The following is a 56,088-nucleotide window of genomic DNA, read 5'->3' as shown; positions in this document are numbered from 1 at the left end:
CAAAGCGCTCTGTCATCTGCGTTACCGCCTCGTCGTCACCGATGTCTCCGGCCAGCCAGCGCCGCGCGGCATCGCCAAAGATCGTTCGGCCGACGGCAAAGCCACGCACCAGCGGAAAGGCGGCGGCCACGTCGAAACTAGCGCGCAGCTCGGCCTCCGGCGCGTCCAGCCCCAGAACCACAATGCCCCGGGTGTGGGGGTCGTTCTCCTCAATGGCGGCAATGGCATTCTGCCAGCCCGCGGCGGTCTGCATCGGCTCCAGCTTCCACCAGTCGGGGTAGATGCCCGCAGCATAGAACTGGCGGATCAGCGTCGCCGTCGTGGTGTCATCGCAGGGGCCGACTTTCGAGGGGATGATTTCCAGCAGAAACTCCAGATCGTTGCGGCGGGCCGCTTCCCACAGCCGCCGCACTGTCTGTTCCTGCGCCGCCCGGGTCGCGGCATCGTCGTCCGGATGGCAGAAGCACAGCACCTTCACCACATCCTCGCGGGCCCAAGCCTCCAGCCCGCCGCAATCGGCGCCAAGCTCGGGTTCCAGCGTCAGAGGGCGCGAGCCCGGCCATTCACAGGGTCGCCCGATCCAGAGCCCGCTGCCAGAGGCAGCATGCAGCGCATCGCGCCCGATCCGGTTGTCGCAAAGGATGCCGTAGCCCTGCCGTCCGGCCTGCACCTGCCGCGCCGCGGTCAGGCACAGCTTCTTGAAGGCGCCACCTTTCGCAGGCGTGTAACCCGGCATCTCTTCCAGCTGCAGCCGGTGATCGAAGGCAAAGATCCGGTAGTCCGGCCAGTCCGGCAACCCGCGACGGGCACGGTTGGTGGACCAGTGGATCTGTTCCAGCGCCGCATCATTGCGCAGATCGGGGCGGATCACGCCGCGCGCAAGGAAGAACTCCAGTTCCTCAAGGCTGGGATAGGCCGGGGTACAGCCGTGGCGGCTGACCGCGAAGGCCCCGCAGGCATTGGCATATTCCAGGGCGCGCGGCCAGTCCTCGCCATCCAGCCAGCCCTTCATCAGACCGGAAAAGAACCCGTCCCCCGCACCAAGCACATTGAACACCTCGATCGGAAAGCCCGGGCCGGTCTGCCCGTCATCCAGCGCGTCCGGGATCGCACCATCGAACGCCACCGCCCCCTTTGCGCCGCGCTTGCAGACCAGCGTGGCCGCGGAAACCGCCCGCACCGCCCGCAGGGCCGCAATCGTATCGGTCGAGCCGCCGGCGATGTGGAATTCTTCCTCGGTGCCGACGATCAGATCGAAGAAATGCAGATGCGCCTGCAGCTTGGCCGTCACCGCCGCGCTTTCGACAAAGCGGCTTTCGCCGTCGCCATGGCCCGCCACGCCCCAGAGATTGGGGCGATAGTCGATGTCCAGCGCCGTCTTTGCCCCATGCGCCCGCGCCAGCCGCAGCGCCTTCAGCACCGCCGCCTCGGTCCGGGGGTGGGACAGATGGGTGCCGGTGGCCAGCACCGACCGGCTGTCAGCGATCAGCGCCTCGTCAACATCGTCTTCGCACAGGGCCATGTCCGCGCAATTCTCGCGGTAGAAGATCAGCGGGAACTGTTCCTGATCGCGGATGCCAAGGATCACCAGCGCGGTCAGCCGTGCCGGATCTGTGGTCACGCCGCGCACATCCACGCCTTCCCGGACCAGCTGTTCGCGGATGAAGCGGCCCATATGCTCATCCCCCACCCGGGTGATCAGCGCCGAACGCAGCCCCAGCCGCGCGGTGCCGCAGGCAATGTTGGTGGGGCTGCCGCCAATATACTTGCGGAACGAGCCCATGTCCTCCAGCCGGCCGCCCACCTGCGCGCCGTAAAGATCGACGCCCGCGCGGCCGATGGTGATAAGGTCCAGTCGTTTCATGGCGTCCTCACAACGTCACCGGGCGGCCGTCCGAGGCTGCCATGGCATGAATGATCCGTTCGATCTGCAGACCGGCGGCGAAATCCGGGCCAGTCACCGGCCCGCCCGCGATGGCGGCCAGCAGGTCACGTGCCTCAATCACCTTCTGCTCATTGAAGCCGAAGTTGTGCCCGGGCGCCGGGCAGAAGGCGGCGAAATCAGGCTGCTCCGGCCCGGTCAGATGGCGGGTGAACCCGGCCTCTCCGGCGCGGTGGACCCAAAGCTCGTTCATGTTCTCCTGATCGAAGACCAGCGTGCCAAGGGTGCCGTGCACCTCCCATTGCAGGCGGCATTTGCGGCCGCGGGCCACGCGCGAGGTGGCAAAAGACCCCTGCGCGCCGCTGGCAAAACGCAGGATCGCCAGCGCGCTGTCCTCATTTTCCACCGCGCGCGGCCCTTCGGGCGAGGGACGGGTGGCATGGGCAATGTCGGTGATCGCGGTGACTTCGGCCACCGGCCCCATCAGCGCGACCATCTGGCTGATCAGATGGCATCCAAGATCCCCCAGGGCGCCCAAACCGCCGCCCGCCAGCGTGTGCCGCCAGCTCCACGGCAGGTCCGGGTCGGCGGCGTAATCCTCGTCATAGACCCCGCGGAAGGCGCGGGGCGTGCCGATCTCTCCGGCCTGCACCATGCGCACCGCTGCCTGAAAGGCCGGGGAGCGCAGGTAGTTGTAGCCCAGCATCGTGGCCTGACCGGGACGGGCCGCGGCGGCATCCGCCATCGCCTGCGCGTCGGTCAGCGTCAGGGCCATCGGCTTTTCCAGCCAGACATGCTTGCCCGCGGCCAGCGCCGCCTCGGCCATTTCGCGATGGGTGCCATTCGGCGTGGTGATCGAGACGACATCCACCGCCGGATCATTCACCGCGGCGCGCCAGTCGCCGGTGGCGCGGGCAAAGCCGAACTGCTGCGCAAGGCCCTGCGCCTTGCTGTCCGGCAGGTCGCACAGAACCTCCAGCCGGGGATGCGCGCCACCGAAAGTGGCCGCCACGTTGCGCCAGGCCAGCGCATGGCATTTGCCCATAAAGCCGGTGCCGATCAGGGCGACGCCAAGCGGAGAGGAGGGAAGGATCTTCGTCATCGGATGAACCGCCTGAGTGGAGAGTTTGGCGTCGGGGCGAGTGTTGCCCCGACGCCGGGGCCCGGCCCAGAGGGGGGAGCGCCCCCGGGCCTTGGGATCAAAGTGCCGCGCGGATGAAGTCCATGCTGTCCTGGACTGCGGCCCGGCTGTCGGGCATGTCATGGACCGCAGGTGCAAAGGGTTCAAAACTGAAAGGACCATCGAAGCCCGCGGCCAGCAGCGTGCGGATCTGGGCGATGTTCTCCAGCCGGTCGGCGGCATCGACCAGCACGCGGTGCGGGTCCAGCATCGCGGCGACGGACACGTCAGGATCGGCCACGCCCGAGATATGGACAAGGCTGGTCCAGTCCGGAAAGAACGCGGCTTCCCCTGCCAGATGGTGGTGGAACGTGTCATGCACCAGCCGGTAGGTGTCTTCCCCGCCAGCCGCCTGAATGGCGCGGACCGCCTCGGCCTTGGTGCGCAGCGAAGACACCGGAAAGCCAAGGGGTTCCACCAGCCCGGTCAGGCCGCGGTCCCGCAGGATGGGTGTCATCGCCGCCAGCGCGGCCACCAGATCGTCGAAGGCGACCGGCGTGCCGTCGTTCAGCGGGCACATGACCAGCGCCTTGGCCCCACAGGCCGCGGCATAGTCGGCCATCGCCAATGCCCGGGCTGGCAGATCGCCCGACCAGACGTTGAAGGGATAAAGCGCGTTGATCGAGAGGATCGTCACCCCTGCCGCCGCCGCCGCATCCTTTACCGCCGAAGGGTCCCACGCCCCCACCACATCGGGCAGGTCGTTGCGGATTTCCACCTCGGTCGCGCCCAGTGCCCGCGCCATTGCGAAGAAATCGGTCAGTGACTGCTTCGGCGCGGTGATGTGGTTCATGGCAAAGCGCATCGGGGGACCTCAGGCGTAAAGGGCCGGACGGGCGGGATAGGTGATGGCCACGGCCTCGCCCTCGCGCTCCTGCGCGGCAACGCAGGCGTCCGAGGTCACGGCGGCCATGTAACCGTCCCAGGAGGTGGGACCGGTGGCCGTGCCCGCGGCGGCGGCCTTCAGGAAATCCTGCAGTTCCACGTCGTAGGAGGCGACAAAACGGTCCTTCCAGTCGGTCAGGATGTCGTTCTGCAGCTTGGCACCCAGACGCATCTGAATGGCCATCGGCTCGGGCAGGCGGGCAATGCCGTCCTCGCCCACAACCTCGCACTGGATGTCATAGCCGTAGTGGCAATTGACGAAGATTTCGGTGTCGATGACCACACCCTTGACCGTCTTCAGCGTGACGATCTGCGGATCGCGCAGCTTGGCATGGGTGCGCGCGCAGGCGCGGGGGAAGGTCACGCGGGCCTCGGTGTAGTCATCCTCCAGCAGCCAGCGGAACACGTCGATCTCGTGGATCAGCGTGTCATGGATGGCCATCGGGGTGGTATAGGCTTCGGGCACGGTGGGGTTGCGATGCGCAGCATGAACCATGATCGGCGCCCCGGTGTGCTTCTGCACCGCCTCTTTCAGCGCGACATAGCCCGCATCGTAGCGCCGCATGAAACCGACCTGCACCAGACGGCGGCCCGCGGCCACTTCGGCATCAACGATACGCTTGGCGCCTTCGGCCGTAGTGGCCAGCGGTTTTTCGCAGAAGCAGGGCTTTCCGGCGGCGATGGCGGCCAGAACATATTCCTCATGCGTGGCACCCCATGACGTGACGAGGACAGCATCCACCTCGGGGCTGGCGATCAGTTCCTGCCCGGTGGCATGGACGGTGGCCCCCGGCGCGATGTCGGCCCGCACCGCCTCGGCCGAGGCGCAGTTCACGTCGCTCAGCGCAACGATCCTGCCGCCGGCCAGCACCTGATTGATGCGCCGGGCATGATCGCGGCCGATGGCGCCGGTGCCGATAACTCCGATGTTGACGGTCATGGTGAGGGCCTCACTTCCAGAATTTGTCGATGTAGCGTTGCATTTCACGGCGCATGAACGTGCCGGAGGCATCGGCCTTGTCTTCCCAGGCAAAGACACAGGCGGTCATGATCCCGTCGAAGCCGATCTCATGCAGGGTGCCGAAGAAGTCGTCCCACGGCACCTCGCCCTGACCGATGTTCAGATGCTGGTGCACGCGGGCCTGTGTGCCCGGCGGGTTCAGGATGTAGCGCAGACCGGAACTGGCCTTGTGGTTGAAGGTGTCGCCCACATGGACATGGGCCAGCACATCCTTCGCCTCGCGCAGCATCGCTTTGGTGTCGTCACCGAAATAGAAGGTATGCGGCGCGCAATAGAGGAATTTCACCCGTTTCGAATTGACCGTGCGGATGATGTCCAACGCGGGCTGCAGCGTCTCGCACCAGTCTTCGGGGTGGGGTTCGATGTTCAGCTGAATGCCTTCGCGCTCCAGCACGGGGACAAGATCCTCCATGCTGCGCCACCAGGCATCCTCGCAGGCCTCGATCATGCTGCCGGTGTGGCAGCAATAGCAGGACCCCTTGTCCGGATGCGGGCCGCGGCCGAATTCGCTGTTCATCGTGTCGACGCCCAGTTCGACGGCGATTTCGATGGCGCGTTTCCAGTGCCTGACCGCGGCCTGCCGCTCGGTTTCGTAATTCGAGGCCCAGCGATACATCGGCAGCAGGCTGGCGATGCCCACATCCGCCGCCTTCAATGCGCGCTTGAAGGCGGCAAGGCGGTCCGGGAACACCCGGGGTGCCTTGAACCATTCCAGAAAATCACCGCGCGGCGACAGTTCGATCCAGTCAAAGCCCAGGTCCTTCACCTTGAAGGGCAGGTCTTCCAGACTGAGGTGACGGTGCATGAAAGGATCGAGCGCGATCTTCATGATATGCTCCGGATGTGGGGTATCGGGGAAGGAAGGCCCGGTCAGGCCTTCTTCACGCGCTTTTTCTGGCGGTAGACATCGGCCACCACGGCGGCCACGATGATCACGCCCTTGATCATTTCCTGATAATAGGCGTCCAGTCGCAGGAAGGTGAAACCGGAGATGATGACGCCGAAGATCACCATGCCGATGGCAGTGCCGATGATCGACCCCCGCCCGCCGGCAAGGGACACGCCCCCGATCACGGCCATGGCGATGGCGTCCAGTTCATAGGCCAGACCCATGCCCGCCTGCGCAGTCTGGCCCCGCGCCGCGACCACCATCCCGGCCAGCGCCGCCAGCATCGCCGCCACGACATAGACCTTCACCAGATGCCGTTCGACGTTGATGCCCGAGACGCGGGCCGCCTGCATATTGGCACCGATGGCATAGATGAACTTGCCGTAGCGGGTGTATTTCATCGCGATGTGGAAGATCGCCGCGACCAGAATGAAGATCACCACCGGCATCATGCCCGAGCCGATGAAGGCAAAATCCTCGGTCGGAAAGCTGACCGGCTGGCCCTTGGTATACCATTTCGCAAAACCGCGGACGGTGACCATGGTGCCCAGCGTGGCGATGAAGGGCGGGATCTTGGTGTAGGAGATCAGCAGCCCGTTGATCAGCCCGACCACGGCCCCGAAGGCCAGACCCAGAAGAATGGGCACGATGGCGGGCAGGTCGGTCAATGCCGGATAGACGGCCCGGGCATAGGTCGAAACCTGCGCGAAGGACATGGCGAACATCGCCACCGCCCCCACGACGGACCCCGACGACAGGTCGATCCCGCCCGATATGATGACCTGCGTCACCCCCACGGCGATGATCCCGATGACCGAGACCTGCAGGATCATGATGGACAGGCGCTGCCAGCTGAACAGAAAGCTTTGCCCCTGCGTGATCCAGCCCAGAACTTCGAACACGGCCGAGATGGCGACCAGAACCAGAAGGATGTTGACCTCGGCCGGAAGGCGACGTGCGGGGGTAGCGGATTTGACGGTTGCATTCATCTTTGATGTTCCCCTCGGCCGTCAGCGCGCGGCCAGTTCCATGATCTTGACCTGATCCGCCTCGTCGCGGGTCAGGAAGCCGGAGACATGCCCCTCGTGCATGACCATGATGCGGTCGCTCATCCCCAGAACCTCGGGCAGTTCGGACGAGATCATCAGGACGGCCACGCCTTCAGCGGCCAGATTGGTGATCAGCCGGTGGATTTCCGACTTCGCCCCCACGTCGATGCCGCGGGTGGGTTCATCCAGGATCAGGATGCGCGGCTTCGTCAGCAGCCAGCGCGCGATCAGCAGCTTCTGCTGGTTGCCGCCGGACAGGTTTTCCACCCGCTCCGCCAGATTCGGCGTCTTGACCCGCAGGCGGCCGGCCATCTCTTCGGCCAGTCCGGTCACCGCTTTCTGGTCCACGAAGCCGGCCTTGGCATAGGACCGGGTGATCAGCGCCATCTGGATATTCTCCAGACAATCGAGGATCAGGAAGCAGCCGGTTTCCTTGCGGTCTTCCGTCAGGAAGGCGATGCCCTGATCCATGGCCTGCGCCGGGGTCTGGATATCCACCGCCTTGCCATTGATGCGGATCGTGCCCGAAGCGGCCGGATGCACCCCGAACAGGGCCTCGGCCACATTGGACCGTTTGGAGCCGACCAGCCCCGCCAGCCCAAGGATCTCTCCGCGACGCAACTGAAAGCTGATGTCGTAGAACACGCCCGGCAACGTCAGCTTTTCCACCTCAAGGATCACCTCGCCGATGGGGCAATCGACCTTGGGGAACATGTCGGTGATCTCGCGGCCCACCATCATGCGGATGATGTCGTCGCGGGTCACATCGGCGGCATTGTGGGTGCCCACATATTTGCCGTCGCGGAAGACGGTGAATTCATCCGCGATCTCGAACAGCTCGTTCATTTTGTGGGTGATGTAGACGATGCCCACCCCCCGCGCCCGCAGATCGCGGATGATGGTGAACAGATGTTCGACTTCGCGTTCGGTAATGGCCGAAGTGGGTTCGTCCATGATCAGAACATCGGAATTGTGGCTGACGGCCTTGGCGATCTCGACCATCTGCTTTTGTGCCACGGTCAGTTCCGACACCAGGGTCACCGGGTTCAGCCGGATGTTCAGCCGGTCGAACAGTTCCTGCGTCTGGGCGGCCATCTTGCGGTGGTCGATCAGGCCGAAGGCATTCTTCGGCTCGCGCCGGATCCAGATGTTCTCGGCAATGGTCATCGAGTTCATCAGCGCCAGTTCCTGGTGGATCATCGAGATCCCCTGGTCCAGCGCATCCAGCGGCGATTTCAGGGTGACGGTCTCGCCCCGCAGCCGGATTTCACCCGCGTCGGGCTGATAGACCCCGGCGATGATCTTCATCAGCGTGGATTTTCCGGCGCCGTTCTCGCCCATCAGGGCATGAACCGTGCCGGGCCGTATCTTCAGCTGGACATTGTCCAGCGCGAGGACGCCGGGAAATTCCTTGCGGATGCCCGAGATGGCAAGGACGCCTTCGTCCTCGATCCGGGTCCTGACTTTTTCGACGGCGGCCGCCGTGGCCGGGCTGAGCATGCGCAATCCCCCTTTTGAAACTGGTCAAAGGCGGGACGAAGGGCGGCCGTGCCCCTCGTCCCGGTCACGGATCAGTTCTTGGCGGTGTAATCCGCCAGATTGGCCGGGGTGACGAGTTCGAAGGGAATGTAGACCTTCTTCTCGACCGTCTCGCCGCGGGCAAACTTCAGCGCGGCATCCACCGCACCCTGCCCCTGACCGGCGGCGTTCTGGAACACGGTCACGTCCAGATCGCCCGCGCCCATGGCGGCCAGCGCGTCCTGCGTGGCATCCACCCCGCCCACGATGACCGAGGCCATGTCCATCCCCGCGGCCTTCATCGCCTGAATGGCGCCGATGGCCATTTCGTCGTTGTTGGCGATGACGGCATCGAATTGCAGCCCGGCCGACAGCCAGTTGGTCATAAGGTCGGCGCCCTGGGTGCGCGACCAGTTGGCGGTCTGCTCTTCCACGATCTTCATGAAGCTGCATTCCGGCGTGGCAATCACATCGTGAATGTCCTGCGTCCGCATGCGGGCGGCCTGGTTCGACAATTCGCCCATCATTACCACGATATTCGCCTCGGTCTTGCCGGCTTCCTTCAGCAGGCGGCAAACCTCCTGCGTTTCAAGCGTGCCCGACTCCAGCTCGTTCGAGGCGACGAAGGCCTGCTTCTCGGGCAGGGTATCCACGTTCACCGGCTCGCGGTTGACATAGACCAGCGGAATGCCCGCGGCGGCGGCGGCTTCGGACATGGCCACGGTCGCATCGGTATCGACCGGATTCACGATGATCGCATCCACGCCCGAGGCAATGAAGTTCTGGATCTGGTTCAGCTGCTTGCCCACGTCGTTCTGGGCATCTTCGATCTGCAGCGTCACCCCGTCCTGTCCGGCGGCATAATCGGACATGCCGTTGCGCAGCACGGTCAGGAAGTTGTCGTCGAACAATGCCATCGACACACCGATGTTCTCGGCCGAGGCGGCCGTGCCCATCAGGCTGGCAATGACGCTGCTGGCGATCAGGAATTTCTTCATGTCTTTCCTCCTCTGTCGGCCCCGGCCTGCCATTTCATCGGGATGCACAAGGCCGTCCGCAGAAATGCTGCGGATGGGTCCTGTCCCTGCCGGTCTTGCAACGCGCGGATTTGCTCCTCAGCCCTCCGCCGTAGGGGCAAATTTCACGATCCACCGATTCCGGTCAACGGAGCCGTATCGTCACGGAGCATCATTCATGATAGAAAATCATCACAATAATGATGGTTTTCTATCATATGCTTTCGGGCGTCCAGAGATGGGGCACCACGAAGCGTTGGCCGGGATTTTCGGCCATACCTTCTTCGACCGTATGGATCACCGTGGTCATCAGCTCGGCACACAGGTCGCGCAGCGGGGTCTGAAAGATGCCGGTGATCCTGCGCCCCATCAGCGCCTGCCGCGATTCGGGGGTTACCTCGTGAACGATGCAGGCCAGAGGATCGGCCGACCGCGACGCCTCCAGCGCGGCGATCGCCCCCTCCATCCCGCCCCCGGCACAATAAACGCCCACCAGATCGGGGTGACGGTGCATGGCGATTTCCAGCGCATCCCGGGTCAGGGCGCGGGTCTCGTTGTTCACGATGGCGTCCAGCACCTCGAACTCGGGCGCCAGTTCACGGCAATAGGCGCGGAACCCGGCCTCACGCAAAGTGTGGCCGTGATAGCGGTGTCCGCCGATGAACACCGCCAGCTTGCCCGGCCTTCGCGCCGCCAGCGTCAGCAGCCAAGCAGCACTGCGGCCAACCTTCATGTTGTTCGTGCCGAAATAGCCTTCGCGCGTGCCGGGCGCAAAATCAGACAGAAGCGAAAACGTGGGAATCCCCCGTTCGCGCAGCCGGGCGACAGCGGTGGTGACATCGTGGTGATCCAGCCCGGTGGCCGCCACCGCCTGCACCTTGCCCGCCATTCGTTGCAAAATATCCGCCACCTCGGCCGGGTCAGAGCTTTGGGCGAAGCTGATCGTCACCCGGATGTTGCGATCCAGCACCCGGCCGGCCGCCTCGCGCATTTCCTGCGCGAAGGCCTGATAGAAGGCGTGCCGTTCCTTCTGCAGCACGACACCCAGATGATATTCGGGCAGGTTGGCCAGAATGCGCTGACGGATCGCATTCGCCGCATGATAGCCGATGCGCTCGGCCGCTTCGGACACTTTGCGCGCCGTCTCCTCTCGCACCGGAAGACGGCCGTTCAGCACCCGGTCGACGGTGGCCACGCTGACACCGGATGCGCGGGCCAGATCGTTGATGGTGGGGCGCTTCACGAAGCCTCCGGATGGTTCTTGATGGAATTACCATCATGAATGAAAGCCTATATCACAGAACACAAGCCGGCTTTTGCAGCGGACAGCCGGTCAGCCTTCGGCAGGCAAGGCGTTCTGGTCGATCAGATAGCGCTGCGACAGCGGCGTGGCCGCCGCACCCAAAGCACGGGCATCGGCACCCACGGTGCCTTCGCGGATCGCAGGCGGGTCGATCCCCGACAGATCCAGCCGGTGCAGCGCCGCAGCCGTGCGCGCGGTCAGTTCAGCCCGGATGGCAACAGGCATCCAGCCGTCGATCAGCACCGCTTCGATCTCGGTCAGGGCGGCCGCGGACAGCGTGGCCCAGGCCAGCCCTTCGGCCGCCGTCTCCAGCCAGCGGTCCAGCACCGGGCGGCTGACTTCCCATTGCGCATGCTGGGCCCAAAGATGATCGGACGGCTCTCCGGCAGCATCCATCGCGTCGGCCAGCACCGCCATCGAGGCAGCATCGAACAGCCGCGCCATGCCCCCCGCGGCACCGGGCACCGGCATGGGACCCACGCCCCCGGCATTGCCGCTGCGGCCGGTGAACAGCTGGCCGTTCAGGACCAGCCCGCCCCCGATGAAGGTGCCGCAGTAGAAATACAGGAAATCCTTCGGCCGCTCGCCCTTGCCGAAGACAAGCTCGGCCCCGCAGGCGGCGGTGGCATCGTTGCGGATGAAGACCGGCAGCCCGGTCAGCGCGGCCAGTTCCGCCTGCATGTCGCAGCTCCGCCAGGCATCCATTTCGCCCTGCGGCGCCCCAAGAGCCTGCACCCAGCTCCACAGCTGGAACGGCATGGCAACACCCAGCCCCCCGATTCGATGCCGCATCATGACGGGCAGGGTTGCCGTCAGTTCCGGCACCGCCTCCTGCGCGAAAGCCGTCACCACATCAGGCGTGGGATAACGGTAGACGCGGCGACGCATGCACAGGATGCGGCCCAGAAAGTCGATCAGCACCAGATCGGCCGACCGCCGCCCGATCTTCAGCCCGAAGAAAAAGGCCCCGTCCGCCGCCAGCGACATCGGGATGGACGGCTGGCCGATCCGCCCGCGCTGTGGCGTGCCGCGCGCCAGTAGCCCGTCCTTTTCCAGCGCGCGCATGATGACCGACACGGTCTGCGCCGAAAGCCCGGTCATGCGGGCAATGTCGGATTTTGCCAAAGCACCGTGCCGGCGCAACAGCGTCAGCACCAGACGTTCGTTCTGTGCCCGCATGCCGGACTGGTTGGTGCCGCGGAACTGCCCCGCCTCGGCAGCGGCGCGCTCCGGAAAGGGGCCGCTGTCCGCGTCATGGGTCATGGCCCTTCTCCGATCACGCCCTTCCTCAGGATGACGTTGGCGTATAGCGCACGTTCGCCGGTGGCAATGACCGCATGCGCCGCAGAGATGCGCGGATAGAGTTCTGCCCCCGCCAGCGGCTGCACCGCAAACCCCGGCTTCAGCGTGGCGCAGACCGCCTCGATCCGGTGGTGGATAGGTGCGCTTTGCATCGGATCGTTGTTCTGGCTGGCGCGGAAAATTGCCGCCGGGCTGTCGGTGTCCAGCGGAAGCACCTGCAGCACGGCCTGCAGCATCACCAGCAGGCTGTGACCGTCCGCGCGGATCAGCCGCCGCGCATGCGAAAGCGCGGGATAATTGCCGTCCACAAGGGCGATCTCGTCGCCATGTCCCATCGCCCGCAGGGTGGCCAGAAGCTCCGGCCCCAGAACAGGCGGTATCCCGATCAGCATTCCACACCTCCCCGGACCCGGCGCACCGGACCGCTCCTGTCTCAGGTTTCGGGCGAAGCCGGCGATCTGTCAATAATAAATCACTCTTATTTATTTATATTGACGCGCCATCGGGAATCGGCTTTTTTGACGTTATCGCAGCGGGAGGAACAGCTGCGCAGCGCGGCGGGATGTGCGCCGCACCAATGGGAGGATTGCCATGATGACCTCGATGAAGGCCCTTCTGGGCACGGCAACGCTTGCGCTGATGGCGACGGGCGCCGCGGCCGAGACCAGCGCCTGCCTGATCACCAAGACCGACACCAACCCCTTCTTCGTGAAAATGAAGGAAGGCGCCGAGGCCAAGGCGGCCGAACTGGGCGTGACCCTGAAATCCTATGCGGGCAAGGTCGACGGCGACCATGAAAGCCAGGTCGCCGCGATCGAGGCCTGCGTGGCCGATGGCGCCAAGGGCATCCTGCTGACCGCTTCGGACACCAAGGCCATCGTCGATTCGGTCAAGGCCGCCCGCGATGCCGGCGTTCTGGTCATCGCGCTGGACACGCCGCTGGACCCGATCGACGCCGCCGATGCCACCTTTGCCACCGACAACTTCAAGGCGGGGCTGCTGATCGGCGAATGGGCCAAGGCCACGATGGGTGATGCCGCAGCCAATGCCAAGATCGCGCTGCTGGACCTGTCCATCGCCCAGCCGTCGGTGGATGTGCTGCGCGACCAGGGCTTCCTGCAGGGCTTCGGCATCGACCTTGCCGATCCAAACAAATGGGGCGACGAATCCGATGCGCGGATCGTGGGCAACGAGGTGACCTCTGGCAACGAGGAGGGCGGCCTGAAAGCGATGGAAGCCCTGCTGGCCAAGGACCCCGATATCAATGTCGTCTACACGATCAACGAACCCTCGGCCGCGGGGGCCTATGAGGCGCTGAAAGCTGCGGGCAAGGAACAGGGCGTGCTGATCGTGTCCGTCGATGGCGGCTGCCCGGGCGTTCAGGACGTGAAGGCCGGTGTGATCGGCGCCACCTCGCAGCAATACCCGCTGCTGATGGCTTCGCTGGGGATCGAGGCGATTGCGAAATTCGCCGCCGACGGCACCAAGCCCGCGCCGACCGAAGGCAAGGATTTCTTCGACACCGGCGTCGCCCTGATCACCGACAAGCCCGCCGCGGGAATCGAATCCATCGACTCGGCCAAAGGGCTGGAGCTGTGCTGGGGCTGATGCCCGCCATCCGATGAACCCAGAAGGGGCGGCCCGCGCCGCCCTTTCGCACAACCGGCCCCCAGCTCCGGGGGCAGCGGAGGGAACGCATGTCAACTGACGCGAAATCCGTCTCGGGCGCGTATGAGGCCGGCCTTCAGGGCGCCTCGGAAAAAGTGGCCGAATTCACCGAAGAGACCAGTGCGCTGAAAAAGTTGCAGCACTGGCTGCACCAGACGCCGTCGGCCGTGCCGATGATCGTCCTGCTGGTGGCCATCGTGATCTTCGGCTTTGCAGCCGACAACTTCTTCAAGGCAGGCACCCTGTCCACCATCCTGCAGCAGATTGCCATCGTGGGCATTCTGGGCTGCGCGCAGTCGCTGGTGGTGCTGACCGCCGGGATCGACCTGTCGGTCGGCGCGATTGCGGTCTTCTCTTCGGTGCTGATGGGACAGATCACCTTCCGCTACGGTGTTCCGGCCGAGCTTTCCATCGTCATCGGCCTGCTTCTCGGCACGGCCATGGGGGCGGTGAACGGCTTTCTCGTCGCGCGGATGAAATTGCCGCCCTTTATCGTGACACTGGGCACCTGGCAGATCCTGCTGGCCTCGAATTTCATCTATTCCGCGAATGAGACGATCCGGTCTTCGGACATCGCGGAAAAGGCCCCCGCGCTGCAGCTCTGGGGTGCGTCAATCCAGCCGGGCGGAGTGAAGATCCTTTATGCGGTCTTCCTGATGATCGTGCTGGTGGCCGTGATGGCCTGGATCCTGCGTCACACCGCTTGGGGCCGCCATGTCTATGCCACGGGCGACGATCCGGTCGCGGCAGAGCTGGCGGGCGTTCCAACGAAAAAGGTTCTGGTGCAGGTCTATGCGCTGGCCGGGCTGTTCTGCGCCATTGCGGGCTGGGTGATGATCGGCCGCTTCGGCTCAGTCTCGCCCACCGCATCCACCGGGCAGCTGGGCAATATCCAGTCCATCACCGCGGTGGTGATCGGGGGCATCTCGCTCTTCGGCGGACGGGGCAGCATCGTCGGCATGTTCTTCGGCGCGCTGATCGTCGGCACTTTCGAAATGGGCCTGCGCCTTGTCGGCACCGACCCGCAATGGACCTTCTTCCTCATCGGCGCGCTGATCATCTTCGCCGTCGCCGTGGATCAATGGATCAGAAAGGTATCTGGCTGATGGAACCGATCCTGAAAGGCACCGGCCTTGTCAAACGCTATGGCAAGGTGACCGCCATCGACCATTCGGACTTCGACCTTTATCCGGGCGAAATCCTGGCCGTCATCGGCGACAACGGCGCGGGCAAATCCACCCTGATCAAGGCCATGTCCGGCGCCGTGACCCCGGATGAGGGCGAGATCACGCTGGAGGGCAGGCCCATCCGCTTCTCCTCGCCCATCGACGCCCGCGCCGCGGGGATCGAGACGGTGTATCAGACACTGGCCATGTCGCCCGCCCTGTCCATCGCGGACAACATGTTCATGGGTCGGGAACTGCGAAAGCCCGGCGTCATGGGGTCGCTGTTCCGGCAGCTGGACCGCCCGCGGATGGAGAAATTCGCCCGCGACAAGCTGAACGAACTGGGGCTGATGACGATCCAGAACATCAACCAGGCGGTGGAGACCCTGTCGGGCGGCCAGCGTCAGGGGGTGGCGGTGGCGCGGGCGGCGGCCTTCGGGTCCAAGGTCGTGATCCTGGACGAACCGACGGCCGCGCTTGGGGTCAAGGAATCCCGCCGCGTGCTGGACCTGATCCGCGATGTCCGGTCACGGGGGATTCCGATCATCCTGATCAGCCACAACATGCCCCATGTGTTCGAGGTGGCCGACCGCATCCACATCCACCGTCTGGGCCGCCGGCTGTGCGTGATCCGCCCGCAGGATTACACCATGTCCGATGCGGTGGCCTTCATGACCGGGGCCAAACTGCCCGAAGGGGTGACCGAGGCCGCCTGACACGCAAGCCATTCCCTGCCGTCACTGGCTGGGAATGGCCAGCACCCCAAGTGCCGGACGGGCGAGCAATCCGGAAATCGGGTCAGACGGCATCCGGCTGCTGTTCCGGCGCGGCAAGGGCAAAGGCCGGGATTTCCAGACAGGCGCGGTGGATGCGGCCAAGGGTGGGCCAGCGCTCCTCCTCCAGTCCGAAGCGCCGGTTGTTCAGCATCTGCGCGAAGAGGCAGATGTCGGCCAGCCCCGGCGTCTCGCCATGGCAGAAGGTGCCGGTTCGGGAGGATCCGGCCAGCATCTTCTCCAACGGATCCAGCGTGGCGCAGGTCCAGTGCCGGAACCATTCGGCCTGCACCGCCTCATCCGCGGCGAATCTGTCATTCAGATAGGTCAGCACCCGCAGATTGTTCAGCGGATGCACCTCGCAGGCGATCATCGCAGCCAGTCCCCGCACCCGCGCACGGCCGGGCAGATCCGCAGGCAGCAGCGGCGGATCGGGAAACCTTTCCTCCAGATATTCGATGATCGGCACCGATTGCGTCAGGATCAGCCCGTCCATCTCCAGCGCGGGCACCACGCCCTGCGGGTTCACCGACAGATAGCTGTCGGACAGATGTTCCCGGCGGCGCAGGTTCCACGCCACATAGCTGTAGTCCAATCCCTTCATCCGCAGCGCCACCCGCACCCGCACCGAAGTGGAGGAGCGGAAATAGCTGTGCAGGCGGATTGCCGTCATGCGCGCGGGCCGATCAGCGTGGTGATCGGCGCCAGCCCGTCGATTTCGACGGTGCATTTGTCACCTTCCTCCAGCGGCCCGACACCTGCCGGGGTGCCGGTGAAGATCAGATCGCCCGGCAGGATGGTGACCGAGGCGGACAGCGCGGCGATGATCTCGGCCACATTCCAGATCATCGTGTCCAGCGTGGCATCCTGCCGGGTCTCTCCGTTGACGTTCAGGCGCACGCGGGTGGCGCCGGGCAGCGCCTGCCCCGGCCGCGGGCTGATCGTGCCCACCACCGCCGAACGGTCGAAGGCCTTGCTCCAGTCCCAGGGGCGGCCACGGTCGCGCAGGGCGAATTGCAGATCGCGCCGGGTCAGGTCATTGCCCGTCGCATAGCCGAAGACATGATCCAGCGCATTGGCCACGGCGATATCGGCACCCGCCTTGCCGATGGCGATGACCAGTTCAGCCTCGTGGTGAAAGTTTTCGGTCAGCGGCGGATAGGCCACCGTCTCGCCATCCTGCACCAGCGCATCAATCGGTTTGGTGAAAAAGAACGGCGGCTCCCGCTCCGGCTGGAACCCCATCTCCCGGATGTGGTCGGCATAGTTGCGGCCCACACAGAAGATGCGGCGCAGGGCAAAGCGGCGGCTGTCTCCGGCGACGGGCAGGCTTTGCACGGGCAGCGGCGGGAAGACATATTCCATGGGTATTCCTTTCTGGCGGTCAGCAGACAATGATTTCCATTGCGCCGATCCCGCTGATTGCGGCGCGCATCACATCGCCCGGGCGCACCGGGCCCACGCCTTCCGGCGTGCCGGTGAACAGCAGGTCGCCCGGCATCAGCGTGTAGAAGGACGAGGCGCGTTCGATCAGCGCGGCCACATCGCGCAGCAGGTCGGCCGTGCGCGCCTTCTGGCGCAGCTCGCCATTGACCCGCAGCTCCATCTCCAGCGTGGACGGATCGGGGATTTCGTCGGCCGTGACCATGCATGGCCCCAGCACCGAATAACCATCGCAGGATTTGCGCATGCTGCGCTCTTCGGTGCCGCGGACGGTCATGTCGAGGCCGATGCAATAGCCCGCCACATGGTCCAGCGCCGCCGCGCGGGACACCCGGTCAGCGCGGCGGCCGATCACGGCGACCAGCTCGATCTCATGATCGTTGCGCGCCTCGGGAAAGCGCAGGGTCACCGGCTCCGACGCCCCGGCCAAAGAGCTGTTGGCCTTCAGGAACAGCCCGGCCTTGTCGATGGGCAGAATGTTCGTGCCGTGGTGAATCCCCTGATCGGCCAAAGCCTCGTCATGGTGCAGCCGGTAATTCACCGGCGCGGCTATGATCTTGCCGGGAGAGGCAACGGGCGGCAGCAGGCGCCGCCCGGCCAAGGGCAGGGCCGGGGCCGCATCGGCCAGCGCCTCGATTCGCGGGCGCAGGTCCGGCAAAGCGGCGATCAGCGGGTCATGGTCCGGCAGCGGATAGCGCCATGCGGGCAATGCCTCCAGCACGGCGCTGACATCATGCAGCACGTCCCCGCGCACCACGCCCAGACGATTGTCGTCGAACCGGCACAGCCGCATCAGTGCCCCCTTCCGATGCGGGCGGGTGCGGGCAGGATCGTGCCTTCGCACCGGCCAAAGCCGATCCGCTGGCCGTCCGCCTCACCCCAGCCGGTCAGGGTCACGCTGTCGCCATCCTCCAGAAACATCCGGGTGCCGCCTTGTTCCAGCGTCACCGGATCGCGGCCGCCCCATGTCTGCTCCATCAGGCAGCCGAAATTTGGCCGCTCCGGCCCCGAGATCGTGCCCGATCCCAACAGGTCCCCGGTCTGCATCCGGCAACCGCAGAGCGCATGATGCGCCAGAAGCTGCGGCGCGGAATAGGACAGGTGGCGGGTATTGGTCTGCACGATGCGGCTGGCCTGCGCCGCGCCCGCGGGGGTCAGATGCGCCTCCAGCGTGAGGTCGAAGAAATAATCCGCCTCTTCGTGCAGATAGGGCAGCAGTGGATTATCCCGCTCCGGCGCCGGGCGGCGGAACGGCTCCAGCGCGGCGCGGGTCACCACCCAGGGGCTGATCGAGGTGGCAAAGGCCTTGGACTGGAACGGCCCAAGCGGCTGACCCTCCCACCTTTGGATGTCGCGGGCGGACCAGTCGTTCAGCAGGACAAAGCCGAACAGATGCTCCCATGCCTCGGCCACGGTCAGGGTCTGGCCCAGTTCGGTGGGCAGGGCCACAAGGGCGCCGAACTCTACCTCGATGTCCAGCCGCTGCGACGGGCCCAGAACCGGCCCGGCAGCAGGATCGGGCGCCGTCTGCCCCAGCGGCCGCCGTACCGGCGTGCCAGAGACGACGACGGTCGAGGCGCGGCCGTTGTAGGCAATCGGCATATGCGGCCAGTTCGGCGTCAGCCCCGCGCCCGGGCCGCGCAGAATGGTGCCCGAGTTCAAGGCATGCTGCCGCCCGGCAAAGAAATCGGTGTAGCCCGCCACACGGATCGGCAGATGCATCGTGACGGCCGACAGCGGATGCAGCACCTGCGCGCAAAGCGCGGGCTGGTTGCGCAGATCCCCAGCACCGTCCAGCGCCAGCAGCGTCGTCAGCCGATTGCGCACCCCTTCCCACACCTGCGGACCGGCCGCCATGAAACGGTTCAGCGCGGACTCATCGAAACCGCAGCCCTGCCCCGGGATCAGCCCGGCCGCGCCCAGCGCGGCAAGGTCCAGCACGCAATCGCCGATGGCCACGCCGCAGCGGGCCGCGGTGCCGGGGGTCGAGAAGACGCCGTAGGGCAGGTTTGCCAGCGGAAAATCGCAGCCGGGGCGGTCTGCCCCGGTGACCCATGATCGGTTCATGCCAGCCCTCCCAAGCCGTTCGTTTTGCCGCAGACCCGGCCACAGCCCCCGGTGCCATCCGGGTGCCCGGGCATAACTGCATTCACATTTTCACAGAATTCGCCAGAATCAAGCAGAAACTTGTTGACCGATCACAGAATCGTATACACTTTTGATCCACACCGACCAAAAGGAAGAAAGGCGCCGCAGACAGGGGAGTGTCTTGCCGCGTCAGGCAAACGGGCCGGTGCCGGGAGGAGAAAACAATGACCTACACTGTCAGGGGGATGCCCGTCTGGCTGGCTGCGGGCTTGACCGCGCTTGCCCCCCACACCATGGCGCAGGATCTGGGTGAACCCGTGCCGCCGCTGCAGATCGCCTATTACGCCGCCGACATGGGGCCGATGTATGAACAATCGGCCCGCGTCCTGTCCGAGGAATGGGCCAAGCTGGGGCTGGAATTCCAGATGCAGCCGGTCCAGTTCAGCACCTTCATCTCGAACATCATGGTCGGCGGCGGGCTGGAAGACATGGCCGTCTTCACCGTGGGGGCCGACCCGGACCGGGTGGACCCGACCTATTGGCTGCATGATCTGGGCGCCTGCGGGGCGCGGCGGAACGGCGCCAAATGGTGCGACGAGGCCTATACCAAGATGGTGCAGGACCAGCGCGGGCTGATCGACCAGGGCGAGCGGGTGCAGGCCGTGAAGGCCGCGCAGCAGTATTTCTATGACGTCATGCCGTGGTGGCCCGCAACGAACACCGTCTACGGCATGGTCTGGAACAGCGACAAATGGGAGAATGTGACCTCTCCCGCCCCGGTCGCCGCGCATGAAGGGCTGGTGGACCCGTGGCTTTCGGCCCGGCCGCTGACCGATGACCGCTGGTTCGACTGGGCGCATTATGAGGATGTGACCACCTACAACCCGATGGCCGAAGAAGGCGCCGTGGGCTGGCTGCGCTTCGTCTATGACACCTTTGCCAAGAACAATTCGGCGGGCGAGACGGTGCCCTGGGCCGCCAGCGCATGGGAATTCACCGATCCGACCACGGTGAAGATCACCCTGCGCGAAGGCATGACCTTCCATGACGGAGAGCCGGTCACCGCCGATGATGCCGTCTTCACCCTGAACAAGGTGGTGGAGCTCCAGCCGCCCGCCATGTCGTCGCGCATCGCCAATCTGGCCGGGGCGGAAAAGATCGACGATCTGACCTTCAACGTGAAGCTGAAGGCACCGGATGCCTCGTTCGTGACCACGGTGCTGCCCTATGCCTTCATCCTGCCCGAACATATCTGGGCGGATTACACCGGCGATTTCGTCGCCCGCGATGTGGTGGCGGATGGCGTGGTCATCGGCTCCGGCCCGTTCAAGTTCAAGACCTGGCGCGTGAACGAAGTGCATGAGCTGGAAACCCACACCGCCCATTTCAACGCGCCCGCCTATGACGGGGTGCGGCGGTTGGCTCTGGGTCAGGCGGATGCGATCCGCTCGGCCATGCTGGATGGCAAGGGCGACATTGCGACGATGGTTCTGCCCGTCGCCGCAATGAGCGATCTGGCCGACCAGAACGAGCATCTGGATTTCCTGGAAATCCCCTCGCACGGGTCGATGCTGATCTGGCTGAACAACCAGAAGGAACCCTTCACCGATCCCGCTTTCCGCAAGGCGCTGCGGATGGCCACCGCCAAGGAACGTGCCGCGGTCGAAGGCTGGCTGGGCTTTGCCGTGCCCGCGGGTGAAGGCCCGGTGCCGAAGCAGCTGGCGCTGTGGTACAATACCGACCTGCCCGAGATCGGCTTCGACGTCGAGGCTGCCCGTGCCGCGCTGGAAGCGGCAGGCTATGGCTGGGATGCGCAGGGCCGCCTGCATTATCCGAAGAAGTAACCGCCGCCCGGCCGGTCCCGTTCTCCGGGGCCGGCCGCCTTTCCGCCGCCTGCATCCGCAGCCAGCCGGGGTTTCCCATGCGCGCCTATATCCTTCGCCGTCTGGCACAAAGCGTGCTGGTGGTCTGGGCCGTCACGACCATCATGTTCTTCATGTTCCGCGTCATGCCCGCGGACCCGACCGCGGTGCTGGTCGAACGCGGCCTGACCGAGGAGGCGCGGCAGGCGCTTCTGGAAGAATGGGGCCTGACCGGCACGCTCTGGGACCAGTATGTCGCCTATCTGGCCAATCTTCTCAGCGGGGATTTCGGCTCGTCCTTCCTCTACCGCAAGCCGGTGTGGGAGGTGCTGACGCCCTTGATCGTCAACACCCTGTGGATCGCCGTTCCGGGCCTTCTTCTGGGTGCGGCGCTTGGGGCAGCCATCGGCACCGCCGTCGGCTGGGCCAAACGCGGCGGCAAGCTGGAGCGTTCGGGCATCTTCATGGCCACCGTCATCCGCGGCGTGCCAAACTTCGTCATCGGCATCGCGCTTCTGACGGTGTTTTCCAGCACTTTGGGCTGGTTTCCCGGCTTCGGCATGGGCGACCCGGGCGAGACGACGGGCTTTGCCCGCTATATGACGCTGGATTTTCTGCACCATCTGACGCTGCCGCTGATCGCCGTCATCATCTACTTCCTGCCCGAGAACCTGCTCCTGATGCGCTCCGGCGTGGTCGAGAACCGGACCGAGGATTACATCGAACTGGTCCGGGCCAAGGGCGTACCGCAGCGACGGGTGGCCTGGCATGCGGCGCGCAATTCCATGCTGCCGCTGATCACATGGCTGTTTCCCGCACTGGCGGAAACCATCGCCGGGATCGTCGTCATCGAAATCGTCTTCAGCTGGCCCGGCGTCGGGCGCGAACTGGTGCTGGCCGTCACCCGGCAGGATTACCCGCTGGCGCAGGCCGCCTTCTTCCTTCTGGCCGTGATGATCGTGCTGGCCAATCTGGCGGCCGACCTCGTCTACGGCAAACTCGATCCGCGGGTGGTCTATAAATGAGCGGCGTGAACCCTTCCGACACCGGCCTGATCCGGGGCCGCAGCGCATGGTCTGCCGCAGGCGAGTCGCTGCGGCTCCTGATGCGCGACAGCTTTGCTGTGGCGGGCCTCACCGTGCTGGTCCTGTTCGTTCTTATGGCAATCTTCGCGCCGATGCTGGCCCCGCATGACCCGTTCAAGGCCATGATGACCGAGACCGGGCGGCTGGCCCGGCTGCGCCCGCCTTCCGCCGAACATCTGCTGGGCACCACCGCCTTTGGCAATGATGTGCTGAGCCAGTTCCTGCATGGCTTTCGCGTCGCCCTTCTGGTGGGGCTGGTGGCGGCGGTGGCCGTGGGCTTCATCTCCACCGTCTTCGGGGTGATCTCGGGCTATTTCGGCGGGCTGGTGGATGACACGCTGATGCGGATCACCGACATCGCGCTGTCGATCCCGACGCTGCCCTTTTCCATTGTCGCGGTGGCACTCTTGGGCCCCAGTATCGAGAATATCATTCTGGTGATCACCGTTCTTTTCTGGCGGAACGGCGCGCGGATCATCCGCTCGGCGGTGTTGACGGAGCGTGAGCGGATTTATGTCAAATGGGCGCGCGCGGCGGGGGCCTCGCATCTGCACATCATCCTGCGCCACATCCTGCCCAATATCCTGCGGGTGGTGTTCCTCTGGGTCACCATGTCCGTGGCCTTTGCCATCCTGACCGAGGCGAGCCTGTCCTTTCTTGGTCTGGGCGACCCCACGGTCATCAGCTGGGGCCAGATGCTGAACACCGCCTTCACCAGCGGCAATCTGCGCACCGCGTGGTGGTGGGTGGTGCCGCCTTCGCTGGCGCTGGTGATGCTGGTCTCGGCGCTTTACCTCATCGGCCGGGCCTATGAGGAACAGACCAATCCGCGACTGAGGGGGCGCTGATGGCCACCATGACCCGCACCGGGGACGAGCTTTCGGCGCTGAACCGCCGCCTTGCCGCCAAACCCGCGGCGCATCTGAAGGTGGAGGGACTGTCCATCGGCTATTCCACCCTGCGCGGCCGGTTCCGCGCGGTCGAGGATGTGGCCTTCGAGGTGCCCGCCGGCACAAATCTGGGACTGGTGGGCGAAAGCGGCTGCGGCAAAAGCACGGTGGTCAAGGCGCTGATGGGCCTGCAACCCGCCAGTGCCCACGTCACCGGCACTGCACTTCTGGACGGGCAGAATGTGCTGGGGCTGGACGACCACGGTTTGCGAGATGTGCGCTGGAACCGGATCGCGCTGATCACCCAAAGTGCGATGAACGCGCTGGACCCGGTCTATTGCATCGGCGACCAGATCACCGAGGCGATCCGCGCGCATGAACCGGTGTCGCGCGCCACCGCATGGGCGCGGGCGGAAGAGATGTTCGCGCTGGTGGGCCTGCCAACGGCGCGGCTGCGCGAGTTTCCGCACCAGTTCTCCGGCGGGATGCGGCAACGCGCGGTGATTGCCATGGCTCTGGCACTGAACGCCGGGCTTTTGCTGGCGGATGAACCGACCACCGCGCTGGACCCGATCATGCAATCGCAGATCATGGCCCGCATCCGCGGCATCCATGCCCATATGCGACGCAGCATGATCCTTGTGACCCATGACATCGCCGTGGTGGCCGAAACCTGCGAAAACACCGTGGTGATGTATGCGGGCAAGGTCGCGGAAAGCGGTCCGACCACTGCCGTGCTGGACCGGCCGCTGCACCCCTATACGATGGGGTTGCAGAACGCCTTTCCGCGCCTGCCGGTGCCGGGCCAGCCGCGCCAGCCGCTGATCTCGATCCCCGGGGTGGTGCCCAATCTGCTGTTGCCGCCGCCGGGCTGCCGCTTCGCCTCGCGCTGCCCCTTTGCCACTGACCTTTGCCGCAATGTGGTGCCGCCGGTGGTGCAGATGGGCGCGCAATCCGCCGCCTGCCATTTCACCCACCGCGCCGAGGAGTTCCGCGCAGCCGCCGCGCAGCCGGAAACATGGCGCAGCCTGAAGGGGTCCGCATGACCGACCGCCCCCCCATTCCGCCTGACGCCCCCGCCGTGATCGAGGCGCGGGATCTGAAGACGCATTTTCAGGGCCGCACCGGCATTTTCAGCGCGCTGGCCGGGACAAAGCCGCCGGTTGCCCGCGCACTGGACGGCGTGGATCTGCGTCTGCGCGAGCGGGAGATCGTAGGCCTTGTCGGAGAAAGCGGCTGCGGCAAGTCCACGCTGGGGATGACCCTGGTCCGGATGTATCAGCCGACCGGCGGGCAGATCCTTTATCGCGGGGCCGAGATCACCGCGGCCGAGGGGCGGGCGCTGAAAGACTACCGGCGTCAGGCGCAGATCATCTTTCAGGACCCCTATTCATCCCTGAACCCGCGGCTGACCATCGGCCAGATCATCGAAGAGCCGCTGGTTATCCATGGCATAGGAACCCCGGCCGAGCGGCGGCAGAAAGTGATCCGCGCGATGGATCTGGTGCGGATTCCGGCGGCCGACAACCTTGACCGCTATCCGTCCGACCTGTCCGGCGGCCAGCGGCAGCGCATCGCCATTGCCCGTGCGCTGGTGCTGGAGCCGAAGTTCATCGTGGCGGATGAGCCGGTGTCGATGCTGGACGTGTCCATTCAGGCCAGTGTGCTGGAACTTCTGGACGAGCTGTCGCGCGATCTGGGGTTGGCCGTCCTCTATATCTCGCATGACATCGCCACCGTCGGCTATATCTGCAACCATGTGGCGGTGATGTATCTGGGCCGCATCGTCGAGGAAGGTCGGGCCGAGGATGTGCTGGCCCGCCCGCTGCACCCCTATACCCAGCGCCTGATGGCCGCGATCCCGCGGATGGAGGCGGGCACCGCGCCCGAACGGGTGGAACTGCGGGGCGATGTGCCCTCGCCCATGGCGGTGCCGCCGGGCTGCCGCTTCTCCTCGCGCTGTCCCTATGTCACCGACCTGTGCCGCACGGTGGAGCCGGAACTGGCCGAGCAGCCCGGTGGCCAAAGGGTGCGCTGCCATATCCATGACGACCGCGCCGCCCGCGCCCACCCCGAACTGACCGCGCCCCGCGCCGGGCAGGTGACCGAAACAGCCGATGCCGGAATTCTGGCGGAAACGGCGGAATGATCCGATGACAGAGCTGATCTTCGACTGGAAACATGTGGCCTTTGCCGCGCAGCGCGCCTTTACCGAAACCTATGGTTTCAACGGCTCGCAGGGGCTGACGCATCTGGAGGGGGTGCTGATCCACCCCGCGGGACGGACGGCGAAAACGCTGCTCGTCTTCATGCATCCGGCCTCGACCCTGCAGCTTTTGCCGCTGCCGCAGGCGATGGCGCGGCAGGGGTATCACGTGCTGTGCGCGGGCAGCCGCTATCAGCGCAACGACACCAGCCTGATCATGGAAAATGTCGTGCTGGACATGGGCGCCTGGATCCGCGCCGCGCGGCAGGACTGGGGCTATGACCGCGTGGTGCTGTGCGGGTGGAGCGGGGGCGGATCGCTGGCCATGCTCTATCAGGCGCAGGCCGAGCGGCCCACGATCACCGAAACCCCTGCCGGAGACCCGGTGGCGATGGAGGGGCTGATCCCGGCGGATGCAGTGCTGAACCTTGCCGCCCATGCGTCCCGCGCAGGGCTGTTGCAGGACTGGCTGGACCCGTCCCTGCGGGATGAACTGAACCCCGACGACCGCGATCCGGCGCTGGACCTGTATGCGCCGGATTCGGCCACTGGGGCGGGCAGTTTCCCGCCCGCCCGGCTGGCCGCCTATCGCGCGGCGCAGGCGGCCCGGATGGAACGGATCACCGGCCGCGTGCTGGACCGGCTGGACACGCTCCGTCGCCGCGGCGGGGCCGAGGTGGAGCAGGTCTTCGTCACCCATCGCACCATGGCCGACCCGCGCTTTCTGGACCCCACGATCGACCCGAACGGCCGCCGCCCCGGCTGGACCTATCTGGGCCACCCCGAGACGGTGAACAGCGGGCCGGTGGGGCTGGGGCGCATCTCCACCCTGCGCAGCTGGCTGTCGCAATGGTCGCCCGCGCACAGCCGGGCGAATTCGCTGGTGACGGCGCGGGATGTCAGCGTGCCGTTTCTGGCCATCGAATGCGGGGCGGATGACGCCGTGCCGCAGCCGCACACCGCGGCGATCTTTGCCGCAGCGGCCTCAACCGACAAGACGTTCCAGCTGGTGCCCGGCGCCAACCATTATTTCGTCAACCAGCCCGCCGAACTGGCGCAGGCCAGCGGCATGGTTTCCGATTGGCTGGCCGCGCGGAATTTCGGATAGTGGATGCCCGCAACAGAGACGCGCCATGGCCGATGACATTTACGCCAAGATCCGTGCCCTGATCGCCGAGGGCGCCTATATCGGCGGCGACACGATCCCCGAAAGTGAACTGGCCACCCGCCTGGGTGTCAGCCGCACCCCCATCCGCGAGGCGATGCGGCGGCTTCAGGCCGAAGGCGTGATCCGGCGCGAGGCCTATCGCCGCGCCGTGGTGGTGGATCTGGACCCGAACGAGGTGATCCACATCTTCACCGCCCGCGCCGCGCTGGAGCCCATTGCCGCAGGCATGGCCGTGACCCTTGCCGATGATGACTTCGTAAACCGCCTGCACGATCTGCACGACCGGATGGAGCATTTCGTGCAGATGGAGGACCCCGACCGCCGGGCCTACCGCGACCTGAACGCCCAGTTCCACCGGGTGATCTGGCGGCAGGGCGGCAATACGATGTTCGCCGATCTGGTGAACATGGTCGCGCGCAAGCCGGTGGTCAGCCCGACCTTCAACAACTGGACAAGGGGAGAGCTGATCCGCAGCAACCGCCAGCATGGAGATGTGGTCGATGCGCTGGCCGCGCGCGACAAGGACTGGGCCGAGGCGGCGATGAAGGCGCATCTCCTGTCCTCGCGCGCGACCTACCGGCGGATCAGCCAGGAGGCGGAGCCGGCGGTGATCGCCGGAAACTGGACCTATTCCCCGGAGGATGAGCCGGGCTGACCTGGCTGTCAGCCCGAAGCCCTGAGCCGCGCCCGGGCAAGGCGGGGGACTGGCGCGGGGGGCTGGCCCTGACCCAGATCCGACAGGATCGGACAATCGGGCCGGTCATCGCCGCAGCAGGCATCGGCCAGATGGCGCAGCGTGTCGATCATCGCCTGCATCTCCTGCACGCGGCTCTGCAACCCCTCGATCTGCTCGGTCGCCAGCCGCTTCACATCGGCGCTGTGGCGCCCGCGGTCCTGCCACAACGCCAGAAGCTCCTCGATCCGCGGCACGGCAAAGCCCAGATCGCGCGCGCGGCGGATGAAGCGCAGGATCTGCACCTCGGTCTGGGAATAGACCCGATAGCCCGCCGCGGTGCGCCCCGCAGCCGGGATCAGGCCCACGGATTCGTAATAGCGGATCATCTTGGCCGACACGCCCGAGGCGCGGGCCGCTTCGCCGATGTTCATGACGGTTCTCCCACGGAAACGGGGGCAAAGCGGCGCAGGCGCAGCGCATTGCCAAGGACAAAGACGGACGACAGCGCCATGGCCCCCGCGGCAAAGACGGGCGACAGCAGGACACCCCACAGCGGCCACAGCACCCCCGCCGCCACCGGGATCAGCGCAACGTTATAGGCAAAGGCCCAGAACAAGTTCTGCCGGATGTTGCGGATCACCGCCTTCGACAGGGCAATCGCCTGCGGCACCGCGGTCAGCCGCCCGGACATCAGGACCACATCCGCCGCTTCGATGGCGATATCGGTGCCGGTGCCCACGGCCATGCCCACATCCGCGGCGGCGAGCGCGGGGGCATCATTGATCCCGTCGCCGACAAAGGCCAGCGGCCCCGCCTCGCGCAGGCGGCGCAGGGTGGCAACCTTGCCTTCGGGCAACACCTCGGCCGCGACCTCGTCGATGCCAAGGCTGCGGGCGACGGCTTCCGCCGTGCGGCGGTTGTCGCCGGTGATCATGGCGACCCTCACACCCAGATCATGCAGCGCACGGATCGCGGCGGGGGTTGTCGCTTTCACCGGATCGGCCACAGCCAGCACCGCGGCCAGCCGGCCACCGATGGCAGCATAAAGCGGCGTCCGGCCCTGATCGGCCAGCCGGGCGGCGGTCTCGGCAAAGGGCGCCGGATCCAGCCCCAGTTGCCGCATGTAGCGGTCCGCCCCGATCTGCACCACCTGTCCATCCGCGGTGGCCTGAACACCGTAACCGGGCAAAGCGGCAAACTCCGCCACCGCAGGCAGGGCCAGCCCCTCGGCCTGCGCGGCTGCAAGGATCGCCCCCGCAATCGGATGCTCCGACTTTGCCTCCACCGCGGCAATCGCGGCCAGCACCGGGCCGCGGTCAAAGCCGGGGGCCAGCACCAGATCCGTCAGCGCGGGGCGCCCCTCGGTCAGGGTGCCGGTCTTGTCAAAAGCCACGGTGCGGACGGATTGCAGGCTCTGCAGCGCCTCGCCCTTGCGGAAGAGGATGCCCAGTTCCGCCCCCCGCCCGGTGCCCACCATGATCGAGGTGGGCGTGGCCAGCCCCATGGCGCAGGGGCAGGCGATGATCAGGACGGCCACGCCGTTCACCAGCGCAAGCGTCAGCGCGGGATCGGGGCCGAAGATCATCCAGACCGCAAAGGTCAGCCCGGCCAAAGCCATCACGGCGGGCACGAACCACAGGGTCACCCGGTCCACCAGCGTCTGGATCGGCAGCTTGCCGCCCTGCGCCTCCTGCACCATGCGGATGATGCGCGCGAGCATCGTCGCCTCGCCCACGGCGGTGGCGCGGAAGATAAAGGCGCCGGTCTGGTTCACCGTGCCGCCGGTCACCGCGGTGCCCGCGGTCTTTTCCACCGGCAAAGGCTCACCCGAGATCATGCTTTCATCGACCCAGCTTGCGCCCTCGGTGACGGTTCCGTCCACGGCGATGCGTTCGCCGGGGCGGACGGCCAAAAGGTCACCCGGGCGCACCTCGGCCAGCGGCACCTCAGTCGCCGCCTCGTTGCGGATCACGCGCGCGGTGGCAGGGCGCAGGCCGACCAGCCGCCGGATCGCCTCGGATGTGCGGCCCTTGGCACGCGCTTCCAGATACCGGCCCAGCAGGATCAGCGTTACGATGACGGCGGCGGCCTCGTAATAGACATTCACCGTGCCCGCGGGCAGCAGGCGGGGCAGGAAGGTCGCCACCACCGAATAGCCCCAGGCGGCCAGCGTGCCCACGGCCACAAGGCTGTTCATGTCGGGCGCCAGACGCGCCAGCGCGGGCAGGCCCTTGCGGTAGAACCGCAGCCCCGGCCCCAGCAGAACCGCCGTCGTCAGGACGAACTGCAAAAGCCAGCTGGTCTGCATCCCGACCGTGTCCATGATGAACATGTGCAGCGCGGGGATCAGATGCGACCCCATCTCCAGCACGAAGACCGGCAGCGTCAGGGCCGCGGCGATCCACAGGTCGCGGCGCAATACGGCCACCTCCGCCTCGCGGCGCTGATCGGTGGCGTCCTCCACCGCGGCACTGAGGGGATGCGCGTCATATCCTGCCCGCTCCACCGCGGCCAGCAGCGCGGCCAGATCGGCGGTGCCCGCCACCGTGGCGCGTTCAGTGGCCAGATTGACCGCGGCCGAGGTCACACCCGGCACCGCGGCCAGCGCCTTTTCCACCCGTGCCACGCAGGAGGCGCAGGTCATCCCCTCCACCGCCAGCTCCACCGGCGGGGCGGGCACGTCATAGCCTGCGGCCTCGATCGCACGCACGATCTGCGCCCGGTCCAGCGCGGGGCCGGTCACCTCCACCCGTTCGGTAGCAAGATTGGCGGCGGTCCCGGTCACGCCGGGCAGCGCCTTCAGCGCGCGCTCCACCCGCCCCACGCAAGAGGCGCAGGTCATCCCTTCCACCGGCAGGGTGATCCGGCCGGCCTGTGCAGCGCTGTTCGATTGCCCGTCCATGGCGGACCTCCATTCCAGAACCTGTCCGCAGTTGCAGATAAGGCTTCCCATCATGGGAAGGTCAAGGGGCCCCCCTCAGGTCTTTTGCAGCACAGGATCACAGCGAAGTGTGCTTGACCCTCCAACAGTGGGAAGCCTTATCCGGGGCATCAGGCATCAAGGAGGATCCCGATGAAACCCCGCACCCTGACCCTGACCGCGCTGGCCGCCGTTCTTGCCGGTGGCATTGCCCTCGCCCAGGAGGGCATGGGCGGCATGGACCATTCCGCCCATATAGCCCCCGAACTGGCCGGAAATCCGGCGGTGCAGGGCTACACCGCCGCAATGGACAAGATGATGGCCGATATGATGATCCCCTATACCGGCGATGCCGATGTGGATTTCGTCCGCGGCATGATCCCGCATCACGAGGCCGCGGTGGCCATGGCCAAGGTGCAGCTGGACTATGGCAAGGATCCCGAAATCCGCAAACTGGCCGAGGCGGTGATCGCCGCGCAGGAGGCAGAGATCGCGATGATGAAGGCGTGGCTGGCAGAACGCGGGCTGTAACCGCGCGGCCACAGCCCCGACAAACGCCCGCACGGCGCAGAGTCGCAGCGACTGTGCCGTCCGCGCAATGCATAGGAATGAGACACCGGCGCCAAAGGAACAGGCGCAGCGGGCGGGCCGTGGGTCCGCCCGTTTTCCGTCTGTGGGGCAGCGGCGCGCCCGCACCCATGACAGACGAAATTTTCTCATTATTTTTCAATTCATTATGATGATGAGAAAAGATGAGCTATCCGCGAATGTTTTCTCAGCCCCCCGGGCGGCGGAAGGGAATTGACGCAAAGCGCCGCCCCCCCGCAAGTTGACCTCATCGCCACGACCAGCCCGGCCGGGACATGAAACCGGGTCAGGGCAGGTCAGCGGCGCACCAAAAAGACCAATGAAACAACAGGGCCGGGCCTCCGGCCTGTCTCCGGCAGGGTGTCCCTGCCGCAACAGGGATCTTTTGCCATGACGGACGATGCCATGACCGATGACAGGACGCCCGGCCTGAACCGCCGCCGGTTCCTGCTGTCCGGGGCCGCCACCTTTGCCGCTGCCGCCGGCGCCACCAGCCTTGGCCTTTCGCTGGCAGGGCTGGACCCGGCCTTTGCGCAGGGCAAGCCGCTGGTCGTGGCCGCCCCCGCCACACCGCAGTCGCTGGATACCGAATTCGACGGATCGCTGGGCACGGTGGATGTGATCGGCTGCCTCTACGACAGCCTGATCGCCTTTGAGGTGATCCCAGATCCCGAAATGCTGACCGTCCGGCGCGAGGATGTGGCCGATTATCCCGACCTGCCCGGCAATGTGAAGATCGTGGGCAAGCTGGCCGAAAGCTGGACCGTGGGCGAAGACGGCACCTGGGCCGAATTCAAGCTGCGGCAGGGCGTGCTGTCCAACTGGGGGAACGAACTGACCTCAGCCGATGTGGTCTGGACCTGGGAGCGGAAATTCGCCCTTGGCGCCATCGGCGGGTTCTTCACCAAGCTTCTGGGGATGAGCGGGCCGGAAAACGTGGTCGCCGTCGACCCCTATACCGTGCGGTTCCAGCTGCCGCAGGCCAACCCGCTGCTGATGAAGCTGCAGCTGAACCTGTACAACAACATCTTCGACTCGATCAAATGCAAGGAAATGGCCACGGCCGAGGACCCCTGGGCCCGCGATTTCATCGCCAACGAGTCCGCAGGCTTCGGCCCCTACAAGATCGGCGCGCTGGCCCGCGGCCAGCAGATCGCGCTGGTGGCGAACGAAAACTACTGGGGCGGCGTCCCGGCGATCACCCAAATCATCTACAAGGAGGTGCCGACCTCTGCCACCCGCGCCTCGCTGTTGCAGGGCGGTGCGGTGGATCTGGCACTGATCCTGCAGCCGCTGGAACTCGAGCAGCTGGCGCAGGTGCCCGATGTGGCCATCGAGACGGTCAAAGCCTCGCCCATGTTCTGGATCGAGCTGAACACCGCCTTCGCGCCCTTCGACAAGGTCGAGGTGCGGCAGGCGATGAACTATGCCTTCCCCAAAGAGGAGGTGCTGGCCACCATCTACCGCGGCCGGGCCAGCGCGATGACCGGCGCCATGCCGTCGATCTATCCGGGCTTCGACCCCTCGGCCGAGATCTACAAGGCCGATCTGGCCAAGGCCAAGGCGCTGCTGGACAGCGTCGGTCTGGGCGGCGGGTTCGAGACGACGCTGGCCTATAATGCGGGCGATCCGATTCAGGAACCGATGGCCATTCTCTACCAGACCGCGCTGCGCGAGATCGGGGTGGAGGCGGTGCTGAAGAAGATTCCCGCTGGCACCTATTTCAACGAGGTGTCGGGACGCACGCAGCCGATGATCTTCTTCTCGGACACGCCGTGGTGCCCGGACCCCGGCTATTCGATGCAGCTTTACTTCGACAGCGCCACCTTCTCGAACTACGGCAATTACAAGAATGACCGCGTGGATGAGCTGATCAAGGCCGCCTCGCTGTCGGCCGACAATGCGGAACGGTTCGCCATGATGGCCGAGGCGCAGAAGATCGTCGGCGAAGAGGCGCCGTGGGTCTTCGTCTCCTACCCGAACTACACCATCGCGCGCCGATCCAATGTGCAGGGCTTCGTCTACTACACGGCCAACAACCTGCGCTTTCAGGATCTGAGCTACGCCTGATCCCGACCGGCCGCCGTCTCCGCGCACGCGGGGGCGGCCCCCTCCGTTCCGCCCGAAGGACCCGGACGATGCACCCTGCCGAAACCCTCTCCGCGCCGAAAGCCCGCCACACCGGCGGCGGGGTCTGGCGTCTGATGCGCGATGTGGCTGCTACTCGCCCGGGCTTTGCCCTTGGTTATGTCGCGGTCCTGCTGCTGATCCTGCTGGCGATCTTCGCCCCGGTCCTCAGCCCCTATGACCCGGTCCGGGCGGATCCGTCGTCCTATCTGCTGCCGCCGTCATGGTCGCATTGGATGGGGACGGACAACACCGGCATGGATATTGCCACCCGCATCATCTATGCGCCGCGGATCGACCTGATGATCGCGCTGCTGGGCACGGTCGTTTCTGCGGCCATCGGGGCGCCCTTGGGCGCGCTGGTCGGATTCTACGAAGGCCGCCGCCGCTGGCAGGCGCTGTTTGCCACCGGCGTCATGCGGGTGGCCGATGTGTTGCAGGCCTTCCCGGTCTTCGTCTTCGCCATCTGCCTTGTCGCGGTCTTTGGGCAGTCCATCGGCTCCATCGTGGCGGCCATCGCTTTCGTCAACGCGCCCATCTACCTGCGGCTGATGCGAACGCAGGTGCTGACCCTGCGCGGCATGCGCTTTGTCGAGGCGGCCTATGTCGCCGGCGCCTCTGACCTGACGATCCTGACCCGGCATGTGGTGCCGAATGCCATGGCGCCCGCGCTGTCGCAGCTGTCGATCAACATCGGCTGGTCGATCCTGATCACGGCCAGCCTGTCGTTTGTCGGCGCAGGCGTGGTCGCGCCCACCCCGGAATGGGGCGCGATGATCGCCGCAGGATACCAAAGCGTCATGACCGGGCAATGGTGGCCTTCGGTCTTTCCGGGGCTGGCGCTTGGGCTGACAGTCTTTGCCTTCGCGCTGATCGGCGCCTCGATCGAGGTGCTGGCCGACCCCGCCGCCCGGCGCAAGCTGCGGCGCGATGCCGCCGCACGCCGCCCATCCACACCCGCCGCGCAGGAGGCCGCGTGATGCGCATTGCGCTCTATATCGGAAAGCGTCTGCTGTTCGTCATCCCGCAACTGCTGGGGATCGTCTTCATCAGCTTCTTCCTGATCAAGCTGATCCCCGGCGATCCGGCGGTGCTGATGCTGGGGCCGAATGCCACCGCCACGGCGGTTGAAAAGCTGCGCGCCGAAATGGGCCTCGACCAGCCAGTCGTGCAGCAGTTCCTGATCTATATGGAGAACGTGCTGAAGGGCGATCTGGGCATGTCGTGGCAGACGGCCCGGCCCGTGCTGTCGGATCTTCTGGAACGCTTTCCGGCCACGCTGGAACTGGTGGTGCTGTCGCTGATCGTGGCGCTGTTGATCGGCATTCCGCTGGGCGTTTCCTCGGCCATGCGGCCGCGCGGACCTTTGCGCAAGGTGGCAGATTACTATGGCCTTCTGGCGGGCGCGCTGCCGGATTTCTGGCTGGCCCTCGTGCTGATCTTCGTCTTCTACTCGATCCTGCAGATCGCGCCCGCGCCCCTGGGCCGCTATTCGATCATGATGCTGCCGCCGCAGAATGTGACCGGCTTTCTGCTGATCGACGCGCTGATCGGGCGGAACTTCGATGTGTTCTTCTCGGCCCTGTCGCACCTGTTCCTGCCGGTGCTGACGCTGGGTCTGGTGAATGCCGGGCCGATCCTGAAGATCACCCAATCCACCATGGACCGGGCGCTGACCTCCGATTTCATCGGCTACGCAAGGATGAGCGGGCTGCCGCAAAAGATGGTGCGGCGACAGGCCATCCGCGCCTCGGCCCCGAACATCATTACCATCGTCTCGGTCCTGTTCAGCTTCCTGATCGGATCGGCCGTGCTGGTCGAGATCGTCTTCGGTTGGGGGGGCGCGGGGCAATATGCGGTGGCGGGCGTGCTGAATGCGGACATCAACCCGGTGCTGGGCTTCGTCCTCTTCTCCGCCGTGCTGTCACTGGTCGTCTATCTGATCGTCGATCTTCTGTATTTCGCGCTGGACCCAAGGACGCGCTAGGCCATGACCGACATGACCCCCCTTCCCGTGTCTACCCCGATCACTGCCGAGACCGCCCCGCCTGTTCTGGACCTGCGCGGCATCACCGTGGCCTATCCCCGTCACGATGCCCCGCCGCAGGTGGTGCTGGACGGCATCGACCTGACCATCCGCGGGGGTGAGATGGTGGGCCTTGTGGGCGAAACCGGCGCGGGCAAGACGCTGCTGGCGCGGGCCATTCTGGGCAATATCCCCGGCGACGGGCGGCTGACCGGCGGAACGTTGGCCTATCGCGGGCAGGACATCACCCGCATTGCCGAAGATGACAGCCCCGTCCGTCCCGGCCGCGACATCGCGCTGATCGTGTCGAACCCGCGGCGGGAGCTGAACCCCGTGCTGACCGTGGGCGATCAGATCACCAATGTGATCCGCCACCATCTGGGACTGCCGAAAGACAAGGCCGAGGCGCGGGCGCTGGCCATGCTGAAGGCAGTGGCGATCCCCGACCCCGAACGCCGGATGAAGGCCTGGCCGCATGAGCTTTCGGGCGGGATGGCGCAGCGCGTGGTCATCGCCATCGCCCTGGCCTGCACGCCGGAGCTTGTGATCTCGGACGATGCGACATCGGCGCTGGATGTGACGGTGCAGCTTCAGGTGCTGGAGATGTTGCAGGCGCTGGTGCGCGAACAGGGGGTGGCCGGGCTGTTCATCACCCGCGACATTGCGATCACCGCGCATTTCAGCGACCGGCTGGTGATCCTTTACCGGGGCGAGGTGGTGGAAGAGGCGCCGCGCGATGCCTTTTTCGACCGGCCGCAGCACCCCTATTCCATCCTTCTGCTGGCGGCCTTCGCCCATAGCGAAGAGATGCGCGCCCGCTGGACCGCGGAACCGCTGCCGGCGGGGGTGAAACCCGCCTGCCGCTTTGCCGACCGCTGCGTAAGGCGGCAGGACCGCTGCCTGACCGAACGGCCCGCCTTGCGCGAAACCGCGCCCGGCCGCCGCGTGCGCTGCCATTTCCCGGTGGAGGGCTGAGCCATGCCGATCCTGAGTGTCCAGAACCTTGTGAAACACTTTCCGATCTCCGGCTCGTCCAAAGTGGTGCAGGCGCTGAACGGCATCACGCTGGAGGTGGAAAAGGGCGAGACCCTGTCGCTGGTCGGCGAAAGCGGATCGGGAAAGACCACGGTCGGGCGCTGCATCGCCGGGTTGATTGACCCGACCGAGGGCAAGATCCAGTTCGACGGGCAATTGCTGCGCCCCGGCCATGACATCCGCAGCCCGGGCGTGCGCGGGCGCATCCAGTTTGTGTTTCAGGAGCCTGCCGAAAGCTTCAACCCGCGCCATCTGGTGGGCCGCGCGATGATGGAGCCGCTGAAATACGCGGGCCTGTCGCGGACCGAGCGGGAGGCGCGGCTGGCCGAGGTGCTGACCCTGATCGGCCTGACGATGGAGCAGGCGGAAAGCCTGCCCGCCGACCTGTCGCCCGGCACGTTGCAGCGCGCGGCCATCGGGCGGGCGATCATGACGCGGCCCGATCTGGTGATCCTGGACGAACCCACTTCCGCGCTGGACCCCACCGCCCGGGCCGAGGTGGTGGACCTGCTGATCCGGCTGCAACGGCAAATGGAGACGGCCTATCTGTTCATCTCGCACGACCTATCCACGGTGCGGTTCCTGTCGGACCGGATCACCGTTCTGTATCTTGGGTCGGTGATGGAGACGGGGGCGGCGGCGGATGTGTTCAACAACCCGCGGCATCCCTATTCGGTGGGTCTGATGGCTTCGGTCCTGTTGCCGCATCCCAGCCTGAAGGCCCCGCCCCGGCTGAAGCTGGAGGGCGAGATCCCCAGCCCGGTAGACCTGCCCAAGGGCTGTCCGCTCGCCTCGCGCTGTCCGTTTGTCGAGGTGGCCTGTCAGGCTGCGCGCCCGCCCTCGGCCTATCCGGCCCCCCGCCATCTGGTGCATTGCATCAACCACGACAAGGTGGCCGAGGGCGCCAGCGCGGGCGCCGACCAGTTCGCCCGCTTCCGCGAAATCTCTGACCGCATCCTGTCGGTGGGCCTTTCGGCTGCCTGACCCTTCTCCGAAAGGACTGACCATGCCCGGAAAACTGACCGGACGCACCGCATTGATCACCGGCGGTGCCAGCGGCATCGGCCTTGCCATTGCCGCGCTCTATCTGGCCGAAGGCGCCAAGGTCGGCATTCTGGACCATGCCACCGAGATGCCCGAAGGCGCGCTGCCGCCCGGAGACTGGGCTTTTGCCAGCTGCGATGTGACCGACCCCGCCGGGATCACCGCCGCCGTGGCGGCGCTGGACAGGACGCTTGGTCCCGCCACCATTCTGGTCAACTGCGCCGGCATTGATGAGATCGCGCCCATCGAGGCGGTGGGGCTGGACCTTTGGAACCGCATGCTGGCCGTCCATATGACCGGCACCTTCCTGATGTGTCAGGCAGTGCTGCCCGCCATGCGCGCGGCGGGATGGGGGCGGATCATCAACCTGTCCTCGCAGCTTGCCCACAAGGGCTCGCCCGGGATGGTGCCCTATTGTGCGGCAAAGGCGGGCGTCATCGGCCTGACCAAGGCGCTGGCCTATGAGGTGGCGGGCGACGGTATCACCGTGAACTGCCTGAACCCCGGCCCGGTGGACACGCCGCTTGTCGCCAGCCTGCCGCCCGAAGTGGTGGCGGCCATTGTCGCGCAACTGCCGTTGAAACGCCTTGGCCGGGTCGAGGAGGTGGCGGGTTCGGCCCTGCTCCTCGCCGCGGATGAGGGCGGCTTCTACCTCGGCGCGACCCTGAACATGAACGGCGGCCACTACATGCTGTGACCGCCGGTCCCGCAGACACAATTGGAGACAGAATGATGAAACTGGACGGACTGAAGCTGCTGGTCACCGGCGCGCAGCAGGGCATCGGCAAGGCGGTGGCGATGGCCGCGGCGGCGGCAGGGGCCGATGTGGCGCTGAACTATTTTGATGATGCCGCCGCGGCGCAGGCGGTGGCCGATGAGATCGCCGCCATGGGCCGCAAAGCCGTGCTGGTGCAGGGCGATGTGTCCGAGATCGTCGCCCTGCCCGCGATGGTCGCCGCCGCGGCCGAGGGGCTGGGCGGGCTAAACCTTCTGGTCAACAATGCCGGAATCTACCCCCGTGCGCCCTTCCTGGACCTGACCGAGGCGATGTGGGACGCCACGCTGACGGTCAACCTGAAGGCCACCGCCTTTCTGAGCCAGGCCTTCGCCCGCCATGTGAAAGCGGCCGCAGAACCGAAGGGCGCCATCGTCTCCATGGCCTCGCTGGCGGTGCAGGGCTGGGAAAACTCGGCCCATTATGCGGCGTCGAAGGGCGGGATCGTGTCCCTGACCCGCGACATGGCGATTGAACTGGCGCCGCTGAACATCCGCGCCAATGCCATCGCGCCCGGCGTGATCGACACCGCGCAACCGCGGGGCGGCTACAGCGAGGAGCAGCTGGCCACGCTGGTCAAGGGCAGCCTTGCGGGCCGGATGGGCACCGCAGACGAGGTCGCCTCGGTCACCGTGATGCTGCTCTCGGATGCGGCGAGTTTCATGAACGGCCAGACGCTGCACGTCAACGGCGGCGCCTTCATGGTCTGAGGAGACAGGACAATGGATATCGGAGTTTTCCTGCCCAACGGGCGCAACGGCTATATGATCTCGACCGCGACACCGCAGTACGACCCCACCTTCGACATGAACCTGCGGGTCGTGCGCAAGATCGAGGAGTATGGGCTGAACTTCGGCCTCTCGATGATCAAGTTCCGCGGATTCGGCGGCAAGACCGGCTATTGGGACGGCTGTCTGGAGTGTTTCACGCTGACCGCCGCGCTGGCCGCACAGACGAAATCGGCCAAGCTCTTCGCCTCAGCCGGGATCCTCAGCCTGCCGCCCGCGCTGGTGGCGCGGATGGCCGAGCAGAGCGGACGCGACACCAAGGCGGAGGCGACCTCCTCCTCGAAACGGATCAACCTGCCCGCGGGGCGGGTGAACCAGAATGTGGGCACGCTGATCGGCAGCTATGCCAATGTGGCGCGGATGCTGGACGAGATGGCCGCGGTGCCGGGCACCAAGGGGATCATGCTGTCCTTTGACGATTATGAGACCGGGCTGGATGTGTTCGGCCAGAAGGTGCAGCCCCTGATGCGCAGCCGTGCGCATGTGCAGGTGGCGGCCTGAACCGGCATCGCGCCCTGCACCACGCGCCGGAGGGGTTTTGCACCCCTCCGGACCTCCCCGCAGGATATTTATGAACAGATGAAGGGGGTAGGAAGAAAGAGGGGGCACCGGCGGAACGGTGCCCCTGTTATCTTCGCGGATCGGGGGGTCAGATCACGTCGTCAGCCGCTACGCAGGCCAGCCCCAGTTCGGCGGCCAGATGCGTGGCATGGGTGGTGTCCGCAATCTCTCCGGTGTCGTCCAGCAGGACGCAGGTTACGGCACCCTTGGCCGGACCGGCCAGCGCCAGCAGCCGCAGCGCCAGATCGGCCATGCCGCGCGGATCGCCCTCGGGCAGGTGGGGGAAGACGTGGCCGGGGGTGACGATGTCATCGCGGCTGCCGCCCACGGCGGTCAGGATGGTCAGTGCGCGGTCACCCGCCGAAATGCCGGTGGAAATGCCCAGCCGCGCCTCGATCGAGGCGGTGTAGAGCGGCCCACCCTGCCGGCCGCGCCGCGGTTGCAGCCCAAGGCCAAGCGCATCTGCCTGACGCAGCGGGATGGCCAGCCCGATCAGCCCGCGCATCCGGGCGGCCATCAGGTTGATCCAGTCCGGGGTGACGGCGGCGGCATCCATCATCACGAAAGCACCCGAGGTGGAGCCGGTCACGATCACCGGCCGGGCGGCGGCCAGATCGGCCAGCGCGCGGGCGGCTGCGGGGGTGAACTGCTGTTTCATCAGCCCCATGGTCATGCCCTCAGCTCATGAAACCGGCGCCCGAACCAGACCGAGGCGGCACCGGGTCGGGTTTCCACACCGACGACCTCGCAGAACATCACCTCATGGGTGCCGACGACGTGGCGCTGCGCGATCCGGCAGTCGAAGGACACGACGGCGCCTTCCAGCACCGGGGCACCGCTGGCGCCGCTGTGCCAGGCCGAGGCGGCGAAACGGTCGGCCATCGGGGTCTTGCCGCCGAAAAGCATGGCCAGATCGTGATGATCCGGCCCGACGGTGTTGACGCACAGCCCCTCGTTCCCGGCGAAGGCGGCGGCGGCCGAACTGCCCCGGTTCAGGCAGACCAGCAGGGTCGGCGGCTGGTCCGTGACGGAGCAGACGGCCGAGGCGGTGAAGCCCGACCGGCCCCCCGGGCCGTCGGTGGTGACGATGTTCACCGCGCCGGCCAGACAGGCCATGCCGTCACGAAAGACCTCACGCGCGACCGGCGGAAGCTGTGCCGGTGTCAGGGTGGCGGGTTCGGGGGCGTCGGTCATGCGGTCTCTCCTGCGGTGCCGGGCCAGCCTAGCGCGGCAGGCGGCCCGGACTTTAGTGAGTTTTCGGATCGCCCGCGCTGAGGATTATTCACCCGCCGCTGCCAAGAGCGGCCCGGCCAGCGCCGCGGCGGCAAGGGCGGTGCGGTCGGCATAGCGCCGCGCGACAAAGCTGATGCCCAAGGGCATGCCGTTCGGCCCGCGCAACCCGGGGGCCGAGACGACCGGCACCTGCATCAGTGTCCAGATCGAATTCATCGAGGCATCGCCGGTGCTGTCCAGCCCCAAAGGCGCCTCGCCGCAGGCGGACGGGGTGATCAGCACATCATAGCTGTCGAACAGCGCATCCAGACCGGCGCGGCAGCGGTCGGCCAAGGCATAGGCCGCGCGCATGTCGGCGGGGGTCAGGCCGGTGCGGTTTTCCACCATGGCGCGGAACTCGTCATGCAGGCTGTCCGGGGTCGCGCGATATTCGTTCAGAAAGGCGGCACGGCCTTCACGGGACAGGATCTTGCCATGGGCCTCGGGCAGGGCGTCAAAGCCTTCGGGCAAAGCCGGTTCGCTGACCGCAGCGCCCGCTTCGGACAGCAGCGCCGCGGCCCGGGCCAGCGCGGTGCGCATCGGGGGTTCTGTCAGATGCCAGCAGGGACCATAGGCGATTCCGACCCGCAGACCCTGCAGGCTGTCGGGCACGGGGGCGGGGTCCAGACCGAAGACATCGGCCAGCAACGTGAAATCCGCCGCATCATTGGCATAAAGACCCAATGTGTCGCAGGTCAGCGAATAGACCTTCAGCCCCTCGCGCGACATCACGTTCCAGCTGGGCTTCCAGCCCCAGATCCCGTTGAACGAGGCCGGACGGATGGTGGAGCCGCCGGTCTGGGTGCCAAGGCCGATGGCACACATCCCCGCCGCCACCGCCGCGGCCGATCCGCTGGACGATCCGCCGGGGGTGCGGGCGGGGTCATTCGGGTTGCGGGTTTTGCCGCCGCGCTGCGTGGCGGCGAATTCGGTGGTGACGGTCTTGCCCAGAATGACCGCGCCCGCCTGCCGCAGCGTATCGACACAGGCGGCATCCACCCCGGTCCGCACCCCCCTGTAGCGGGCAGTGTTGTGACCGGTGGGCATGTCGAAGGTGGCGATCACATCCTTGACGCCCACGGTCACCCCGGCCAGAGGCCCCTTGGCCCCCGCATCCACTGCCGCGGCCTGCGCGCGCACCAATGCGGGATCAAGATATTCGAAGGCCTGCACCATCGGTTCACGCGCCTGAACCTGCGCCAGCGCGGCCTCGGCCACCGCGGCGGCGGTGCGGCGGCCCGAAGCGACATCGGCGGCGATCCGGCAGGCGCTGTCTGAGAATGGGGCGGGGGATGGGGGCATTCCGGGGTCTCCTGTCCTTTCCGGCAGGTAACACCGGAACGAACCGGAATTGCGCCAGAGCTTTCCTCAGCCCCCGGCGCAGAAATTCTCAACGCAGATCAGATCGCGTGCAGCATCCGGTTCGGCTGCACCGATTCCATCAGCCAGTCCTTGAACCTTTGCAGCCGCGCGCGGCTTTCGGGTTTCCACGGCGTCATCATGTAATAGCGGCTGCGCGAGGCAGAGGGCTGCCCGACGGCGATCAGTTCGCCCTTCTCCATCGCCTGTTCGATCAGCAGCGACCGGCCCAGCACCACGCCCACCCCCGCCCGCGCGGCATCCACACCCGTGGAGGACGTGTTGAACCGCGGCCCGTGGGTCACATCGGCGCGGGTGATTCCGGCCTCGGCGAAATAGGCATTCCAGTCGCCCAGATTGCCCTCATAGCCCATCAGGGTGCGGTCCACATGGATCAGGGGCGCGCGGCGCAGGATTTCGGCAAAGTCATTGTCATAGCGTGCCGCCAGCGCGGGCGAACAGACGGGCACGATCTCTTCCTCGAACAGGGGTTCGACCTGACAATCCATCTGGGTCTGCCAGTTGCAGATGCGGATGTCACAATCCCGCGTCTCGGCCTCCTTGCGGGAAATGAAGGTAGAGACGTTCAGTTCCAGATCCGGCTCCCGCTCCAGAAATTTCACGATGCGCGGCATCAGCCACATCGACGCGACCGAGGCGGAGGCGGCGACCACAAGGCTGCGGCTGTCCTTCGACTGGGCATTGTTCATCGACGCCACCGCCTCGTCGATCAGGTCCAGCGCGCGGGTGATGCCATCCAGATTGGCCGAGGCATCGGGCGTCAGATACATGCGCGAATTCAGCCGCACGAAAAGTTCGGTCTGGAGAAAGTCTTCCAGTAGGCGGATCTGGTGGCTGACAGCCGTGGGTGTGACGCAAAGTTCATCGGCGGCCTTTGCGACCGAGGCATTGCGGGCGACCGCCTCGAAGGCCCGGATCGCATTCAGGGGAACACGCTTGCGCATGGGGAATCCTTTCGCCTGTGTCCTTGCGGACGACCGATTCTCCTCCTTCCCCCGGGACAGTTTCGGCCTGAATGCTGTATTCAGGCCAAGGAATTCGGATCAGGGATGACGGGGGCAGGCGAAACTGCCCGTCATTTGGGCGTTGCATTGCCGCGCGCCCAAGGCGCAGGCGAAGGCCTGCGCGGTCAGCCCGCGCGATAGGCCTCGGGCCGGAGATTGGCGCGGAAATCCCATTCCGCGCGCAGCCTGTCCTGCCGGTCAAGGTCGATCACGGCGATGACGACCTCATCCCCTTCGGTCTGTGCGTGAGCCAGAATCTCGCCCTCCGGCCCGCAGATCAGGCTGTCACCGATATAGCGGGTGCCGCCCTCCACCCCCGCCTTGCCGGCGGCGATGGCATGGGTGGAGTTGAAGAAGGCGCCGCCACAGACCGCCATCCGTGCGGCGGCGCGGCCGCGCTCCAGCGTGCCATCGTTCAGCACGGGGGTGTTGAAGGCGACGCAGAACACCTCGGCCCCCGCCATCATCAGACTGCGGTAGCTTTCGGGGAAACGGCGGTCATAGCAGATCAGCCCGCCCGCCTTGAGACCGTCCAGATCAAAGACGCCAAAGCCCAGATCGCCGGGACGGAAATAGCGCTTTTCCAGAATGGTGGTCTGCAATTCGGGCTTCGGCTCGGTGAAGCCGGGGATATGGACCTTGCGGAACTTGCCTGCCTCTGCCCCGGTCGGGTCAAAAAAGCTCATGGTGTTGAAGATGCCGCCGTCCCGCCGTTCCGCCCAGGAGGCGACGACGGACATGCCGTGGCCGGCGGCCCGGGCGGCGATGGCGGCCAGCGCATCGGCATTGGCGGTCTCGTCCAGATGCGGGTCCAGAACGGCCGGATCATCATGCACGGCTGAGGCGAAATAGGGCGACAGCGCGAGCTCCGGAAGGACGGCCAATGTCGCCCCAGCGCGGGCGGCACCGTCGATCAGCGTCAGGATCCGGGCCAGCGTTTCGGCCATCGTCTCCGAAGCGGGGCCCAGCTGCAGCGCGGCGGCAGTGAAGCGGCGCATCGTTCAGGCCCGCAGCCGCGCGGCGGGACGACCGATGATGTCCAGCGCCCGCCCCTCGTCCACCACGTCGCAGATCTTGAAAGACATGTCGAACAGCGAGGCGGCGTGGCTCATCTCGATCCGGTCGAAAACGCCTTCCTCGATCACCGTCATACGGAAGCCCGCGGCCTCGCCATCGACGCAGGTCGCCCGGACGCAGCCCGAGGTGGAATTGCCCACCACCAGAAGCCCGTCCACCCCCAGTTCCGCCAGAATGGGAATGAGGTTCGTGAAGGCAAAGCAGGACGGCGTCTGCTTTTCGATCAGAATATCGCCGGGCTGCATCGCCACTTCAGGCTGAATCCCGCTGCGGAAATCCGTGGCGGCGAACACGCCCGAGGCGGCGGCCTTGCGGCCGGTATAGGCGTGGAAGACGTGTTTGGAATAGATCACCGGCATCTCCGCCGCGCGGGCGGCCGTCAACAGCCGCTGCTGCACCCGGATCGCGGCCCAGGCCTGCGGACCACAGGCACCGGGAAAGCGGTCCAGCTGTTCGCTGATCGGCCGGTCCTCGCCGCAGGCGGTGATCTGCATGTCGATGACCAGCAGCGCCAGGTTTGCGCCGGGGCCGCGGGGCTGCCGCAGATTGCCATTGGCCGCGACCTTGCGGTCCTCTTCCGTCATGAAGTTTTCCCAGACGCGCGCCATATCCCTCGATCCGTCCTGTTGCGTTGCTGCCCCGGACCCTAGACGCGCGCGCCCGCGGGCGACCAATGCGGATTTCTTCCCGCCGGGATGAGTTTTCGTCAGCCCCGCGCCACTGCCTGCGGAACGGGCAGGCCCTTGCCGGATTGCGCAACTGCGGCATGAGAAAACCTTGGCCCCGGGGCAACCTTTTCTCTTTTGACCGGAGAGTCAGGCTTTGCGAAGCGTCAGGCAGTACGGCGGACAACCGGAGATCCCCTTGCCTCCTCTCTCCCATGCGCGCCAGGTTTCGATTGCCTTTGTCGTCGCCTGTGCCTTTCTGATGCAGGGGGTGGATTCGACCCTTCTGACCATCGCCGTGCCGGTCATTGCCGCGGATCTTGGCGCCTCGCCGCTGGCACTGCACCTTCTCATCACCTCCTATCTCCTCAGCCTTGCGGTCTTCATGCCCGTCTCGGGCTGGTTTGCGGACCGTTTCGGCGCGAGGCGGGTCTATTCCGGGGCGGTGATCCTGTTCATGACCGCATCGGCCCTGTGTGCGGCGATGCCGGACCTGTGGTCCATGGTGGCGCTGCGGCTGGTGCAGGGTTTCGGCGGCGCGCTGATGACGCCCGTGGGCCGGATGATCGTGCTGCGCGCCTTCGGCCCCGGCCGCACGCTGGAGGCGATGACATGGCTGACGCTGCCCACGCTTCTGGGCCCGCTGATGGGTCCGGTGATCGGCGCCGTGCTGATCGAAAGCTTCGACTGGCGCATCCTGTTCTTCGTCAACCTGCCCGTTTGCCTTGTGGCGCTGATCGGCGGCTGGCGGCTGTTTCCGGAACAGCCCAAGGGTCAGGTGACCCGGTTCGACCTGACCGGCTTTGCCATCGCGGGCCTGTCACTGGTGCTGTTCCAGATCGCGATCGAGGTCATGGGTCGTGCGACCGCTCCGCTTTTGCCGACCGTTCTGGCCATGGCCGCCGCGGTGGCAGTGTTCCTGATCTATGTCCGCCATGCCCGCCGGGTGCGGCATCCGGCGCTGGAGGTCGGGCTGTTCCGCAAGCCGTCCTTCATGATCGGCGTGGTGGCGGGCGGCATCGGCCGGGCGGGGCTGAATGCCTCGGCCTTTCTGGTGCCGCTGATGTTGCAACTGGGCATGGGGTTCCGGCCGCTGACCGCGGGCATTCTGGCGGCGATGGCGGGGCTCGGGGCCTTTGCGTCGAAACCCATCCTGTCGCGGCTGCTGCAGCGCTTCGGCTTCCGTCCGGTGCTGGTCTGGCTGACGCTGGCGGGGTCGGGCTCGCTGGCCCTGTTCGCGCTGGCGGGTCCGGGCTGGCCGGTCTGGGCCTTGGTCGGGCTGGCGCTCTTGGCCGGGGCCACGCGGACGCTGCATTTCAACGCGGTGAATACGCTGACCTATGCCGGGCTGCGGGACCATGAGCTCAGCGGCGCGGTCTCGTCCGCGGGGGTGTTCCAGCAGCTGACCATGGGCCTTGGCATCTCGCTTTCGGCGGCGATTCTCTCGCAGTTGCAAGGCGACAAGCCGCTGGTCTCTCTGGAGGACTTCCAGCTGACCTTCTTCATCATGGCGCTGATCCCGCTCGTCTCGCTGCCCTTCGTGGCCAATCTGCGCCCCACGGCCGAGACACCGGCCCCGCGGCCCGCGAACGGCTGACCGCCCCTTTCCGGACCTGCCGTGATTTCAGCCGCGCTGCCCGAAAGGGCGGCGTTTCCTGCATGCGAACCCACGGAAGAGGTGAGAAAATTTGCGCGCGCCCCCTGCGAATTACTCTTTTGTCTTCAGCTGGGGCTAGGGGTCAGGATGTCGGAAAGAACAACCGACAGGAGCGTATCACATGGATATCGGCGTCTTCATTCCGATCAATAACAACGGCTGGCTGATCTCGAAAACGGCCCCGCAATACATGCCCAGCTTCGAGATGAACCGGCAGATCGTCGAGAAGGCCGAGAGCTACGGTTTCAACTTCGCGCTGTCGATGATCAAGCTGCGCGGCTTTGGCGGCGATACCGAATTCTGGGATCACGGGCTGGAAAGCTTCACGCTGATGGCGGCGCTGGCGGCCACCACGAAGAACATCAAGCTTTTCGCCTCGACCGCGATCCTGACGCTGCCGCCCGCCATCGTGGCGCGGATGGTCTCCACCATCGACAATATCGCCCCGGGCCGCATCGGCGTGAACATCGTCACCGGCTGGGCGCCCAATGAATACACCCAGATGGGGCTGTGGCCGGGCAACGACTATTTCGGCTACCGCTACGACTATGCCACCGAATATGTGAAGGTGATGCAGGATCTGTGGGAAAAGGGCTCGTCCGATTTCAAGGGCGAATATTTCCAGATGGAGGACTGCAAGCTGTCCCCCACGCCCAGGGTCCCGATCGAGATCGTGGCCGCCGGCCAGTCGGGCCGCGGCATGGAATTCTCGTCCGAGTTCACCAACTATTCCTTCGTGAACGGCAAGGGCCTGAACAATCCGCAGGGCCATGCCCCGACCGCGGCCGCGCTGCTGGGGGCTGCGGCCAAGACCGGGCGCGACGTGGGCGCCTATGTGCTGATGATGATCATCGCCGATGAGACGGACGAGGCCGCGATGGCGCGCTGGCAGTCCTATCAGGAGGGCGCAGATCTGGGCGCGCTGGCCTATATGGGCGTTCAGGGCGCGGCCGATACCAATGCCGGCGACAATGCCACGGCCAAGCACATCAACCTGCCGGACGGGGCGATCAACTTCAACATGGGCACCTTCGTCGGCTCCTATGCGACAGTGGCCAAGCTGCTGGACGAGGCGGCAGCAGTGCCCGGCACCAAAGGCCTGATGCTGACGTTCGATGACTTCCTGCCGGGGCTTGATGCCTTCGGGACGAAAATCCAGCCGCTGATGACCTGCCGCGAGCAGGCGAACAGGCTGCTGGCCGCGGAGTAACCCTCTGTCCGCAAGACCGACGGGCGCGGTTCAGGCCGCGCCCGTTTGCATGACAGCCCCCCGGAAAGCACCATCATGACGATTACCCCGCCGGAATCGCCCGCGGCCTTTTCGCTGACCGCCGCACGGGAGGCGCTGCGCGCAGGCCGCCTGACCGCGACCGATCTGACCCGGGCCTGCCTCTCCCGGATTGCCCTTCGCGACAATGCCGTCCGCGCCTGGACCTGCCTGAACGCCGATGCCTTGGCCGAGGCGGCGACGATCCGGCCCGATGATCCGCGCCCGCTGGCGGGGATTCCGGTCGGGATCAAGGATGTGATCGACACCGCCCAACTGCCCACAGGGGCGAATTCGCCGCTGCAGGGCGGGCTGCGGCCCGGGGTGGATGCGCCCGTGGTGCAGGTTCTGCGCGCAGCGGGCGCGATCATTCTGGGCAAGACCGACACCACCGAATTCGCCGCCTGCGGGCGCGATGCGGCGACAGGCAACCCGCATGATCCGGCGCGGACGCCGGGTGGCTCCTCCTCCGGCTCGGCCGCGGCAGTGGCGGATTTTCAGGTGCCTTTCGCCATCGGCACCCAGACCGGCGGATCGACCATCCGCCCGGCGTCATTTTGCGGCATTCCGGCGCTGAAGCCCAGCTGGGGCCTGATCACGACCGAGGGGATGCGGCGCTATGCCGTCAGCTTCGACACGATCGGGCTCTTCGTCCGCGATCCGGCGGATCTGGACCTGCTGGCGGATGTCTTCGCCCTGCCGCCCGCGCCCGCGCTGCCCCCGGGGCGGCTGCGGCTGGGCCTGACGCTGACGCCCTATGCGGATGCGCTGGAGGTGGAGGGGCGCGCGCTCTTCGACAGCCGTGCCGCGCGGCTGGCCCCGGTGGCGGATCTGGTGCCCTTCGACCTGCCCGAAGGCGCGGCGGATCTGGACCAGTTACACCGCTGCATCCAGCATTGCGAGGGCGCCTCGGCCTTTCTGCATCTGTCGCGGACACAGGGCGACCTGCTGCACCCGGACTTTCACGACCGGATCGAATACCGGACCGGATTTACCCAACGCCAGCATTATGAGGCTTATGACCGGCTGGCCCTGTTGCGGATGCAGGTTGAAGACCGGCTGGCGGGCGTGGATGCGCTGATCGCGCCCTCCGCCCCGGGGTTCGCGCCCTTGGGCCGCACGCCGGGCAATCCTTTGTTCAACGCGCTGTGGACCGCGCTGCAACTGCCGGTGATGAACCTGCCCATGCCGGGGATGGAGCTGCCGCTTGGTCTGTCGCTGATCGTGCGGCGCGCGTTCGACCGGCAATTGCCCGCGCTGGCCGCGCGGCTGGCGGCCGCCCTGTAGCAGGGCGGCGCAAGGGCGGTCACTCCGACAGGAACTTGCCGCGGTGGAACACCAGCGGTGCGCCTTCGCCCTTGGCGCGGACGCCTTTCACGGTGCCGATGACGATGGAAATGTCGCCATGCTCCACCACCTTTTCCACCGCGCAGTCAAACACACCCAGGGCCGCGGCAAAGACCGGGGCGCCGGTGGCAAGCGTGTCCCATTCGCCTTCGGCAAAGACCTTTTCGCCCTTGCCGCCGAACATGGTGGCCAGCGCGGCCTGACCTTCGGGCAGGAAGTTCACCGCGAAATGTCCGCTCTCCAGCACCACCGGCAGGGATGAGGATTTCCGGTCGATCGACACCAGCATCGTGGGCGGATTGGCGCTGACATGCGCCGCCGACAGGCCCAGAAAGCCCACCGGCCCGCCCGGGCCCTGCGCCGTCACCAGCGTGGCACCGATGGGCCGTTCCCCCAGCGTTTTCCAGAACTTGCCGATGTCGATCTCGGCTCCGGTGGCTTCAAGGGTCATGTCATTCTCCGTCTTGCAAGGAAAAGGCCCCGGAAGCCCGGGGCCAGTCGGCACCCATCGGGGGCGCGGGGATCAGTTGAAATCCTGCGGCTCGCGCTTGCGGACAAGCTGGCTCAGCGCGACGGCAAGGACAAGGGCGCCGCCGTAGAACAGATTCTGCACGAAGGACTGGATGCCCAGCATCGTCAGCCCGGTGATGCCGATCACGATGAAATAGACCGCCACGACCGAACCCATCGGGTTGAACCGCCCCGGCGTGATGGCAGTGGCACCAAGGAAGGCCGCAGCAAAGGCGGGCAGCAGAAAGCTGTTGCCGGAATTCGGGTCCGCCGCGCCGATGGTGCCCGCATACAGCACCCCCGCCAGCGCCGCGATGAAGGAGGAGATCAGCAGCGCACCTGCACGGACCCGGTCCACCGGGATGCCGGACAGCCGCGCCACCTCGCGTCCGCGGCCCACGAACAGAAGCCGCCGCCCGACGGAGGTGAAGCCGAAAACATACCAGATCAGCCCCGCCATCGCGATGGCGTAGTAAAAGGCCAGCGGAATGCCCAGAAACCGGGTGCCCACCACCCACATCACCAGATCGAAGTCGATCCCGCCGATGGTCGCCGATCCGCTGATCCAGAGCACGATGCCGCCGATGAAGGTGCCGGTGCCCAGCGTGACGATCAGCGAGGGGATGCGGAAGTAGAGGATGAAGAACGCATTGATCACCCCCACGATCAGCCCCACCACCAGAACGACCGGGATCACCGCCAGAAGCGGCACCCCAAGGCGCGCGTTCAGGATGGCGATCAGCATGGCCGACAGCGTCAGGACCGAGGCGACCGACATGTCGAAATCGCCCGAGGTCAAGGGCACGATCAGCGCCAGCGTCAGGAACACCAGCACCGCCTGCGAGCCGAGCATGGTGGACACATTCCCCCAGGTCAGAAAGGTCTGCGGCAAGAGCGCGCCGAAGATGCAGAACAGCACCACCAGCGCCACGACCAGCGCATAGCTTTCGGCGATGCGGGCCCAGTTGACGCTGCGGCCCTTTGCGGTGGACATCATTCTGCGGCCTCTCTCACTTGGTCGTCGGTATGGGGATGGATGGCCAGCGTCTCTTTCGAGATGGCGTCCTTGGTCACGGCATCGCCGGTCAGTTCGCGGACGATCCGCCCGCGCGAGAAGACCAGCACCCGGTGGCACAGCTGCGCCAGCTGTTCGGGGTCGGTCGAGGCGATGAGGATGGCCGACCCCTCGCGCGCCGCCGCATCCATCGCCTGAAACAGCCGCTGCCGGGCGCCCACGTCCACACCCTGCGTCGGTTCGTCCAGCATCAGAAGCCGGGGCTTCGTCTGCAGCCATTTCGCCATCAGCACCTTTTGCGCATTGCCCCCCGAAAGGGCGGACAGCCGCAGCTCCGGCCGGTTGGGGCGGATGTCGTACAGCGCGCCCAGATCACGGCAATGCGCCTCGATCGCGGACCAGTCGATGCCAAGGGCGTTGCGGAATTTGCCCAGCACCGGCAGCGACATGTTGTCGGCCACGCTGAGGGAGCCGACGCCCGCCCGGCCCAGCCGATCCGCCGCCAGAAAGGCCAGCCCGCGTGCCATGGCGGCGCCGGGGGTGAGGGTGGTCAGGTCAAGGATCTCGTCCCCGATGACCATTTGCCCGCGGGTCGCCGGATCGGCACCGAACATCGCCTCGGGCACGCGGTCAAAGCCCGATCCGATCAGCCCGGTCAGGCCAAGAATCTCTCCCTGACGGATTTCAAAGGACACGTCCTGCGCGGCTTTCGCGCAAAGGCCGCGGACGCGGGCGGCCAGCGGGCGCTGCACCGCGGGCGCTTTGCCGCCCTGAAATATCTGGACCTTTTGGCCCATGATCAGCTCGATAAAACCGTCATGGCCCGTCTCGGCCGAATTCACCGTGCCGGCCAGTTTGCCGTCGCGCAGGATGGTGGCGCGGTCGGTGATCTCACGGATTTCGTCAATGTCATGCGCCACAAGGATGACCGAGACGCCATTGGCCTTGACCGCCCGGATCAGCGCGAACAGCTGGTCCACCCCGGCCTTCGGCAGGAAGGGCGTGGGTTCGTCGAGGATCAGGATGCCGCGGCCGGGCGGGGCGTGGGTCTCCACCTCGTCAAAGGCGCGGGTGATGGCGATCAGCGCGCGGTCGGCCTGCGGCAGGTCGGCCACGCGAGCCTGCGGGTCGATGGCGATGTCGAAGCGTTCGAACACCTCGGCAATGCGGGTCTGCGCGCGTCGCCAGTTGATCCGCCAGCGGTTGCCCGTGGCCAGATCGTTCAGCATCATGTTTTCCAGCACGGTCAGCGACGGCATCAGCGCCAGATGCTGGTGGACGAAGGAAATCCCGTTCGCCCGCGCGCCGCCTGCGGGCATCGGGAAGGGCACGCCTTCCCCGTACAGGATCAGTTCCGCTCCGGCCTCGGGCGCATGCAGCCCGGCGATGGTCTTGATCAGCGTGGACTTGCCCGAGCCGTTGGCGCCCAGAAGTCCGTGCACCTCGGCCGGCATGACCGAGAAGGTCACGTCGTCCAGCACCCGCGATGTCCCGAACACTTTCGAGACATTGCGGGCCAGCAGGGCCGGGGCCTCTCCGGGCACCCGCCGCGGCAGGCCATCGCCCGAAAGGGTCCCGGCCGGGCTCATTCAAGACCCCAGAGTTTGCGGTAGCCGCCGACATGGGCATCGCCATAGCCCTGATCGAAATCGGCGGGGGTTCCCGCGGTGGCGGCATTGTTGGCGTCGAAGATGTAGAAGGGCACGTAAAGCTCGGTCTGGGTGTTCTCCAGCCCGCAGAGGGTGCGCATATAGGCATCCAGCGACGACCGGGCGATCCAGCCAAGGCTTTCGCCCACATCCATCTGCACATCGCCATTCTGGATCATGTCGATGATGAAGGGCGTGCCGTTGAAGCTGGCAATCGGCACATCGGCCTTGCGCCCGGTGATGGCCAGCGCGGGCAGCACGAATTGCGACATTGAGTCATAGAGCGGCACGATAAAGTTGATCGACGGATCCTGCGTCAGCGCGCTTTGGGCCGAGGTCTGGATCTTCGTCGCCCAATCCGCCACCGGCACGTTCACATAGGTGGCCTTCGCCCCGGGGGCGAGCTTTGCCAGCGTCGCCTCGAATGACTTCCAGTAGGGCTGCGACGGCATCACATCGTCCGAACCGATGACCAGCACATTGGCCGCGCCGCCGGTCTGCTTGACCACCCAGGCGGCCATGATCTCACCCACGCGAGTAAAGCTGACGGGCAGTTCCACATCGGCCAGCGGGCTGCGGTCGTTCGTCACGTCAAGGTGGTGGGTGGCAAAGACCTTCAGCCCGGCCTCGCGCGCGGCGGTCAGCTGCGGCGCCAGCCCGTCCGGCACGATGCCCGCCACCAGATCCACCGCGTCATAGCCGTTCTGGATCGCATATTCGATGCCCTGCACCCATTGCGTCGGCTGGCCCTGATTCTGCCAGACCCGCAGTTCGAAGCCCACCTCTTCGGCCACCGCCTCCATCGAATCGGTGATGCCCGCGTTGAACGGGATGGCCGAGGAGGTGGGGATTGTCAGGATCTTCTTGCCCGCCATGCAGGTCTTTGCGTCAAAGGCCGGGCCCGGCGGGGCAAAGGAGGGCATCACCGAATGTTCGGCGATGATCGCCTCGGCCGCGGCCAGATCGGCCTCTTGCGCGAAGCCGGCACCGGGCAGCAGCGCCACCGACAACAGGGCCGCGGCAAGCGGGGTGCGGCGGGCGGCAGGGGCCCGCATCTGAGAGGACGTGAAGCGGAGGCTGGTCATGGCATTTCCCTGTTGCATCGCGTTCTGCCGGTTCTTCCTTCGCCGCCCGCGCTTTGCAGATGCGGCGGCGCAGGGCCGGCTTGACAGGGTCATGATGCGGCCAGCGGGCGGCGGATGGTCAAATGCAAGTTCCTTTGCAGGGGGGGTGAGAAAATCTTTGGCGCGGGCCAAATTGACAGCAGCCACCCGGCATCCGACCTTGGCAGGGTGCGGCGGACGATCTGCCGCCACAGCGCAACCCGCTGTCCTGTCACGATTATTGCGATCTCTTCATGTCTGGACCTCTTCAGAGCCGCCCCTCCGGGCTGGCCGATGCCCTTGCCTTGACCACAGCGTCCCAGGTGGCTGCGACAAGTTCCGTTCTGGCGCTGACGCCGATTCCCACGCTGGTTGCCGCAAGTCTGGGCGTTCAGCCGCATCTCGTGGGCTATCAGGTCAGCCTGATCTATGCCTCGGGCATCTTCTTCTCGATGCTGGCGGGGGGTATGGTCAAACGCTTTGGTGCGGGCCGGGTGGGGCAGGCAGCGCTGGTCCTGGCGGCGCTTGGCTTCATGGCGCTGGCCACCGGGCATCTGGCGGGGATGGCGGCGGGATCGGTGCTGATCGGCGTGGGCTATGCGCTGAACAACCCGTCCTCGTCGCATGTGCTGTCGCGGCTGGCCCCGGCGGCAAAGCGCAATCTGGTGTTTTCGGTGAAACAGGCGGGGGTGCCCCTGGGCGGGGTGCTGGCCGCGCTGGCGGTGCCGCCTCTGGCGCATGTCTTCGGCTGGCAGGCGGCGCTGCTGATGCTGGCGGCGGTGCCCCTGACGCTGGCCGCGGTCTATCTGCGTTTCATCCCGGTCTGGGACGGCGACCGCACCCCCGATGCGCCGGTGCTGCGGGGCCTGCGCGGCGGACAGGGTAAGATCTGGCGCGATCCGGCCCTGCGTTGCCTGACCATCCTTGGCTTCGTCTATTCGGCGGTGCAGCTGTCAATGTCATCCTTTCTGGTGGCCATGCTGATCACCGATTTCGGCTGGGGCGCGGGAACCGCGGCGACGCTGGCCGCAGGGATGCAGGCGGGCGGCGCCTTCGGCCGGGTGTTCTGGGGGCTGGTCGCGGACCGCCTCGGTTCCGGCTTTCTGGTCCTCGGCATCGTCGGGCTGCTGACCGGGCTGTCGGCGGTGGGTCTGGGCCTTCTGGGCAGCCTGCCCGCCCTGGGCGTGGCCATGGTCATGCTGGCCGGGCTGACGGGGCTGGGCTGGAACGGCGTGATCCTGGCCGAAACCGCCCGGCAAAGCCCGCCGGGCGGCACCCTGACGGGCGAGGTGCTGACATGGACCTTTGCGGGCGTGACGGCCGGCCCCGCCAGCTTTGCCCTGATCTACGGGCTGATCGGCGATTTCGCCGCAACCTTCCGGCTGTTCGCGGCACTGGCGGTGGCGGGCGGGCTGCTGGCCCTGCACCAGCACCGCAGTATCCGCCGGCGGGGACAGGGCTGAGACCCGTCCCCGCTTGCCAAAGCCGCCACCGCCGGGCGACAAACCCGGCAGAGGCGCAGTCAAGCGAAGGAACCGATGCGATGCGGAACGCCCCCCTTACCGGCCTTCGTGTTGTTGAGCTTGCGCGGATTCTTGCGGGGCCGTGGATCGGCCAGACGGTGGCGGATCTTGGGGCGGAGGTGATCAAGGTCGAGGCGCCGGAGGGGGATGACACCCGCCGCTGGGGTCCGCCCTTCATCGACCGGCCGCGCGCCCATGGCGGGACCGAGCGGGTGGCGGCCTATTTCCACGCCGCCAACCGCGGCAAGACCTCGGTCACCTGCGATTTCTCGGACGAGGGCGATCTGGAGCGGCTGAAAGAACTGATCGCCGGGGCCGATGTTCTGGTGGAGAATTTCAAGGTCGGCGGATTGCGCAAGTTCGGGCTGGATTACGAGACGCTCTCGGCGCTGAACCCGCGGCTGGTCTATGCCTCGGTCACCGGTTTCGGCCAGGACGGGCCGCGGGCCGCGCAACCGGGCTATGATTTCCTGATCCAGGGCATGTGCGGGATCATGGACCTGACCGGCGATCCGGGCGGAGAGCCGCAGAAGGTCGGCGTGGCCTGGATCGACATTTTCACCGGGCTTTACGGGGTGATCGGGGTGCAGGCGGCGCTGGCAGCGCGGGAACGGACGGGCCGGGGCCAGCATGTGGACCTGTCGCTTCTGGACTGCGGCACGGCGGTGCTGGCCAACCAGGCGACGAATTTCCTTCTGGGCGGGGCGGTGCCGCACCGGCTGGGCAATGCGCATCCGAATATCGTGCCCTATCAGGTGTTTGGCACCTCGGACGGGCATCTGATCGTGGCCTGCGGCAATGACCGGCAATTCGCCGCTTTGTGCCGGGTGCTGGGTCTGGCCGGGCTGGAGCGCGACCCGGATTATGCCACGAACCCGGCCCGGGTGCAGAACCGGGCGGCACTGGTGCCGCAGCTGGCGGCGGCGATGGAGGCGGCGGGCGTGCCCGCAGGGCCGATCAACGACGTGGCCGAGGCGCTGGCCGAACCGCAGATCCTGTCCCGCAGGCTGCAGATCGCCCCCGAGGGGATTCCGGGCCTGCGCACCCCGATCCGGTTCTCCGAAAGCACCCTCACCACCACCCGCGCCGCCCCCGCACTCGGCGCAGGGAAGTGGAGCTTCGGGGGCTAAAGCTTCTTCAGATAGGCGCCGGAGACCCAGCCTTTCAGCCCTCGCGCCGCCTTGAGCGAGACCCTGCACCAGCTGGTATTGCCCGACCGCTCGCAATTGTAGAGCCAGACCTCGGTGCCGTTCGGTAGGCCCACGATAATGGAATAGCCGATGCCCGGCCCCGCCCGCATCTTCAGCATGTCGTCGGCCTCGACCCCGACAACTTCGTAATAGCCCCGCGGCTCGGCCCGCGCGGGCATGGCGGTCGCAGCCGTCGCCAGCAACAAGGCGGCAAATATGGGGCGAGTGATCCTGTGCATCGGTTCTTCCTGCATCGTTATGCCTCTGGCCCGGTTCTAGACGGCAAGCGCTTTGCCCCGCAACCGCCGCCGCAGCAGATGCGCGTCTTGCAGGCCGCCTTCCAAGGCGCAGGACGGGGCGACACACCCTGACCTGCCCCCCGGAAGATCCCTCGCTGTGATGTAGAGTCTGCCCAACCTGAGAAGGAGCAGACGACATGAGGAAAAGCCGTTTCACCGAGGCGCAAATCATCGGGATGATCAAGGAACAGGAGGC

52 protein-coding genes (1 of these 52 only partly in view) are annotated in these 56,088 nt (G+C 66.2%); 24 read left to right on the top strand and 28 right to left on the bottom strand.

The window, feature by feature from the left end; translation table 11 throughout:
- The 11 genes from ACO2Q5_RS11810 to ACO2Q5_RS11760 form a co-directional block, all read right to left on the bottom strand.
- Positions 1-1,864, bottom strand: partial view of a bifunctional 5-dehydro-2-deoxygluconokinase/5-dehydro-2-deoxyphosphogluconate aldolase gene (locus ACO2Q5_RS11810; protein ID WP_423291210.1) — the 5' portion only. The gene continues 53 nt to the left of window position 1, outside the view; only the first 1,864 of its 1,917 coding nucleotides appear in the window; it begins with the start codon at positions 1,862-1,864; its stop codon lies beyond the left edge, outside the window.
- 7 nt (positions 1,865-1,871) lie between these two features.
- Positions 1,872-2,984: a Gfo/Idh/MocA family protein gene (locus ACO2Q5_RS11805; protein ID WP_423291208.1), complete on the bottom strand. Its 1,113-nt coding sequence runs from the start codon at positions 2,982-2,984 to the stop codon at positions 1,872-1,874.
- A gap of 97 nt (positions 2,985-3,081) precedes the next feature.
- Positions 3,082-3,867: a TIM barrel protein gene (locus ACO2Q5_RS11800; RefSeq protein ID WP_423291206.1), complete on the bottom strand. Its 786-nt coding sequence runs from the start codon at positions 3,865-3,867 to the stop codon at positions 3,082-3,084.
- A 9-nt stretch (positions 3,868-3,876) separates the two neighbouring features.
- Positions 3,877-4,887, bottom strand: a complete 1,011-nt coding sequence (locus tag ACO2Q5_RS11795) for a Gfo/Idh/MocA family protein (protein ID WP_423291204.1) — start codon at positions 4,885-4,887, stop codon at positions 3,877-3,879.
- A gap of 10 nt (positions 4,888-4,897) precedes the next feature.
- Positions 4,898-5,797, bottom strand: coding sequence for a sugar phosphate isomerase/epimerase family protein (locus ACO2Q5_RS11790; RefSeq protein WP_423291202.1), 900 nt, complete (start codon positions 5,795-5,797; stop codon positions 4,898-4,900).
- Between the two features lie 41 nt (positions 5,798-5,838).
- On the bottom strand, positions 5,839-6,846 hold the full coding sequence (locus ACO2Q5_RS11785) for an ABC transporter permease (RefSeq protein WP_423291200.1): 1,008 nt from the start codon (positions 6,844-6,846) through the stop codon (positions 5,839-5,841).
- Positions 6,847-6,867: 21 nt separating this feature from the next.
- Positions 6,868-8,406, bottom strand: coding sequence for a sugar ABC transporter ATP-binding protein (locus tag ACO2Q5_RS11780; RefSeq protein ID WP_423291198.1), 1,539 nt, complete (start codon positions 8,404-8,406; stop codon positions 6,868-6,870).
- A 71-nt stretch (positions 8,407-8,477) separates the two neighbouring features.
- The gene (locus tag ACO2Q5_RS11775; RefSeq protein WP_423291196.1) at positions 8,478-9,422 is read right to left on the bottom strand and encodes a sugar ABC transporter substrate-binding protein; all 945 of its coding nucleotides are present in this window, start codon (positions 9,420-9,422) and stop codon (positions 8,478-8,480) included.
- 232 nt (positions 9,423-9,654) lie between these two features.
- Entirely contained in the window at positions 9,655-10,683 is a 1,029-nt protein-coding gene (locus tag ACO2Q5_RS11770) for a LacI family DNA-binding transcriptional regulator (RefSeq protein ID WP_423291194.1), read from the bottom strand.
- A gap of 90 nt (positions 10,684-10,773) precedes the next feature.
- The gene (locus ACO2Q5_RS11765; protein ID WP_423291559.1) at positions 10,774-11,922 is read right to left on the bottom strand and encodes an ROK family transcriptional regulator; all 1,149 of its coding nucleotides are present in this window, start codon (positions 11,920-11,922) and stop codon (positions 10,774-10,776) included.
- 80 nt (positions 11,923-12,002) lie between these two features.
- On the bottom strand, positions 12,003-12,437 hold the full coding sequence (locus ACO2Q5_RS11760; RefSeq protein WP_423291192.1) for an RbsD/FucU family protein: 435 nt from the start codon (positions 12,435-12,437) through the stop codon (positions 12,003-12,005).
- A gap of 202 nt (positions 12,438-12,639) precedes the next feature.
- Between ACO2Q5_RS11760 and ACO2Q5_RS11755 the strand changes: the two genes are divergently transcribed.
- The 3 genes from ACO2Q5_RS11755 (at position 12,640) to ACO2Q5_RS11745 (ending at position 15,595) form a co-directional block, all read left to right on the top strand.
- Positions 12,640-13,653, top strand: a complete 1,014-nt coding sequence (locus tag ACO2Q5_RS11755) for a sugar ABC transporter substrate-binding protein (RefSeq protein ID WP_423291557.1) — start codon at positions 12,640-12,642, stop codon at positions 13,651-13,653.
- 89 nt (positions 13,654-13,742) lie between these two features.
- On the top strand, positions 13,743-14,819 hold the full coding sequence (locus ACO2Q5_RS11750) for an ABC transporter permease (RefSeq protein ID WP_423291190.1): 1,077 nt from the start codon (positions 13,743-13,745) through the stop codon (positions 14,817-14,819).
- On the top strand, positions 14,819-15,595 hold the full coding sequence (locus tag ACO2Q5_RS11745) for an ATP-binding cassette domain-containing protein (RefSeq protein WP_423291188.1): 777 nt from the start codon (positions 14,819-14,821) through the stop codon (positions 15,593-15,595). The genes ACO2Q5_RS11750 and ACO2Q5_RS11745 overlap by 1 nt, the downstream gene beginning before the upstream one ends.
- Before the next feature lie 82 nt (positions 15,596-15,677).
- Here ACO2Q5_RS11745 and maiA read toward each other — a convergent pair whose 3' ends face one another.
- From maiA to fahA, 4 genes are read right to left on the bottom strand one after another with little or no spacing between them, the layout of a single operon-like run.
- Positions 15,678-16,325, bottom strand: a complete 648-nt coding sequence (gene maiA, locus ACO2Q5_RS11740; RefSeq protein ID WP_423291186.1) for a maleylacetoacetate isomerase — start codon at positions 16,323-16,325, stop codon at positions 15,678-15,680.
- The gene (locus ACO2Q5_RS11735; protein WP_423291184.1) at positions 16,322-17,017 is read right to left on the bottom strand and encodes a fumarylacetoacetate hydrolase family protein; all 696 of its coding nucleotides are present in this window, start codon (positions 17,015-17,017) and stop codon (positions 16,322-16,324) included. Before ACO2Q5_RS11735 ends, maiA begins: the two co-directional genes overlap by 4 nt.
- A 19-nt stretch (positions 17,018-17,036) precedes the next feature.
- Complete coding sequence (locus ACO2Q5_RS11730; protein ID WP_423291182.1) at positions 17,037-17,888, bottom strand: fumarylacetoacetate hydrolase family protein; 852 nt, start codon at positions 17,886-17,888, stop codon at positions 17,037-17,039.
- Positions 17,888-19,162 (bottom strand): fumarylacetoacetase, encoded by a 1,275-nt coding sequence (gene fahA / locus ACO2Q5_RS11725; RefSeq protein WP_423291180.1) that lies wholly within the window; start codon positions 19,160-19,162, stop codon positions 17,888-17,890. Before fahA ends, ACO2Q5_RS11730 begins: the two co-directional genes overlap by 1 nt.
- A 245-nt stretch (positions 19,163-19,407) precedes the next feature.
- Between fahA and ACO2Q5_RS11720 the strand changes: the two genes are divergently transcribed.
- From ACO2Q5_RS11720 to ACO2Q5_RS11690, 7 genes are all read left to right on the top strand, one after another.
- A complete protein-coding gene (locus ACO2Q5_RS11720; protein ID WP_423291178.1) occupies positions 19,408-21,027 on the top strand; it encodes an ABC transporter substrate-binding protein in 1,620 nt (539 codons plus the stop codon).
- Positions 21,028-21,104: 77 nt separating this feature from the next.
- Entirely contained in the window at positions 21,105-22,070 is a 966-nt protein-coding gene (locus ACO2Q5_RS11715) for an ABC transporter permease (RefSeq protein WP_423291176.1), read from the top strand.
- The gene (locus ACO2Q5_RS11710) at positions 22,067-22,978 is read left to right on the top strand and encodes an ABC transporter permease (RefSeq protein WP_423291174.1); all 912 of its coding nucleotides are present in this window, start codon (positions 22,067-22,069) and stop codon (positions 22,976-22,978) included. Before ACO2Q5_RS11715 ends, ACO2Q5_RS11710 begins: the two co-directional genes overlap by 4 nt.
- Entirely contained in the window at positions 22,978-24,066 is a 1,089-nt protein-coding gene (locus ACO2Q5_RS11705) for an ABC transporter ATP-binding protein (protein WP_423291172.1), read from the top strand. Before ACO2Q5_RS11710 ends, ACO2Q5_RS11705 begins: the two co-directional genes overlap by 1 nt.
- Positions 24,063-25,169 carry an ABC transporter ATP-binding protein gene (locus tag ACO2Q5_RS11700; protein ID WP_423291170.1) on the top strand — a complete coding sequence of 369 codons (1,107 nt, stop codon included), beginning with the start codon at positions 24,063-24,065 and terminating at the stop codon, positions 25,167-25,169. Before ACO2Q5_RS11705 ends, ACO2Q5_RS11700 begins: the two co-directional genes overlap by 4 nt.
- Positions 25,170-25,173: 4 nt before the next feature.
- The gene (locus ACO2Q5_RS11695) at positions 25,174-26,334 is read left to right on the top strand and encodes an alpha/beta hydrolase family protein (RefSeq protein WP_423291168.1); all 1,161 of its coding nucleotides are present in this window, start codon (positions 25,174-25,176) and stop codon (positions 26,332-26,334) included.
- Between the two features lie 25 nt (positions 26,335-26,359).
- Entirely contained in the window at positions 26,360-27,049 is a 690-nt protein-coding gene (locus tag ACO2Q5_RS11690) for a GntR family transcriptional regulator (protein ID WP_423291166.1), read from the top strand.
- Between the two features lie 8 nt (positions 27,050-27,057).
- Here ACO2Q5_RS11690 and cueR read toward each other — a convergent pair whose 3' ends face one another.
- Positions 27,058-27,501, bottom strand: a complete 444-nt coding sequence (cueR, locus tag ACO2Q5_RS11685) for a Cu(I)-responsive transcriptional regulator (RefSeq protein WP_423291164.1) — start codon at positions 27,499-27,501, stop codon at positions 27,058-27,060.
- Positions 27,498-29,972: a heavy metal translocating P-type ATPase gene (locus ACO2Q5_RS11680; RefSeq protein WP_423291162.1), complete on the bottom strand. Its 2,475-nt coding sequence runs from the start codon at positions 29,970-29,972 to the stop codon at positions 27,498-27,500. The genes cueR and ACO2Q5_RS11680 overlap by 4 nt, the downstream gene beginning before the upstream one ends.
- 255 nt (positions 29,973-30,227) lie before the next feature.
- Here ACO2Q5_RS11680 and copM point away from each other — a divergent pair, with 255 nt between their 5' ends.
- The 9 genes from copM to ACO2Q5_RS11635 all read left to right on the top strand — a co-directional run bounded on the left by copM (position 30,228) and on the right by ACO2Q5_RS11635 (position 38,874).
- Positions 30,228-30,521, top strand: a complete 294-nt coding sequence (gene copM, locus ACO2Q5_RS11675) for a CopM family metallochaperone (RefSeq protein WP_423291555.1) — start codon at positions 30,228-30,230, stop codon at positions 30,519-30,521.
- A gap of 447 nt (positions 30,522-30,968) precedes the next feature.
- Positions 30,969-32,648, top strand: coding sequence for an ABC transporter substrate-binding protein (locus ACO2Q5_RS11670; RefSeq protein ID WP_423291160.1), 1,680 nt, complete (start codon positions 30,969-30,971; stop codon positions 32,646-32,648).
- A 68-nt stretch (positions 32,649-32,716) separates the two neighbouring features.
- Positions 32,717-33,685 carry an ABC transporter permease gene (locus ACO2Q5_RS11665; RefSeq protein ID WP_423291158.1) on the top strand — a complete coding sequence of 323 codons (969 nt, stop codon included), beginning with the start codon at positions 32,717-32,719 and terminating at the stop codon, positions 33,683-33,685.
- Positions 33,685-34,692 (top strand): ABC transporter permease, encoded by a 1,008-nt coding sequence (locus ACO2Q5_RS11660; RefSeq protein WP_423291156.1) that lies wholly within the window; start codon positions 33,685-33,687, stop codon positions 34,690-34,692. Before ACO2Q5_RS11665 ends, ACO2Q5_RS11660 begins: the two co-directional genes overlap by 1 nt.
- A 3-nt stretch (positions 34,693-34,695) precedes the next feature.
- Positions 34,696-35,706 (top strand): ABC transporter ATP-binding protein, encoded by a 1,011-nt coding sequence (locus tag ACO2Q5_RS11655; protein ID WP_423291154.1) that lies wholly within the window; start codon positions 34,696-34,698, stop codon positions 35,704-35,706.
- 3 nt (positions 35,707-35,709) lie between these two features.
- Positions 35,710-36,750, top strand: a complete 1,041-nt coding sequence (locus ACO2Q5_RS11650; RefSeq protein ID WP_423291152.1) for an ABC transporter ATP-binding protein — start codon at positions 35,710-35,712, stop codon at positions 36,748-36,750.
- A gap of 22 nt (positions 36,751-36,772) precedes the next feature.
- Positions 36,773-37,507, top strand: a complete 735-nt coding sequence (locus ACO2Q5_RS11645) for an SDR family NAD(P)-dependent oxidoreductase (RefSeq protein ID WP_423291150.1) — start codon at positions 36,773-36,775, stop codon at positions 37,505-37,507.
- A gap of 35 nt (positions 37,508-37,542) precedes the next feature.
- Positions 37,543-38,295, top strand: coding sequence for an SDR family NAD(P)-dependent oxidoreductase (locus tag ACO2Q5_RS11640; protein WP_423291148.1), 753 nt, complete (start codon positions 37,543-37,545; stop codon positions 38,293-38,295).
- A gap of 12 nt (positions 38,296-38,307) precedes the next feature.
- Positions 38,308-38,874, top strand: coding sequence for a hypothetical protein (locus ACO2Q5_RS11635; protein ID WP_423291146.1), 567 nt, complete (start codon positions 38,308-38,310; stop codon positions 38,872-38,874).
- Between the two features lie 148 nt (positions 38,875-39,022).
- On the opposite strand, the gene ACO2Q5_RS11630 is transcribed toward ACO2Q5_RS11635, so the two are convergent.
- The 6 genes from ACO2Q5_RS11630 to ACO2Q5_RS11605 form a co-directional block, all read right to left on the bottom strand.
- Complete coding sequence (locus tag ACO2Q5_RS11630; protein ID WP_423291144.1) at positions 39,023-39,607, bottom strand: 3,4-dihydroxy-2-butanone-4-phosphate synthase; 585 nt, start codon at positions 39,605-39,607, stop codon at positions 39,023-39,025.
- Positions 39,604-40,128, bottom strand: coding sequence for a flavin reductase (locus ACO2Q5_RS11625; protein ID WP_423291142.1), 525 nt, complete (start codon positions 40,126-40,128; stop codon positions 39,604-39,606). The genes ACO2Q5_RS11630 and ACO2Q5_RS11625 overlap by 4 nt, the downstream gene beginning before the upstream one ends.
- Positions 40,129-40,212: 84 nt before the next feature.
- Positions 40,213-41,508 carry an amidase family protein gene (locus tag ACO2Q5_RS11620; protein WP_423291140.1) on the bottom strand — a complete coding sequence of 432 codons (1,296 nt, stop codon included), beginning with the start codon at positions 41,506-41,508 and terminating at the stop codon, positions 40,213-40,215.
- A 98-nt stretch (positions 41,509-41,606) separates the two neighbouring features.
- Entirely contained in the window at positions 41,607-42,530 is a 924-nt protein-coding gene (locus ACO2Q5_RS11615; RefSeq protein ID WP_423291138.1) for a LysR substrate-binding domain-containing protein, read from the bottom strand.
- Positions 42,531-42,715: 185 nt separating this feature from the next.
- The gene (locus tag ACO2Q5_RS11610; RefSeq protein WP_423291136.1) at positions 42,716-43,588 is read right to left on the bottom strand and encodes a nitrilase-related carbon-nitrogen hydrolase; all 873 of its coding nucleotides are present in this window, start codon (positions 43,586-43,588) and stop codon (positions 42,716-42,718) included.
- 3 nt (positions 43,589-43,591) lie between these two features.
- On the bottom strand, positions 43,592-44,251 hold the full coding sequence (locus tag ACO2Q5_RS11605) for an isochorismatase family protein (protein WP_423291134.1): 660 nt from the start codon (positions 44,249-44,251) through the stop codon (positions 43,592-43,594).
- A gap of 280 nt (positions 44,252-44,531) precedes the next feature.
- On the opposite strand from ACO2Q5_RS11605, the gene ACO2Q5_RS11600 reads away from it, so the two are divergent.
- The 3 genes from ACO2Q5_RS11600 (at position 44,532) to ACO2Q5_RS11590 (ending at position 48,543) form a co-directional block, all read left to right on the top strand.
- Positions 44,532-45,929 carry an MFS transporter gene (locus ACO2Q5_RS11600; protein WP_423291132.1) on the top strand — a complete coding sequence of 466 codons (1,398 nt, stop codon included), beginning with the start codon at positions 44,532-44,534 and terminating at the stop codon, positions 45,927-45,929.
- Between the two features lie 181 nt (positions 45,930-46,110).
- Positions 46,111-47,199 (top strand): pyrimidine utilization protein A, encoded by a 1,089-nt coding sequence (gene rutA, locus ACO2Q5_RS11595; RefSeq protein WP_423291130.1) that lies wholly within the window; start codon positions 46,111-46,113, stop codon positions 47,197-47,199.
- A 75-nt stretch (positions 47,200-47,274) separates the two neighbouring features.
- Positions 47,275-48,543 (top strand): amidase, encoded by a 1,269-nt coding sequence (locus ACO2Q5_RS11590; protein ID WP_423291128.1) that lies wholly within the window; start codon positions 47,275-47,277, stop codon positions 48,541-48,543.
- A gap of 19 nt (positions 48,544-48,562) precedes the next feature.
- Here the strand turns inward: ACO2Q5_RS11590 and ACO2Q5_RS11585 are convergent, their stop codons facing one another.
- The 4 genes from ACO2Q5_RS11585 to ACO2Q5_RS11570 form a co-directional block, all read right to left on the bottom strand.
- On the bottom strand, positions 48,563-49,054 hold the full coding sequence (locus ACO2Q5_RS11585) for a flavin reductase family protein (RefSeq protein WP_423291126.1): 492 nt from the start codon (positions 49,052-49,054) through the stop codon (positions 48,563-48,565).
- A gap of 72 nt (positions 49,055-49,126) precedes the next feature.
- Positions 49,127-50,110 (bottom strand): ABC transporter permease, encoded by a 984-nt coding sequence (locus ACO2Q5_RS11580; RefSeq protein ID WP_423291124.1) that lies wholly within the window; start codon positions 50,108-50,110, stop codon positions 49,127-49,129.
- A complete protein-coding gene (locus ACO2Q5_RS11575) occupies positions 50,107-51,717 on the bottom strand; it encodes a sugar ABC transporter ATP-binding protein (protein ID WP_423291122.1) in 1,611 nt (536 codons plus the stop codon). Before ACO2Q5_RS11575 ends, ACO2Q5_RS11580 begins: the two co-directional genes overlap by 4 nt.
- A complete protein-coding gene (locus ACO2Q5_RS11570) occupies positions 51,714-52,862 on the bottom strand; it encodes a sugar ABC transporter substrate-binding protein (protein WP_423291120.1) in 1,149 nt (382 codons plus the stop codon). Before ACO2Q5_RS11570 ends, ACO2Q5_RS11575 begins: the two co-directional genes overlap by 4 nt.
- 272 nt (positions 52,863-53,134) lie before the next feature.
- Here ACO2Q5_RS11570 and ACO2Q5_RS11565 point away from each other — a divergent pair, with 272 nt between their 5' ends.
- A complete protein-coding gene (locus tag ACO2Q5_RS11565) occupies positions 53,135-54,343 on the top strand; it encodes an MFS transporter (RefSeq protein ID WP_423291118.1) in 1,209 nt (402 codons plus the stop codon).
- Positions 54,344-54,423: 80 nt separating this feature from the next.
- Complete coding sequence (locus ACO2Q5_RS11560) at positions 54,424-55,533, top strand: CaiB/BaiF CoA transferase family protein (protein ID WP_423291116.1); 1,110 nt, start codon at positions 54,424-54,426, stop codon at positions 55,531-55,533.
- On the opposite strand, the gene ACO2Q5_RS11555 is transcribed toward ACO2Q5_RS11560, so the two are convergent.
- Complete coding sequence (locus ACO2Q5_RS11555) at positions 55,530-55,832, bottom strand: SH3 domain-containing protein (RefSeq protein WP_423291114.1); 303 nt, start codon at positions 55,830-55,832, stop codon at positions 55,530-55,532. The two genes, ACO2Q5_RS11560 and ACO2Q5_RS11555, sit on opposite strands and share 4 nt — an antisense overlap.
- Positions 55,833-56,088: the final 256 nt, after the last annotated feature.

Source organism: Neotabrizicola sp. VNH66 (genome assembly GCF_049445895.1).
In the GTDB taxonomy this organism is placed as follows: domain Bacteria; phylum Pseudomonadota; class Alphaproteobacteria; order Rhodobacterales; family Rhodobacteraceae; genus Pseudogemmobacter.
The sequence above is the reverse complement of the archived record's forward strand: the minus strand, read 5'-3'. Positions and strand labels throughout refer to the sequence as shown.

Bases quoted from the DNA above. Each gene is read 5' to 3' on its own strand.
- ACO2Q5_RS11805 (WP_423291208.1), bottom strand. From the start codon at position 2,984: ATGACGAAGATCCTTCCCTCCTCTCCGCTTGGCGTCGCCCTGATCGGC.
- ACO2Q5_RS11800 (WP_423291206.1), bottom strand. From the start codon at position 3,867: ATGCGCTTTGCCATGAACCACATCACCGCGCCGAAGCAGTCACTGACC.
- ACO2Q5_RS11795 (WP_423291204.1), bottom strand. From the start codon at position 4,887: ATGACCGTCAACATCGGAGTTATCGGCACCGGCGCCATCGGCCGCGAT.
- ACO2Q5_RS11790 (WP_423291202.1), bottom strand. From the start codon at position 5,797: ATGAAGATCGCGCTCGATCCTTTCATGCACCGTCACCTCAGTCTGGAA.
- ACO2Q5_RS11785 (WP_423291200.1), bottom strand. From the start codon at position 6,846: ATGAATGCAACCGTCAAATCCGCTACCCCCGCACGTCGCCTTCCGGCC.
- ACO2Q5_RS11780 (WP_423291198.1), bottom strand. From the start codon at position 8,406: ATGCTCAGCCCGGCCACGGCGGCCGCCGTCGAAAAAGTCAGGACCCGG.
- ACO2Q5_RS11775 (WP_423291196.1), bottom strand. From the start codon at position 9,422: ATGAAGAAATTCCTGATCGCCAGCAGCGTCATTGCCAGCCTGATGGGC.
- ACO2Q5_RS11765 (WP_423291559.1), bottom strand. From the start codon at position 11,922: ATGCGGGCACAGAACGAACGTCTGGTGCTGACGCTGTTGCGCCGGCAC.
- ACO2Q5_RS11760 (WP_423291192.1), bottom strand. From the start codon at position 12,437: ATGCTGATCGGGATACCGCCTGTTCTGGGGCCGGAGCTTCTGGCCACC.
- ACO2Q5_RS11755 (WP_423291557.1), top strand. From the start codon at position 12,640: ATGACCTCGATGAAGGCCCTTCTGGGCACGGCAACGCTTGCGCTGATG.
- ACO2Q5_RS11750 (WP_423291190.1), top strand. From the start codon at position 13,743: ATGTCAACTGACGCGAAATCCGTCTCGGGCGCGTATGAGGCCGGCCTT.
- ACO2Q5_RS11745 (WP_423291188.1), top strand. From the start codon at position 14,819: ATGGAACCGATCCTGAAAGGCACCGGCCTTGTCAAACGCTATGGCAAG.
- maiA (WP_423291186.1), bottom strand. From the start codon at position 16,325: ATGACGGCAATCCGCCTGCACAGCTATTTCCGCTCCTCCACTTCGGTG.
- ACO2Q5_RS11735 (WP_423291184.1), bottom strand. From the start codon at position 17,017: ATGGAATATGTCTTCCCGCCGCTGCCCGTGCAAAGCCTGCCCGTCGCC.
- ACO2Q5_RS11730 (WP_423291182.1), bottom strand. From the start codon at position 17,888: ATGCGGCTGTGCCGGTTCGACGACAATCGTCTGGGCGTGGTGCGCGGG.
- fahA (WP_423291180.1), bottom strand. From the start codon at position 19,162: ATGAACCGATCATGGGTCACCGGGGCAGACCGCCCCGGCTGCGATTTT.
- ACO2Q5_RS11720 (WP_423291178.1), top strand. From the start codon at position 19,408: ATGACCTACACTGTCAGGGGGATGCCCGTCTGGCTGGCTGCGGGCTTG.
- ACO2Q5_RS11715 (WP_423291176.1), top strand. From the start codon at position 21,105: ATGCGCGCCTATATCCTTCGCCGTCTGGCACAAAGCGTGCTGGTGGTC.
- ACO2Q5_RS11710 (WP_423291174.1), top strand. From the start codon at position 22,067: ATGAGCGGCGTGAACCCTTCCGACACCGGCCTGATCCGGGGCCGCAGC.
- ACO2Q5_RS11705 (WP_423291172.1), top strand. From the start codon at position 22,978: ATGGCCACCATGACCCGCACCGGGGACGAGCTTTCGGCGCTGAACCGC.
- ACO2Q5_RS11700 (WP_423291170.1), top strand. From the start codon at position 24,063: ATGACCGACCGCCCCCCCATTCCGCCTGACGCCCCCGCCGTGATCGAG.
- ACO2Q5_RS11695 (WP_423291168.1), top strand. From the start codon at position 25,174: ATGACAGAGCTGATCTTCGACTGGAAACATGTGGCCTTTGCCGCGCAG.
- ACO2Q5_RS11690 (WP_423291166.1), top strand. From the start codon at position 26,360: ATGGCCGATGACATTTACGCCAAGATCCGTGCCCTGATCGCCGAGGGC.
- cueR (WP_423291164.1), bottom strand. From the start codon at position 27,501: ATGAACATCGGCGAAGCGGCCCGCGCCTCGGGCGTGTCGGCCAAGATG.
- ACO2Q5_RS11680 (WP_423291162.1), bottom strand. From the start codon at position 29,972: ATGGACGGGCAATCGAACAGCGCTGCACAGGCCGGCCGGATCACCCTG.
- copM (WP_423291555.1), top strand. From the start codon at position 30,228: ATGGACCATTCCGCCCATATAGCCCCCGAACTGGCCGGAAATCCGGCG.
- ACO2Q5_RS11670 (WP_423291160.1), top strand. From the start codon at position 30,969: ATGACGGACGATGCCATGACCGATGACAGGACGCCCGGCCTGAACCGC.
- ACO2Q5_RS11665 (WP_423291158.1), top strand. From the start codon at position 32,717: ATGCACCCTGCCGAAACCCTCTCCGCGCCGAAAGCCCGCCACACCGGC.
- ACO2Q5_RS11660 (WP_423291156.1), top strand. From the start codon at position 33,685: ATGCGCATTGCGCTCTATATCGGAAAGCGTCTGCTGTTCGTCATCCCG.
- ACO2Q5_RS11655 (WP_423291154.1), top strand. From the start codon at position 34,696: ATGACCGACATGACCCCCCTTCCCGTGTCTACCCCGATCACTGCCGAG.
- ACO2Q5_RS11650 (WP_423291152.1), top strand. From the start codon at position 35,710: ATGCCGATCCTGAGTGTCCAGAACCTTGTGAAACACTTTCCGATCTCC.
- ACO2Q5_RS11645 (WP_423291150.1), top strand. From the start codon at position 36,773: ATGCCCGGAAAACTGACCGGACGCACCGCATTGATCACCGGCGGTGCC.
- ACO2Q5_RS11640 (WP_423291148.1), top strand. From the start codon at position 37,543: ATGAAACTGGACGGACTGAAGCTGCTGGTCACCGGCGCGCAGCAGGGC.
- ACO2Q5_RS11635 (WP_423291146.1), top strand. From the start codon at position 38,308: ATGGATATCGGAGTTTTCCTGCCCAACGGGCGCAACGGCTATATGATC.
- ACO2Q5_RS11630 (WP_423291144.1), bottom strand. From the start codon at position 39,607: ATGACCATGGGGCTGATGAAACAGCAGTTCACCCCCGCAGCCGCCCGC.
- ACO2Q5_RS11625 (WP_423291142.1), bottom strand. From the start codon at position 40,128: ATGACCGACGCCCCCGAACCCGCCACCCTGACACCGGCACAGCTTCCG.
- ACO2Q5_RS11620 (WP_423291140.1), bottom strand. From the start codon at position 41,508: ATGCCCCCATCCCCCGCCCCATTCTCAGACAGCGCCTGCCGGATCGCC.
- ACO2Q5_RS11615 (WP_423291138.1), bottom strand. From the start codon at position 42,530: ATGCGCAAGCGTGTTCCCCTGAATGCGATCCGGGCCTTCGAGGCGGTC.
- ACO2Q5_RS11610 (WP_423291136.1), bottom strand. From the start codon at position 43,588: ATGCGCCGCTTCACTGCCGCCGCGCTGCAGCTGGGCCCCGCTTCGGAG.
- ACO2Q5_RS11605 (WP_423291134.1), bottom strand. From the start codon at position 44,251: ATGACGGAAGAGGACCGCAAGGTCGCGGCCAATGGCAATCTGCGGCAG.
- rutA (WP_423291130.1), top strand. From the start codon at position 46,111: ATGGATATCGGCGTCTTCATTCCGATCAATAACAACGGCTGGCTGATC.
- ACO2Q5_RS11590 (WP_423291128.1), top strand. From the start codon at position 47,275: ATGACGATTACCCCGCCGGAATCGCCCGCGGCCTTTTCGCTGACCGCC.
- ACO2Q5_RS11585 (WP_423291126.1), bottom strand. From the start codon at position 49,054: ATGACCCTTGAAGCCACCGGAGCCGAGATCGACATCGGCAAGTTCTGG.
- ACO2Q5_RS11580 (WP_423291124.1), bottom strand. From the start codon at position 50,110: ATGATGTCCACCGCAAAGGGCCGCAGCGTCAACTGGGCCCGCATCGCC.
- ACO2Q5_RS11575 (WP_423291122.1), bottom strand. From the start codon at position 51,717: ATGAGCCCGGCCGGGACCCTTTCGGGCGATGGCCTGCCGCGGCGGGTG.
- ACO2Q5_RS11570 (WP_423291120.1), bottom strand. From the start codon at position 52,862: ATGACCAGCCTCCGCTTCACGTCCTCTCAGATGCGGGCCCCTGCCGCC.
- ACO2Q5_RS11565 (WP_423291118.1), top strand. From the start codon at position 53,135: ATGTCTGGACCTCTTCAGAGCCGCCCCTCCGGGCTGGCCGATGCCCTT.
- ACO2Q5_RS11560 (WP_423291116.1), top strand. From the start codon at position 54,424: ATGCGGAACGCCCCCCTTACCGGCCTTCGTGTTGTTGAGCTTGCGCGG.
- ACO2Q5_RS11555 (WP_423291114.1), bottom strand. From the start codon at position 55,832: ATGCACAGGATCACTCGCCCCATATTTGCCGCCTTGTTGCTGGCGACG.